Source organism: Ruegeria sp. BC1 (genome assembly GCF_056539305.1).
In genome coordinates this window covers 54,583-110,503 of record NZ_JBQFUT010000011.1, presented here as the reverse complement: position 1 = coordinate 110,503, position 55,921 = coordinate 54,583, and the positions used below count along the sequence as shown (strand labels likewise).

Below are 55,921 nucleotides of genomic sequence, written 5' to 3'. Positions count from 1 at the left end.
ATGGCCCGCGTCATGACTGACCCCCGCTTTCTCGAGTACAAAAACGCACTGAGCTGACGATGCCCGCCCCAATTGCCTCGGATCAGGTTTTGCGCGTGCCTTTGCTGCCGGTTCTGGCGGCGCAGGCTTTGTCCGTCCGCCGCAGTGTCCGGCTGCTACCGGAACCCAGTGGCCCGCGTGAAGGGCGCTCGGGGCGGGGACCTCGGCTTCGACTGCTGATCACGGGCGACAGTTCTGCCGCGGGTGTCGGGGCCGGAACGCAAGCGCAGGCACTGTCCGGGCAACTCGTGGCCCGGCTGGCAATACATTACACGGTCGAATGGCGGCTCGAGGCAACAACGGGGCACACCACTCAGGACGCGATTGATCGGCTACGCCAGCTGAACGGCCAATTTGATGTGGCTATCACCGCTCTTGGCGTGAATGACGTCACACGCGGCGTAACGCGGAAGCGTTTCTTGCAGCGACAGACCCAGTTGCTGGACCTTCTGACCGGGCAACTGGGAAGCCGCCGTGTCATTGTCACAGCCGTTCCGCAAATGAACCTGTTTCCGGCGTTGCCGCATCCTCTGGCATGGGCCCTGGGTCGTCAGGCCACCCGGCTGGACCAAGCGTTGCAACAAGCCGCCGGAGGTTTCCCCCAAGCAAGGCATCTGGCATTGGACCTGCCGGAAGATCCCGCTCTGGCTGCACCGGACGGGTATCATCCCAGCCCGAAAGCCTATGCGCTCTGGGCGGACGAAGCCGCCCGCTTGCTGCGTCAGGTCTGAGCCCTGATCTGCCGGATCATCGGAATCGAGTAGATCACCAAGGCGGCCCAGATCAACGGAAACGCGATCATGCGGCCTCGATCAATCTGTTCACCAAACACCGTGATGGCTGTGATGAATATCATGGTGGGCGCGATGTATTGCAGAATACCCATCGTCGAAAGGCGGACCAGCTTGGCACCGTTGGCGTAGACGAGCAGCGGCACGGCAGTCACCACCCCGGCTGCAGCCAACATCGCAGTGTCCGTTACTCCCACCCCGAAATGACCAGTTCCCTGCACACCCAGCCAAGTGACATAGACCAGCGCCGGAATCAGCAGGATCAATACCTCTAGCAGAAACCCCTGATTAGGCCCGATAGGCAGCGACCGCTTGAAAAAAGCATAAAATCCCCATGTCACCATCAACCCCAGCGCGGCCCAGGGCAGGCTTCCAGCCTCAATAATCAGAACCAGCACCCCAAGGCCCGCTATCGCCACGGCCACCAGTTGGGTTCTGGTCAACGGTTCACGCAACAAAATCGCCCCTAAAGCGATGCTGAACAACGGGTTGATGTAATAACCCAACGCCGCATCCAGCGCATTGCCGCTGGCAATCGCCCACACGTAAATAGCCCAATTCACAGAAATCAATGCAGCCGTCAGGGCCGCCATTCCCAGCATTTTGGGATTCGCCAACGCCGCCTTCAGATCGCGGGTGCGTCCCAATGCCACCAGCAGCAGCCCCGCTATGGGGACTGACCAGATGATGCGATGCGAAACAATCTCAACCGGCCCGACATGCGCCATGGCCTTCATATAGAGCGGCAGAAAGCCCCATAGAACATAAGCCGTCACGGCCAGCGCCAATCCTTTTGGCGTATCCGCGTTATTCGGTGGTACGGGGGTTTCTGCCACGGTGGGTCTCCGATTGATACCGTATTCCTCTACGGTAATTCAGACCGGGTTGGAAACCGCTAAAACTGTGAAGCAGGTCATCAAGATATCTGATAGGTCATGCTGGAATGCACATGATTATTTCATGAGGTTTTGCATCGCGATCCGGGATACTTTGGCCAGATGAAAAAATGATCTCCTGCTTCATCTGACCAAAAATAACCGGGTGGGGACAGAGCCCCCACGCCGTGTCATCTATCAGACTTTGACGCGCTCGGACTTCGGGTCATACATCGGCCTAAGCGATGCCTCTGCCTTGACCTTCACGCCGCAAACGTCGATTTCATAGGTCGATGCCAGTACATCAGCGGCTTTTTCGCCTTCGCAGGGCACGTAACCCAGACCAATGGCGCCACCCAGCGTATGGCCGTAGTTACCCGAGCTGAGATAGCCCACATATTCACCATCCCGAACGATCGGCTCATTGTGGAACAGCAAAGGTTCGGCATCGGTCAGCTTGAACTGTACCAGACGGTTCTTGGGCCCGCTTTCCTTGCGTGCAATCACCGCCTCGCGCCCGATGAAATCGCTGCCTTTGTCGATCTTGACTGCAAAGCCCAGACCCGCATCGACCACGTGATCCTCACAGGTAATATCGTGGCCGAAGTGACGGAAGCCTTTTTCGATCCGGGCGCTGTCCATCATATGCATGCCGCACAGCTTCAGCCCCATATCCTGCCCCGCTTCGTGCAGGGTTTCGAAGACGTGACCGGCCATATCCGAGGAGACATAGATCTCCCACCCAAGCTCGCCGACATAGGTGACCCGATGCGCACGGGCCAGACCCATTCCGATCTCGATCTCTTGCGCCGTGCCAAACGGGTTGGTCGCGTTGGTGAAATCGTTGTGCGAGACCTTTTCAAGAAGCGCACGAGCATTTGGTCCCATAACGGCCAGAACCCCCTCACCCGCTGTGACATCGGTGATGACGACGTTGAAGTTGCCCGCATGGCGCTGCATCCATGTCTGGTCCGCCAAACGGGTCGCCGCTGGTGTCACGACCAGATAGGCGGTCTCGGTCAGGCGGGTGACCGTCACGTCCGCCTCAATCCCACCCGCGCGGTTGAGGAACTGAGTATAAACGATCTTGCCATTCGGCACTGAATAATCGCCGCCACCGATGTAGTTCATAAACGCTTCGGCATCGGGGCCATCGACGCGAATTTTGCCGAAAGAAGACATATCGTACATGCCGACATTTTCGCGCACGGCGCGGTGTTCGGCGGCCGAATTTTCGAACCAGTTCTGGCGTTTCCAGCTGTACTGGTATTCCCGCTCCTGACCTTCGTTGGCGAACCAGTTGGCACGCTCCCAACCGGCCAGTTCACCCATCACGGCACCTTGTTCCAGCAAATGGTGATGGAACGGTGTCCGACGCACGCCACGTGCGGTGGCCTTTTGGCGATAGGGGAAATGGTCTGCATACAGCAGGCCCAAAGTTTCTTTCGAGCGTTCGAACAAGTACTGCTTGTTGCCTTGGAACGGTTGCATCCGGCTGACGTCCACGTCGCCCAGATCAAAGGGTTTTTCGCCTGTATCCATCCACTCAGCCAGCGCCATGCCCGCGCCTCCGGCGGACTGGATACCGATCGAGTTGAAGCCGGCGGCAACCCAGACATTGTCCATCTCTGGCGCCAGGCCAAGGTGATAGGCGTCATCGGGTGTGAAGGATTCCGGGCCATTGAAGAAAGTATGAATACCGGCCTCGGCCAGCAGCGGCACACGCTCGACGGCTTTTTCCAGGATCGGTTCAAAGTGGTCGAAATCTTCCTGAAGCTGGTCGAACTCGAACGATTCCGGGATGCCGTCCATCGCCCAGGGCTTTGACTCCGGTTCGAATGCGCCCAGCAGGATTTTACCCGCATCTTCCTTATAATAGGCGTACTCATCCGGCACCCGCAGCACCGGTAGTTGGGTCATGCCGTCGATATTCTCGGTGACGATATAGAAGTGCTCACAGGCGTGCAGTGGCACGTTGACACCAGCCATGCGGCCAACCTCGTGACCCCACATGCCGGCGCAGTTCACGACCATATCACATTCGATATGCCCCGAGGCGCTGCCATCGTCGGCAACCCAGTCGACGCCGGTGACCTTGCGGCCCTGCTTGCCGATATCGGTGACTTTCACGCGTTCCTTGACGATGCCGCCCCGCTGACGCGCGCCCTTGGCCAGGGCCAACGCGATGTTCGCCGGATCGCCTTGCCCGTCCAGCGGCAGGTGGACCGCGCCTTTGACACCTTCGAGATTTAGATGCGGGTATAGCTCCTGTACGCGTTCGTTTGAGATCTCTTCGACCTCGACACCAAAGGCGCGGGCCATGGCTGCCTGACGATAGATCTCTTCCTTGCGCTCTTCGGTCAGAGCAACCGTAATCGAGCCGTTGCGTTTGAAACCAGTGGCCACACCGGTCTCTTCCTCAAGCGAGCCATAAAGTTCCTGACTGTATTTCGCCAGTTTGGTCATATTCGCCGTTGCACGCAGTTGCGCAATCAGGCCAGCGGCATGCCATGTAGTCCCGCTGGTCAACTGCTTGCGTTCAAGCAGCACAACGTCATTCCAGCCTTTTTTTGTCAGGTGATACGCAACCGAGCATCCGATAACGCCGCCGCCGATGATGACCACTCGGGCCTTGTTGGGAAGATCAACCATCCTGAAATCTCCGCTGTGTCAGGTTTGCGCCAAGCTGCCATGAAAGACCGACAGAAAATGCACGAAAACCGTCACAGCATCCGTGATTTTCACCTATGTGACGCCGATCGTTTTTCCCGTCGAATGACGAATGGCGTGACGCCGAAGAAGCTTTTGTAAACCGAGGAAAACCCATTGGGGAATCCGCACGCTAGGCCGATTTCACGCACGCTCATCGTTGTGTTCAACAGCAAGTTATTGGCCTTCGCCAAACGCATCTCGCGGTAGAACCCGTTGGGCGTCGTGCCGAAAAAGGTTTTGAACTTACGCTCAAGCGACCGGTTCGAAAGGTGCAATGATTCGACGATCTGGTTGATCGGAAGGGGGTCTTCTATGTTGGCCTGCATCAGCTTGATGCACTGGTCCAGCTTAGCATCCCCGGTGGCCGTCAGTTGGGCCCCGGAAAAAGGCTGCATCGATGAAAAATCGCGGATGTTTTCATGCAGCATGATATCGGCCACCGTCATCTTCGCCGGACCCGAGATGTGGCGTCCGATGACCGCAAGGGCCACGTCGGTTGTCGCTTCCATCCCGGCGCAAGTCACCACCGCGCCCTGTTCCGTGGCAATGGACAGTTTCGCGTCGAATCGCGCTCCGCGTTCGCGCAGAAACGAGGCGTTTTCCCAATGGGTTGCCATATCCTCGGTGCCGTGTTCATCGATATAACGGCTGGCGGCTTCGGCCAGCAGAAATACCTTGGCCCCGCGAAAGGTATAATCGGTCACGACCCGCCCCAGTGAAAGGTCGGGATGATCCGGGTCTGAATTGCCAATAACAAACATGTAATCCGCCCTGGGCTGCGCCGGTACGAGTTCGGTCTGGATCATCGCTTCGCTGCTGCTGAGAACCGGACCACCCTTCAACGAGCGGTAGGAATAGGTGAACGGAGGATTTGGGCATACCCGGTTGGCCAGCCGCAGAACCTCGACCAGCGAGGCCAGTTCAAGCAGCACATATCCCGGCGCAACCAGAATGTCGAAATGCAATTGTGTCGTCGGGGATGAGTTGTCAGTTACTTTGCCCACCACCTTCTCCTCAGACGATCTGATGACCGGCGGCGCGCAGCCGGTCAGCCAATGTTTCGATGTGATCCGGGCCTACCTCGCAGCAGCCCCCAACGATGGTCGCCCCTTGCGCCACCCAGGCCAAGGCGTGATTGGCATAGGCGTCTGGCCCCAGGTCCTGACGCTGTTCCAGCGCGTCCACAGTGGGCGCGTCTTCCAGAAACTCTTGCGTAATCCCGGTGAACCCGTTGGCATAGGCCCCAAACGGGCACCCCAGTTGAGCGACAATTTCCAAGGCAGCAGGTACAGCTTCGGGGCGCGAGCAGTTGATCAGAACGGCCTCGGGCGCAAAGCGTGCCACCAACGGGCCGATATCCGACAGCGCCTCACCCGCGCGCAAGCGCGTGCCATCACCATCCATTACGGACAGCGCCAGCCAAACCGGTTTGCCGCCCTGCGCAGTGCCGCGCAAAGCTCCTTCGGCTTCCTGCACCGAGGACACGGTTTCAATCAGGAACAGATCGACACGATCTGCCATCATACCCACAAGCTCGGCGAACTTCTCAGCCGCTTCCTCGACATCTGGGTTCAGATCCGGCCGGTACGAGGCCAGCAAAGGACCAAGCGCTCCGGCAATACGACCACCGCCGGTCCCGCGCGCCAGTTGCGCCTGCGACAAGGCGGCGTCGAGCAGTTCGGGCAGTTGGCCTTCGATCCCTTCACGCACCAGCCGCGACCGGTGCACCGCGTAGGTATTTGTTGTCGCAATCGTCGCCCCCCGCCGGAAATAATCGGCGTGAACGTCCCCAACCAGTTCGGGATGATCCATCATTACACGGGTCGACCACAGGGGCGTGGGCTGGTCACCGCTGCGCTTGACCAGCTCTTGCCCGATAGAACCATCCAATAGTGTGATATTCGCCATGTTTCGACCTTTTCAGGGAATCAGAACAAGTTTGCCCGGAAACGCCTTGGATTGAAAATCTGCCTGCGCGGCCGCGATGTCAGCCAGTGGGTAAGCTTTTGAAATCAAGGGTCTTATCCGCCCGGCATTAATCAGTTCAATCAATCGGCCAAACACCTCAAACCCCTGATGGGTGCAGCCATGAATGGTGATGTCACGCAGATACACGTCACGCAGGTCAGCCTGGACGATGGGGCCAGCTATTGCTCCGGAAACAGCGTAGTGCCCACCAGGCTTCAGCGCCAAGATCAGGCCGGGCCACGCCGGGCCACCCACCACGTCGATCACAACGTCGAACGTATCCACCGGCAGTGATGCGTCGCGGTCATAAGTACCTGCGGCACCCTGACTTTTGACCACCTCTGACTTGCTGGGGCTTGTGACGCCCCAAACAGTTGCCCCCCGCAGGGCGGCCAGTTGAACCGCCGCCAGACCAACCCCGCCAGACGCCCCAGTGATCAGCACCTTTTGTCCCGAGGTCACGCCTGCGCGTGTCAGCAGGTTTTCAGCGGTTCCGAATGCGCAGGGGATCGCCGCAATTTCCACGTCTGACAGGGGCGAGGCACTTACGTCGTAAAGGTCAACCGCCTCAACCAGGCAATATTGCGCAAAAGCGCCGTCCAACTCCGATCCCAAAGCAATGAAACCTGTTGCTTTGCCTGGTCTCGGACGTGGCAGGTTTATTGGGCAGGTCACCCGTTGGCCCAACTGAAACCAGGTGTCCGGTCCGACCTGCTCTACGATACCGCACAGATCGCCGCCCTGAATGCGCGGGAACTGTAGCGCCCCGCCCCAGCCGCCGGCCTCGACATCCTGATCGACATCATCGGTGGCTTCCGTCACCTCAGAAGAGTACCACCCGACCCGCGTATTGATATCAGTGTTGTTCACCCCTGCGGCGGCAACCCGAACCAGAACCTGCCCTGATCCCGGCACAGGAACTGGTATGTCATCACGCCATTCCAGCGCCTCTGGCCCGCCATGACGGGTCAGATAGACGCCGGACATGAATTTGGGTGGTGCCATCCTCAGCTGCCTTCAGTTCTGATCGTCGGGATGCGGCGGAACGGGACCCATCGGAATGATATCGTTACGGGTGTTGAGTTCAGCCATCTTAGCTTCGTCGGCAAAATCGGCCTCATCCATCGTCGCCAGTTCCGCCAAAAAACCATCAAAGCCTGAGGGCTGAAAGATCATGAGCATTTTGGCGGGCGCCTGCCCTGCCACGCGGCAGGCGTGCGGCTCACCCGGAGGAACATGCATTGTGGTGCCAGACCCGCAGCGATGCCAATCGCCATCGACGTAGAAATCCACCTCTCCTTCCAGAAAGTAGAACGTCTCGGCATGGCTGTCATGGCGATGAAGGCCAAGCGCGAAGCTGGCCTTCAGATTATCTTCCATGAGCGTGTAAGCACCATCTGTGTCCTGACCGGACACCTTGACGAAGGTGTGGTCATTCTCCCAGTCATAGTTGGGGCCCTCCCCGGGTCCCAATTTGGCGTATCGTTTGCTCATGGCGGTCTCCGCAAGAGGTTAAGCGCGCAACCGCTCGTTCTCGGGATCCCAGAGCGGCTGATCCTTCTCTACCACAGCCCGGCATCTACGACCGTAGATTTCCACCTCAAGCTCGGTGCCTGGATTTGCTAGCTCGGTTTTGATCATGCCCAGCGCGACGGATTTTCCAATGCGGTAGCCCCATGCGCCCGAGGTTGTCTCGCCCACAATCTCGCCGTTCTGCCAGATGCAGGACATATACGGCGCGTCGCAATCGCCTGCTTCTACGGTCAGGGTGACAAAGGACTTTTTCACCCCTTGCTGTTTTTCGTTCAGGATCGCAGCCTTTCCGGGGAAGTCCTGCGGTTTGTCCAGCTTGACGAACCGCCCGAGCCCGCCTTCAAGCAGCGAATAATCGGTCGACAGATCACCCTTCCACGCGCGATAGCCTTTTTCGATGCGCAGCGAGTTCAGGGCGTACATCCCAAACGGCTTGGCACCGGCCTCGATGATGGCGTCATAGATCGCGGGCATGTGCTCGTTCTGGGCATGGACTTCCCAACCCAGCTCCCCGGCAAACGAAACGCGCACCAGATAGGCTGGTTGCCCCGCCACGGTCGCCGCCTGATGGGTCAGCCAGCCCGTGGACAGGTCCGCATCGGTCAAACCCGACAGAATGTCGCGCGATTTGGGTCCGGTGACGATCAGCGTGTCGCGGGTGGTGGTGACATCCTCAACGCTGACACCAGCGAGCATCGCGTTTACCAGAATGTCCCGGTCATGCCATTGCGCCGTTGCAGCGGTGATCATCATGAACTCGTCCTCACCCAGTCGAATGCAGGACATTTCGGTCAGAATGCGGCCACGGTCGTCAGAGACATAGATGAGGTTCATCCGACCGACCTTCGGCAACCCACCGGTTGCGAGGCCGCGCAACGCCTCCGCGGCGCCCTCTCCCTTGACCATGAAGCGCGAGAAGCCTGGCAAATCTAACACGCCACAATGATCTCGCACGGCCTCGCATTCTTCTTGAATTCGCTGCTCCCATGGGCCGGACCGGCCCCAGGTATGGGTAGCATCCAGCGATATGTCATCGCCCGGCTGCGCAAACCAGTTGGCGCGCTCCCAGCCGTTATAGGCCCCCATTACACCTCCCAGCGCCTTGACCTTGTCATGCACCGGCGACAGCTTCTTGTCGCGCGCGGCTGGCCATTCGTGGTGGGGGAAATGCATGGCGTATTCGTTGCCATAAACTTCCAGACCCTTTTGGTTGCAGTAATCCTGATCAGTGTAATCGGTGTAGCGGCGCGGATCGACGGCCCACATGTCCCATTCGGTGTGGCCATCGACGATCCACTCGGCCAACACCTTGCCCGCACCACCGCCTTGCGCAATGCCGAAGGTAAAGGTGTGCGCCTCAAACGCATTTTTCACACCCGGCATCGGGCCTATCAGTGGCAAACCGTCCGGCGCATATGGGATCGGGCCGTTGATCACGCGACCAACACCCGAGGTAGCCATCAGCGGCACCCGCTCCATCGCGTCGGTGACGATGTCCTCGATCCGATCCAGATCGTCATTCCACAGCTGGAAGCTGAAATCCTCAGGCATCGGGTCATCTTCGGTCATCCAGTGGCCCTTGCAGTTGGGCTCGTACGGGCCGAGGTTGAAGCCGTTCTTTTCCTGGCGCAGGTAGTAGGAAATATCCACGTCGCGCAGCAGTGGCAGCTTCTTACCACCATTTTCCTTGGACCATGCCTCGACCTCGGGCACTTCGTCGGTCAGCAGATATTGGTGGCTCATCACCATCGCCGGAACCGTACGGCCGCCAAAAGGCTTGAACCATTCGCCTACACGTTGGGCATAGTACCCCGCAGCGTTGACCACATAGTCACAGGCGATGTCTCCCTTTTCGGTGTGCACGGTCCAGGAACCATCATCATGCTGCGTCACGCCGGTCGCAGGCGAAAAACGAAGTATTTTCTGGCCCATGTCGCGCGCGCCCTTGGCCAGCGCCTGCGTGAGCTGTGCGGGGTCAATATCGCCATCACTCGGATCAAACAGCACGCCCTCAAGATCATGCGTTTCAAGGAACGGATAGTGCTCCTTGGCTTGTTCCGGCGTCCACATCTCCATCTCGATGCCCTGATAACGGCCCATGGCGCAGGCGCGTTCGAATTCCTGCATCCGCTCTTTGCTATGCGCCAGACGGATTGAACCCGAGACGTGGTAGTTCATCGGATAGTCGACTTCTTCGGCCAGACGCGAATACAGCTCGGTCGAATAGCGCTGCATGTTCATGATCGCCCACGAGGTCGAAAAAGTCGGCACGTTGCCAGCGGCATGCCAGGTCGACCCTGCGGTCAGTTCGTTCTTTTCCAGCAGAACGCAATCGGTCCAGCCTTTCTTGGCCAGATGGTACAGCGAGGATACCCCCACTACCCCACCACCGATGATAACCACGCGGGCTTTTGTCGGAAAATCACTCATAGGTCTTGATCCCTGTTACTGTGCCCGTTGGGGCAGATCGTCTGTGATGTCGTAGTAATCGCCCTTGTCGGTCACAAAGATATGCCGGGCGAGGTGCAATCCGGTTGGCGCGTCCAGCGCCCCCATGGAAATTGAAATCGTGTCCTCATCATTGTGCTGCCAGAAAAGGAACGATCCGCAGGCGCTGCAAAACCCACGCCTTGCGATGTCCGATGCGCGATACCAGTTGAGCGTGTCGCTTGCGGTGAAACTCAGATTGTCCTGGTGGGTCGATGTCGATGACCAGAAATGGCCCGATTGCTTGCGGCACTGGCCGCAATGACAGGCCGAGGGCGGCGACAGGTCACCCTCGATGTTAAACGCGACCGCGCCACAGAGGCAGGAACCGGTATGCATATGATTACCCCCTTGCTGCGGGCGTAGAGCTAGCCCCCAGCAACACGCCGTAGATGATGAAGCAGGTCGCCATGACACGGCGGACCCAGATGTTGAAAACCGCCCCCAGCGCGGCCTTGCCCATCACCGCTCCCAACAGGGTAAACCCGGTGTAGCTGAGCGTCGTGATGACCAAAGCCGTTGGCATGATGACCGTCATCTGCTGCCAGATCGGCACGTTGGGCTGCACGAATTGCGAAAAGGCGGCAAGGTATCCGGCCACACTTTTGGGGTTGATCGTCGCCACTGCCAGCGCGTGCAGATAAACGTGCCGCGCAGGCCGCTCCGAGGCCGGGGCCGGCCGCGAGGCGTTCATCCACCCGCGGACTCCGACCCAGACCAGGAACCCTGCGCCCGTCAGTTTGGCGACAAAGAACCCGGTCGGAGACGCGGCGATCAACGCCGTCACTCCCAGCGCCGACAGGATCAGAAACGCGCTGGCCTGTGTCAGGATCGCCAGCACACCCAGCATCGCTTTGGGAAACGGCAGGCTCATACCGTTTGAAATGCAATTCACCGCGTTCGGCCCCGGAGTGGTTACGAACACCACCCAGAACAGCGCGAATATGGTCCAGGCTTCGAAGCTCATCAGTACACCGGCGGGGCAATGACCCAGACGGCCACGGCGGGCTCGTCATACGGGTTGGCCCATTGATAGGGCTCGTGCTTGATGCGGAAACTGTCGCCCGGCCCCACCGTGAACTGGTGGCTGCCTATTGTCAGGTCCAGTCGGCCAGAAATCATGTAGCCAACCTCTTGCGTCGGCCGGTTGGCCGGTTTCTGCATTTCGGATCGAGGCTCAAAGGTGGAATGCACCATTTCGAAGTCGTCCGTCAGATCGGGTGAAAGTAGTTCCTCGATCAATCCTTCCTCACCTGAACCCATAGGGCGGCGCGTTCCAGCGCGTACGACATAGCCCTGCTCAACCGCAGGCACCGAAGAATGCGCGAACAGCATCGACATCGGCACACCCAAGCATTGTGCAATCTGGCGCAGGTCCGAGATCGAGGGGTCCGACATATCCCGTTCAACCTGACTGAGCCACCCGACCGAGCGGTTCAGCCGTGTGGCGATCTCGGTCAGCGTCAGACCGCGTGCCTTTCGCAGCGCGCGGATATCCGCACCAAGTGTCGCGCTGTTAGGGGCTTGGCTGTTCATGGCCGCTCCGAATCTGGTGAAATTTTCCTCTCGTTTTTCACGATGACGCAGAATCATGAAATTTCCAAGGGTTTTTTCATTTACTCTGGGCAACGTGCCCGGTTATTCCTGCGACATGTGGATTGCAGTGATCTATCTTTGGGTGATCAACACCCTGACTCTGTTGGTTTTTGCCTGGGATAAGTTCCGGGCGCGACGTCGCAAACGCAGAGTCCCAGAACGCCGCTTATTGTGGCTGGCTGCGCTTGGCGGCAGTCCTGGAGCTGTATTGGGGAGTTGGATGTTCCGGCACAAAACCCGCAAGCGCGGGTTTTCTTTGGCACTGCTTGGGATAGGATCAACCCAAGCAGCCGCATTTTTTTTCGTCGTGGCGAGTTTATGATTGCCTACGACTTAAGCGTGGTTGATGACCCAATCCACAATACTATAGCCGCAAGTTTTCTCGACAAAGAACAACCCGCAAAACAGTGCCAGAGCTAGTCCGATGATGAACGACGCGACTAGGATTCTGACCGCAGAACTGTTTTTCTCTGTGGCCCCTTCTACCCAAATAACGCCTCTTCCCGCGAGACCGGCGAAACCCATCGTCATCAAGACTATGCCGACATACGGCACTGAACTGCTGTTCGAGCACACAAAACTCGCCATCAAGATAAATGCCGAAACGATTGCCGCAAGCGAAGACAGAAAGGCTAAGGCTTTCAGCGTGGTTTCATTGGTTAGATCGTCTGCGTCAGAGATGTTATTTTCCATAGTGAGATTCTTCTTGTTTTAGAGAGCCGCCAAATACTGCGTGAACAACGCAAATACAATCAGAAAGATAGCGGAAACAGAAAACCTCCATTTAAAGTAAAACATTCTTCGCTGGCTGTTTGGATATATTTCTCCTCGTTGGAAACTTCTCTGCAAAGTCTACCACGTAGTTTGTTCAGCACCCGAACACACCTGAAAGAATGTCGCCCAGCCTTTCAGCGTCTTCGCCATTAAATGCGTCCGGCTGGTTGCTGTCGATATCAAACACGGCAATCACATCGCCCGATGCATCCTTAACCGGCAGCACCAATTCCGACCGCGTGGACGAGGCACACGCGATGTGGCCCGGAAACGCATCCACATCTGGGACCAGCTGCACCTCTCCGGTCCGCGCGGCGGCGCCGCACACGCCACGTTCAAACGGGATGACCAAACAGCCATGCCCGCCCTGATAGGGGCCGATTTTCAACAAACCCGGCTCGGTGACTCGATAGAACCCGGTCCAGTCAAAACGGTCGTCGGCATGGTGCACCTCACACGCGACCGTCGCCATCAGGGCAACCGCGTCGGTTTCGCCCTCGGTCAGGGCGGCGATAGTCTTGGCAAGCGTGTCGTAATCGGCTGTCATGGTCATGCTCTTTTGCGAAACTATGCGTCCGAGTATTTGGAAATAGATGAAGCGTCAAACACGTTCGATCGCAATCGCTGTCCCCTCACCACCGCCAATACAGATCGCAGCCACACCGCGTTTGAGGTTCCGTTTTTCCAACGCATTCAGCAACGTGACCATGATCCGCGCGCCCGACGCCCCAATCGGATGCCCCAACGCGCAAGCCCCGCCATTCACGTTCACCTGTTCTCGCGGCAGTCCCATCTCGTGCATGAAAGCCATCGGCACCACCGCGAAGGCTTCGTTGACCTCCCAAAGGTCGACGTCATCCTTGGACCAACCGATATTCGACAGCAGCTTTCGGGCTGCCGGAACCGGAGCAGTGGTAAACAAACCAGGGGCCTGCGCGTGGCTGGCATGACCAACGATACGGGCGCGAACCGTAAGCCCCTGTGCCTCGGCGGCCTCGGCTGACGCCAGAACCAACGCGGCTGCCCCATCGGAAATCGACGAGGAATTGGCCGCTGTCACCGTGCCATCCTTGCGAAAAGCGGGCTTCAGCGATGGTATCTTGTCCGGCCGTGCGGATTGCGGCTGTTCATCCTCTGCGTAAGAGACCTCACCCTTTCGGGTACGGGTGACAACCGGAGCGATCTCGGCGTCAAATGCGCCATTTTCCTGCGCCGACAGAGCATTGGATAACGATTTTAGCGCGTATTCATCCTGGGCCTCGCGCGTGAACTGAAAGGCTTCGGCGCAATCCTCGGCAAAAGTGCCCATCAAGCGGCCTTTGTCATAGGCGTCCTCGAGCCCGTCCAGAAACATGTGATCGACCACCTGACCATGCCCGATACGTGCGCCCCCACGCATCTTGGGCAAAAGATATGGCGCGTTCGTCATGCTCTCCATACCACCCGCAATCATCGTGCCCGCATAGCCCAGTGCGATCTGATCAAAGGCTATCATCGCGGCCTTCATACCGGATCCGCACATCTTGTTCAGCGTCGTGGCGGGCACTTCTTCGCCCAATCCTGCCGCAAATCCCGCCTGTCGCGCCGGGGCCTGCCCCTGCCCGGCGGGCAGAACGCAGCCCATCAATACTTCATCAACAGTTTCAGTGCCTGCACCCTTCAACGCAGCGCGGATGGCAGTTCCGCCCAGTTCAGCGGCGGCGATGCCATCGAACATTCCCTGAAATCCACCCATCGGTGTGCGGGCCGCCCCGGCGATTACTACCTGCTTCATCGCGATGCTCCTTTAGTTTTCCTTTGTGATGGATACCGAATGGTAAGAATTGCCGTCTAGCGTATTTCTACCAGTGATTTCAGATTAAAGGACCGTCGCGCATGGCCCTGACCAGCACAACAACCGACGCAACCCAGATCATCAAGGTTCATTCCGACCGGATTGACGCGGCAATGGCCATTCAGTTCAAGGAAGACATGCGCAACGAAGCCGAAGGAGGGGCCGCGCGCGTTGTGCTGGATTTAACCGGCGTCGAATTCATTGATTCCAGCGGATTGGGCGCGATCGTCGCGTCGATGAAGCAGCTTGGCAGCGACCGCAGGCTGGATCTGGCCGGTTTGCAACCTTTTGTCGAAAAAGTTTTTCGGCTGACCCGAATGGACACGGTGTTCAAACTGTATCCCACGTTGGATGACGCCCTGTCGGCGACCTTGGATTGACCTCAGGATTTTCTGAATAGGCGCGATGCCCATGAGCAACGGCAAGTGTGTAGATCTGAGCTTTGCTGCCACCGAGTCTGAGGCTAGTACAGGGATCGCTCAGCTTAGCCAGGGACTAGCGGCGCACGGCCTTCCGGCACACAAAGCGGGCGATGTAAAAATTGCACTGGCCGAAGCGATCAACAATGTGATCGAACACGCCTATTCCGACATCACACCGGCCAGAGTGAAGGTGCGTTGCCGTCTACACCATAATTGGCTGGACATCCTGATCTCGGACACCGGCAACCCGCTGCCGGGGCTGCGGGTGCCCGACGGCGTTCCCGCACCGCTCGGATCATCCCTAAATGAATTGCCAGAAGGGGGATTTGGCTGGTTTCTGATCCATGAACTGACCAGCGATATCCGCTATGAACGCAGCGACGGCTGCAACAGACTGTCGCTACGATTTGATTTCCCTGCGCCTGCCTAAGGGCAAGAAAAGGTCACAATAAGGCCCAGATCGAACCATTGTCGCGCCGCAAACAAGGGGCAAAACGTTAACTGTAGCTCAGATAGCTTCCCTCGGCGCCGTGCTTCACAGCCCCCACCCAGTGAGCGGCGTCGAGGAACTTCCCCTTGATTTGACTGGACAACCACAGACCGCGCGATACCTTCGGCGCGTTCTAGGGGGAAAAGCATCATGCGGGATTTTCACACTCCGGGTCGGTCCGAAGTTCTGGCGACCGAAGGCATGTGCGCCACATCTCATCCTCTGGCGGCAAAAGTAGCCGTCGACATCCTGATCCAAGGCGGCAACGCAATGGACGCCGCCATCGCAGGGGCTATTCTGTTGGGTATCTGCGAACCGCAGATGACCGGTCTGGGTGGAGATTGCTTTGTGCTGTTCAACCGAGCTGGCGAAAACACGGTTCGAGCGCTGAACGGTTCCGGCCGTGCGCCAGTCGCAGCCGACGCAGACAAATTGCGGGCACAGGGGCTGACATCGGTGCCGCTGAACACGGCGGATGCCGTGACCATCCCCGGCGCTGTTGATGCGTTTTGCCATCTGGCGGAAACCGAGGGCAGGCTGGGTCTCGACGCTATTTTACAGCCAGCTATTCACTATGCCGAAGTCGGCATACCTGTTGCCCCACGCGTGTCTTTAGACTGGAAAATAGGCGCGGATACCCTGCAAGGCGCAGGGCGGACGCACTACCTAATCAATGACAAAGCACCAGAAGCCGGACAGATGTTCCGGTCCCCTGGCCAAGCCGAAGTGTTGCGCCAGATCGCCCGGAACGGTCGGGATGCGTTTTATTCCGGCGACATTGCCATCGACATGATCGCAGCGCTGACCCAACGGGGCGGGGCTCATACAGCCGAGGATTTCTTGACCACCGCATGTGCGGAGACCACGCCCGTCAGTGGAAATTATAAAGGGCTGGAGCTGGTCGAACATCCACCCAACGGCCAGGGGGCCACGGCAATTTTGTTGCTGAATATTCTCAAAAACTTCGACCTTGCCGGGATGGACCCGTTTGGGGCTGAACGCACCCATATCGAAGCCGAGGCCTCGAAACTCGCGTATGATGCCCGCAACCGCTTCATTGCCGACCCTGATCACACGAAGCATGCTGACCGATTTCTGGATCAGGAAGTGGCCGACACTCTAGCAGAACTGATCGATCCGAAACGTGCAATGCCTGCGGCCGAACCGTTGACCGAAGCCATCCACAAAGACACCGTGTACATCACTGTGGTGGACCGGGATAGGATGGCGGTGTCGCTGATCTATTCTATCTTTCACAGCTTCGGATCGGGGATCGCGTCCGAAAAATATGGCATTCTGCTTCAAAACCGCGGCGCAGGGTTCACTTTGCAAGCGGGCCATCCGAACGAATTAGGTGGCGGAAAACGCCCTATGCACACCATCATTCCCGGCGTTTTGAAGCAAAACGGCAACGTCCTGATGCCGTTCGGTGTGATGGGTGGTGCATTTCAACCCACCGGTCACGCCCGGTTTGTGTCAAACCTGACCGATCACGGTTTGGGCCTGCAGGCCAGCGTCGACGCCCCCAGAGCCTTTGCGGACAAGGGGATTTTGAAGCTGGAACGCGGAATTCCGCGCACGGTTGCTCAACAATTAAGCGAAATGGGCCACACCGTTGAAATACCAGAGACACCGCTCGGCGGAGCACAGGCCATACGAATCTGTGAAGACGGCGCGCTTTGGGGCGCAAGTGACCCACGAAAAGACGGATGCGCACTTGGGTATTAAAACGCGCGCGCGCCTTCCAGAAACCTCAGTTCAAGTGGACATGCAATGGATATGCGCCGTTTTCAAACGGGCCGAACATATCGGGGATATCCGGGTGCTCAACCGGCTCACCGGACTGATCAGCTACCAGATTTTGTTCAGAAACATAAGCAACATAGAAGGATTGGTCGTTTTCCGCCAACAGATGGTAGAATGGCTGATCCTTCACCGGACGGCTGTCCTCGGGGATTGCCAGATACCATTCTTCCGTGTTTGAAAATTCCGGGTCCACATCAAAAATCACCCCTCGGAAGGGATGTTTTTTGTGGCGAACCACCTGACCCAGACGGTACTTGGCATTTGTTTTCAGCATTGCTTCTGCCCCCAATGAACTTAGTACCGCTTTCCGGCCGGAAATGCCAATCATTGATCCGAAATTAAGGGAAACAGTCTGTGAACCTCTTGCTGACAGTGTTCGAAATTGTGGCGCCGGTATTTCTTCTGGCCGGAATTGGGTTTGCCTGGGTTCGACTTGGATTCGAGTACCGTCTGCAGTTCGTCACCCGTTTTGCCATGACCCTTGCCGTACCCAGCCTGATCTTTGTCGCGTTGATGCAAACGGACATTCCCGGAGGAGATCTATCGCGTTTCACCGTCGCGACGATTGCCGCCAATCTGGTCATGGCCGGGGTATTCTGGCTGATCGTCCGGGGGCTTGGGTTGGATCAGCGTACCTACCTGTCACCGTTGATTTTCGGGAACACGGGTAATCTGGGCCTGCCTCTGTGCATGTTTGCCTTCGGTCAGGCAGGGTTGGGATACGCGGTTATCTTTTTATCCGTCACAGCGTTGTTTTCGTTCACCTACGGCATCTATCTGGTCGCCGGTAAGGGGGCCTTTGGCAAAGTTGTGCGGGAGCCGATGGTTTGGGCCACACTTCTGGGCGCACTGTTCCTGTGGCGTGGCTGGGAAACACCTTTGTTTCTGACCAACACACTAAGCCTGTTGGGTCAGATGGCGGTGCCGCTGATGCTGATTACTCTGGGGGTTGCGGTAGCCCGTTTAACAACGCATCGGTTGGGTCAGGCGGTCTGGCTTTCGGCCCTCAAACTGGTCGTGTGTTTTGCGCTGGGCTGGGCCGTTGCATTGGCCTTCGACCTCGAGGCCGTGGCCTTTGGCGTTCTGGTGCTGCAGATGTGCACCCCCGTGGCCGTAACCTCGTATCTGCTGGCCGAGCGGTTTGAGGCCGATTCCGACGCCGTCGCAGGCATGGTCATGGTCTCGACGGCACTGTCCGTTGGCGCATTGCCTCTCATTCTAGCTATTGTTTTGTAACGATTGTGATTTCCTAAACGCTCAATCTGCGCTAGAATAAAGAAAAAAGGCACGAGGCACATGAGCAGAATTCTTATCGTACTCTTCGGGGTGCTGCTTTTGGCATCCTGTGGTGGTGGCTCTAAACAGCCACCCAGCAAGCTGAATGACGCGTGCAGTATTGCGCGCGAACGGCCGCATTACATGAAGGCTTTCAAAAGTACAGAACGCAAATGGGGTGTTCCGATCCATGTTCAGATGGCGACGATCTATCAGGAAAGCCGCTATAAGCACGATGCGCGCACACCGCATAAATATGTTCTGGGCGTGATCCCGATGGGTCGCCAAAGCAGCGCCTATGGCTATGGTCAGGCGCTGGACGGCACCTGGGAACAATACCAGAAAGAAACCGGCAATCGGCGCGCCAAGCGGGACCGTATCCGCGACGCTTCCGATTTCATCGGCTGGTACATGAACAAAAGCTATGAGCGGAACGGGATTCATCCCAGCGACACACGCAACCAATACTTGGCCTATCATGAAGGCCATACCGGTTACGCCCGTGGCAGCCACTATGGTAAAACGTGGCTACTGAATGTCGCTAATGACGTGGATGCCCGCGCCAAACTATATCAGGCGCAGCTGTCCGGTTGTCGCCATTGATGGTTTAGTAGCGGGTCAGCGATTGCCTGACCCGCTTCTCTTCGACTTGGAAAACAGATCGTTGCTGAGGTTTCCGCCGGTATTCAATTGACCCAGCAAGACTGTTGTCTGACTGCCTGCATTGTCGTGAATAACCCATTTGCGCAGCTCAACCGGATTGTCGGTGAACATCAACTCGATCCGTCCGGAATCGGGGTTTTTCGGATCCTGCGCGGTGACGACCGTGGCCGTGCCATCAAAATCGTGACCCACCACCATATTCGCCTGTCCCAGATTCACGTTCCGCGCCAGCACCAGTGACAGGGGCGTACGCTTCAGCGGGTATTGCTCGGGCGGTTGGTTGGATTTCGGGTCGAATATCTGAACGGTGCCAGCACGCGCCAACACAACGGCACTGCTGGGCGGGTCGTATTCGAACCGCATCTTTCCGGGGCGCTCCATCCACAGCTTGCCGGTGCTCAGCGAGCCGTCGTCATTAACCTGGGTGAATGTTGTCTCAACGGTTTTCAGGCCGTTGAGATAGTTTGAAATCTGCGACAGCGGCAGCTTGTCGGCGGCCCAGGCCGCTGGTGCGGCCAATGTCAGGGCAAGGGCAAAAGCAATCTGTTTCATGAGGTATCAGATAGGCGCTTTGCCCTTGTTATTAAATATCCTACTGCTCGGGGACGAGGATTTCCCGCTTACCGACGTGATTTGCCGACGAAACAACGCCTTCGTCCTCCATCTGTTCGACCAGACGCGCGGCTTTGTTGTAGCCGATGGCAAGTTTCCGCTGGATATACGAGGTCGAGCATTTGCGGTCCTTGATCACAATCGCCACCGCCTGATCGTAAAGGGCGTCCTCTCCGTTGCTATTACCCCCGGTGTTTAGGCCGAGAACCGCATCAATGTTATCCGCCTTGTCCTCAGCCGGGCCATCCAGAACGCTGCCCACATAATCCGGCGGGCCGAACTGTTTCAGGTGGTTGACGATTTCCTCGACCTCTTCGTCCGAGACAAATGGGCCGTGGCAGCGAGTAATCTTGGCACCACCCGCCATATAAAGCATGTCACCCTGCCCCAATAGTTGCTCGGCCCCCATCTCGCCCAAAATGGTGCGGCTATCGACTTTCGAGGTCACCTGGAACGAAATCCGGGTGGGGAAGTTCGCCTTGATCGTGCCGGTGATCACGTCAACCGAGGGGCGCTGCGTGGCCATGATCAGGTGAATACCCGAGGCCCGCGCCATCTGCGCCAGGCGCTGGATGCAGGCTTCGATTTCCTTGCCTGCAACCATCATCAGGTCGGCCATCTCATCGACGATGACAACGATATAAGGCATCGCTTCGGGGGCGAATTCCTCGGTCTCGAACATCGGTTCGCCGGTTTCCTCATCGAAACCGGTCTGGACAGTACGGCTGAACATCTCGCCCCTGTCCAACGCGTCTTTCACGCGGCCGTTGTAGCCCGCAATGTTTCGCACGCCCATCTTAGACATCTTGCGATAGCGGTCCTCCATCTCGCCCACGACCCATTTCAGGGCCACGACCGCCTTTTTCGGGTCGGTCACAACTGGAGACAGCAGGTGCGGAATGCCGTCATAAACAGACAATTCCAGCATCTTGGGGTCGATCATGATCAGGCGGCACTCATCCGGCGTCAGCTTGTACAGCAGCGACAGGATCATCGTGTTGATTGCCACCGACTTACCGGAACCCGTGGTCCCCGCGATCAGCAGATGAGGCATCTTGGCCAGATTCGCCACAACGGACTCACCGCCGATATCCTTGCCCAACGCCAGAGGCAGCGCATGGTTACCATCGCCAAAATCGCGGCTGGCAAGGATTTCGCGCAGCACCACCATCTCGCGGTTTTCATTGGGCAGTTCGATGCCGATCACCGAACGTCCCGGCAGGGTCGAAACCCGCGCCGACAGTGCCGACATCGAGCGTGCGATATCGTCTGCCAGACCGATCACACGGCTGGCTTTCAGGCCTGGGGCCGGTTCCAATTCGTACATGGTGACAACGGGGCCGGGGCGCACACTGACGATCTCACCTTTGACGCCGTAATCGTCCAGCACGTTTTCCAGCATCCGTGCGTTTTCCTCGAGTGCCTCATCGCTGAGGTGATGGCGCTGGATGCTGGCTGGGTTGGACAGCAGGCTCAACGGCGGCAGCTCAAAATCCGAGTGCCTATCTTCAAAGGACAAAGCGGGCTGTGCCTCTGCCTGCGCGCGGCGCGAGGGCGGTGGGGTGCGGCGCACGGGCTGTGCCACCACGGGCTTACGCGGCTCGGCTACAGGGATCTTCATCGCAGGGCGCGGTTGCGGCGAGAGCTCGGGCGCGTCTTCGAACACGGCCTCATCCTCGAAATCCGGCTCAGGCGCAAAGTCCTGATGCAGCGGCTCTTGCTGCCATTCAGGGTCTGGCTCGGCCGTTAGCATGGGCTCCGGCGGCAGGCCATCCGACGTCATCGGCGGTTCGGGCGGCAGCTCCTCTGCTCCTCTGGGATTCAGGATCAACGGATCCGGTCCTCGGCCCCGCCCCTTGGTCAGAGGCAGGTTCGGATCATGTACAGGGGCCATTTCACCAGCGGCGACCTTACGATTGCGCACGGCGGCCGAGATCTTGGAGCGGATGCGATCCTCACCCGGCATCTCGTCAAAGTCGGCAACGGGTTCGCGATCAATCAGTTCGGGCTCCGGCATCGGCTCGGGGCGGCGGATCAGGCTGGGCATCCGGGCCAACAGGCCGGGTTTCGCTGGCTCAGGCTCATCGTATTCCGGCTCGTCGAAAACCGGGTCCGCATAGGTCAGGTCGTCGTCAAACACGGCCTCGGCGGCCTCGACCCGTGCAGCCTTGCGTTCATCCCATTGCGCGCGACGGTCGCGGGCCGCCTGTGCTGTGGCCGCAGCCCCGCGTCCCATCAGGTTCATCAGCATGTCATAGGCCATGACCAGACCCAACAGGAAGGCACGGAAGCCCTTGCGCACGTCAGCCTTGGTGAAGCCCAGAACAAAGATACCCAGCGTCAGCATCCCGGCGGCCATCGCCAGCGACATTGTTTTGACCATGAAATGCGAGGATATCGGCAGTAGTGTCAGCAGCGCGCCCATCACGGTGTCACCAAACAGCCCGCCCAGACCAAAACTGTGGGTCGTACGCCACGCCTCACCCGGCACTAGCGTCGCCGCATAAACCGAGACTATCGCGATCCAGATCGGTGCGAAAATCAGACGGGCAACAGCGCGTTCTTCTCCGAAATGCCCTGCAAAACGCACACCCCACCCGATCAGAACCAGCGCGATGCTCCAACTGCCCCAGCCGACGATCATGAACAAAGGCGCGGCAATCGAAGCCCCAATCCGGCCCATCCAGTTTTGCACCGGCGTGTCGGTCGACACCATCCAGTTCGGATCATCCGGTGTGTAGGACCAGATCATCGCAGCGGCCGCCAGCCCTAGCAGGATCAGGGCGATCCCAATCAGTTCCTTGCTGCGCCGTTCAATGGCCGCCTGCGTCGTGCTGTCCAGCAGTGGATCGCGGTTGCGCGCGTTATAAGATGCCATTTTGCCCTCGTACCTCACGAATAGATGCAGTCGCGGAGCGTGATCAGCCCCTGCTGCAACTCTGTTTTTGGGGCCACCATCGCGACCCGGATAAAATTCTCGCCCGGGTTTTGTCCCGGATCACCCTGAGAAAGATATGCGCCTGGCAGCACCCGAACGCCGGTCTGCTGCCACAGATTCAATGCGGTTTCTTCGCCGTTTTCCACCGGCAGCCACAGGAAAAACCCGGCCTCGGGGGGCATGTATCCCTGCAACCCGGAAAATACCTCGTCAGCTATCGCGTATTTTTCCTGATAGAGCGCGCGATTCTCGACTACATGTGCCTCGTCCGCCCAAACCCGTGCGGCGGCCGCCTGCAACGGTGCAGGCAGCGGTGCACCCGCATAGCTGCGCAACTGTTTGACCCGCCTGATCGTCTCTGGCCCGCCAGCAATCAACCCCGACCGCAGCCCGGCCAGATTCGACCGTTTCGACAGTGAGTTGAACAGCGTGATCCGTTCAGGGTCAGTTCCCAGCTCTTGCGCAACGGTCAATACACCGGTGGGTGCCTCATCCCGGTAAATCTCCGAGTAGCACTCATCGGCAAAAATGCGGAAATCGTATTTCTCGGCCAGCCGGATCAGCTCGGCCCAGTAGTCGCGCGAGGCAATTGCCCCCTGCGGATTAGCTGGTGAGCAGATATAGGCCACAGCAGTGCGGTTGAGCACATCCTCGGGCAGTCCGGCGTAATCCGGCAAATGGCCCGTTGCGGCAGTGGCGAGTACAAAAACCGGCTCAGCCGCAACCGAGATCGAGGCGACCATGTAGACCTGATAAAACGGATTCGGACACAGCACGACCGGCTTTTGGCCGTTCTTCTGTTCCGGGCACAGCGCCATGGCCGCGTTGTACAGACCTTCCCGTGTGCCATTCAGGGCCATCACGTTGGTGTCCGGGTCCATGGTCACGCCATAGCGGCGCGCGATCCAGTCGGTGATCGCACCGCGTAATTCGGTGGAGCCTTCGTTAGGTGGATAGCCCTGGAACCCGGCGGCGTTTTCCATAACCACATCCGTCACCCAGGCCGGAAAATCATGCATCGGCGCGCCGATGGTCATATGAATCACTTCTCCGCCCGGCTGATGGTGATCCAACAGGGTGCGCAGACGCGGGAATGCATATTCCGGTAGGTTCGAAAACCGCTCGGGAAAATTCATAACTACTGCCTCAATACCGGGATCATTTTCGCCCCGTTTTTTTGGCAGATTACAGCCGATACCCGGTTTCGTCCAGACAAAGAGGTGCCGAATCAGGGCATTGTGGCATTCAGGCCAATGCGGCTTCGGTCGCCGATCCAAGCCGCAAAAGCGCCTCTTCCGAGCCTGGATAGCCCATCATCATCAACCCGCAACCGGGTGTTCCGGTGGGCAGGGTCAGCGCCGCTAGCCCCATCAGGTTACCGATCCGCGTGTTTCGCAGAGCCAGCAGATTTTCGGTCACATAGTATTCGTGATCCTTCATCAGCCGATCCAGATTCGGCGGTAGGATCGGCGAAGTGGGGGCCAGAACTGCGTCAAACCCCGCAGTGGCCGCGTCCCAGGCCGCACGGCAGGCTTTCAGTTTAGACCAGGCTGCGATGTAATCAGGACCGGAGATGTCTTTGCCCGCGCGGAACCGTTCCAGTATTTCGGGGTACATGGCGCCCGGATTGGCTTCGATCACGTCTCGCCACAACCCATATGCTTCGGTGGTGTATAGAACGCCGGACAGGCCCAGCGCCTCGTTCAGTTCCGGCACCTCCAGCGGTACGATTTCAGCCCCGGCGTCGCGCAGCCGGTCCAAAGCATCATCATAGGCCTTTCGTGGCGCATCCCGCAGATCATCTTTGGCAACACTCAGAAGATCAGCGAACCGGCGGCCTTTCACGCTGGCCCCGCGAAGGTCCGCAGGGTTGTTGCCTTCCAGCAAGGCCAGCAAATGGGCCGCGTCCTCGACCGACCGGGCCAGAGGGCCAGCGGTATCAAACCGCAAGCACAGGGGAACCACCCCTTCCAGACTGATGCGCCCGGCAGTGGTTTTCAGCCCCACCAGATTGTTCCAGGCCGCCGGGATGCGTACAGAACCGCCCGTGTCCGAACCGATCCCGCCAGCCGCCAACCCCCAGGCCACAGACGCCCCTGCCCCCGAGGACGATCCACCGGGAACCGCCTCTTCATCGTCAATGCAAGGCGGTGTTCCGGTGATCGGATTCAGGCCCAACCCGGAAAAGGCCAGCTCGCTCATATGGGTTTTGCCCAGACAGACCGCCCCCATCGCTGTGGCGTTTCGCACCACAACCGCGTCGGCGTCCGGCACACGGCCTTTCAACAGGGCAGATCCGGCCTCGGTCGCCGTGCCTGCCGTGTCGAACAGGTCTTTCCAACTGATCGGCACACCATCCAGCAATGACCGGCGCAAACCCAGTTTGGCCCGCGCTTGGGATGCTTCGGCTTCGGCCCGGGCACGGGTCTCGGTGACGCAAGCATAAATCCGTTCGTTATGAGGGTGGGCATCAATGGCGGACAGGTAGGCTTCCGTCAGTTCAACAGGGTCGATCTGGCCCATTCCGATGCCCCGACCCAGATCACACGCCGTCATGGTCAGCCAATCCTGCATCCCCACCCCCTTGAATAAATTGCGCTGTGTCGGACGGTAGCGACAGGACCGCACATGGACAATCCCGAATGGGCGCGCATATTGCAGGGCATGGAAAACAAGTCCGATATCCTGATCGTTGGCGGCGGCCTAAATGGCCCGGCCTTGGCTCTGGCGCTGGCCCAGACTGGGCACTCAGTCACTGTTGTTGATGCGCTGGCCGAAAAGGCGCGCAAGAATGCAGCTTTTGACGGACGCGCCTATGCGCTGGCCTTGGCCTCGCAACGCCTGCTGAATGCGATTGAGGTCTGGGACCGCGTGGCTGAACACGCGCAGCCCATGCTGGAAATCAAGGTGACCGATGGGCATGCGGGTGCCGGGCCGTCACCGTTTTTCATGCATTTCGACCATGCCGAGATCGAGGAAGGCCCGATGGGCTATATGGTCGAAGACCGCCACCTGCGCCGCGCTTTTCTGGAGGCGATGACCGAGGAGGGCAGGGTAACCCAAGTCAGCGGCAAAACCGTTGTCGCGCAAGAGGCTGGCGCAACCGGCGTTGCCCTGACACTTGACGATGGGTCCACGCTGTCTGGCGGTCTTCTTGTCGGCTGTGACGGTCGCCGCAGTGGCACCGCGACGCGGGCGGGGATCAAACGCACCGGCTGGGATTACGGCCAGACTGCGCTGGTCTGCGCCATCGAGCACGAGCTACCGCACCACGGCGTTGCGCATCAATTCTTCATGCCGCCCGGCCCTCTGGCGATTCTGCCCCTGACTGATAATCGCAGCTCAATTGTCTGGAGCGAACGCACCGATACAGCGCAACAGATCAATGCCATGTGCGAGGCCGACTACCTTCAGGTTCTGCGCCCCCGGTTCGGCGATTTTCTGGGCGACATCCGGCTGCAGGGTGACCGGTTCACCTATCCGTTGAACCTGACCATCGCCAATTCCTTCATCGGCGACCGCATGGCCTTGGTCGGAGACGCCGCCCACGGCATGCACCCCATCGCCGGACAGGGTCTGAACGCGGGGCTTCGAGATGTCGGAGCGTTGGCCGAAGTGCTGACTCTGGCTGGGCGGCGCGGCGAAGATATCGGGTCAACGCTGGTGCTGGAACGTTATCAGGAGTGGCGGCGCTTCGACACGGCGTCGCTGGCAATGGCAACGGACGTGTTCAACAAGCTGTTTTCCAACGACAACCCGCTGCTGCGAATTGGGCGCGATATCGGCATGGGGATCGTCGGCTCTCTGCCCAGCCTGCGCCGCGGGTTTGTGCGTGAGGCAGCCGGATTAACCGGTGACCTGCCCAAACTGTTGCAAGGCCGCGCAATCTAAAGCGTTTCCGGGATCCTGAATTTTCTCACCACCAACGTCCCGAGAGCGAGCGGCGCGACAAGGTATTGGTGATGCAGACTTCCCGGAAACGGTCAGTCCAGCTCACGCGCCTCATCGACCAGCATGACCGGGATGCCGTTGCGGATCGGAAAGGCCAGACAGGCGGCTTTGGATACAAGCTCTTGCTTTTCGGCGTCATAATGCAGCGTGGTATGGGTCTGCGGACAAATCAAAGCCTCGAGCATGTGACGGTCAAAAGGGTGTTCAGGCTCGCTCATTGCAATTTTTCCTCACTTGATCCGCCGCGCATGGCGAATTCAATCAATGTCACCAATGTCTCGCGCCGTGTGCGCAGACAAGGCGCCTCTAACAGCGCCTGTTTTTCTTCAGGGTTGAAATCCAACAGCATCGACAGCGAGTTGACCAACAACTCATCATCGGCATCTTTCAGCGTATCCCAATCTGTTGAAAGCTGGCGGGACGCAAAGAACCGTTCCAGCAGCGCCAGAAAATCCGAACGATCAAACCCGTCATCATGTTCTGCCCTGCCCAGATCGCGGTCAAAACCGTCCCACGACACGCTGCACCGCCGGTACGGAGTGAAAGCGTCCAGTTCTGCCCGCACCCGAAAGCGGGACACCCCGGTCAGCGTGATCAAATAGCGACCATCTTCGGTTTCGGAAAACTGTGTCACCCGCCCTGCGCAACCAATCTGGTGTAATTGGTCCTCTTTGCTCTGACAGGGGTTGGGCTGGACCATGCCGATTAACCGCTCCTGCGTTTTCAGGGCGTCGTCCAGCATTTGCAGATAGCGCGGCTCGAAGATATGCAGCGGCAGGCGCGAGCGGGGCAGCAGCAGCGCCCCGGGCAATGGAAAAACGGATACCGTATCCGGCAGGTCGGCGGGATGCATCATGTATCCGAGTGTAGCTCTGATCGGGAATTAGGCAAATATCATCGAGCTGAGCTTGCGCCGCCCGTTCAGAACAATCGGATCGTTGGGTTTGAGCGCATCGAAGATGGTGAACAGCTGCGTCTTGGCGGCCCCGTCATTCCACTCGCGGTCGCGGCGGAATAGGTCCAGCAGTTGCGCAACGGCCTCTTCCACATCTCCATTGGCGTGCAGCGCCTGCGCCAGATCGAACCGGGCCTGATGGTTATCGGGGTCGGCTTGAACCGCCGCGGTCAGATCCGCCACAGGGCCCGCATCAGCCGCCTGTTTGGCCAGTTCCAATTGTGCATGCGCCGCTTCAAGCTCAGGCGAGGCGGAAATTTCAGCAGGGGCACCGTTCAGAATCGCCTCGGCCTGTTCCAAATCACCTGACGCGATATGGGACCGCACCAACCCACCATAAGCCGCCGCATGGTTCGGGTCCTCACCCAGAATGGCTGCAAAGGTTTGCGCCGCGTCCACAGCAGAGCCCTCGGTCAGCATTTCTTCGGCGGCCTCAACCGCATCGTCCAACTGTCCGCCGGGGCTTTCGCCGCCAGCGGCTTCGATCACGCGGTCTACAAATGCCTTGATCTCAGAGGCGGGCAAAGCGCCCTGAAACCCGTCCACAGGCTGTCCTTTGAAAAAGGCATAAACGGTTGGAACTGACTGCACACGCATCTGCGAGGCAATCATCTGTGCCTCATCCACGTTGATCTTGACCATCTTCACCGCGCCTTTCGCGGCGGTTACGGCCTCTTCCAACAAAGGTATAAGGGTCTTGCACGGGCCGCACCAAGGCGCCCAGAAATCAACGATCACCGGGATGGTCTGCGACGCCTCGACCACATCAGCCATAAAAGTGGCCTCGGTCCCTTCCTTGATCAGATCGGTGGCGTCAGCGCCGGCGGCGGCGTTCAGAAGGTCCATAGTAATCACTCTCTGGTTCGAATTTGCGCCCTATATGCAACTGCTGCGGGCAGAAACCAAGGGCCGAGTTGCTCTATTACAGGTCAAACGTCGCAAAAACCGGCGCGTGGTCGCTGGGTTTTTCCCAACCGCGGGCGTCGCGCAGGATGCGGCTGGAATTGCCCGCATTGGAAATATCCGGCGTGGCCCAGACATGATCCAGCCGTCGCCCTTTGTCCGCCGCGTCCCAGTCCCGTGCGCGGTAGGACCACCAGCTGTATAGCTGCCCTTCGGGGATATCTTGCCGGGTAATATCAACCCAACCGCCCGCATCTTGTGTTTCGGCCAGTGTTTCGACCTCAATCGGGGTGTGTGATACGACCTTGAGCAGTTGTTTATGCGACCAGACGTCATCCTCGCGCGGGGCAATATTCAGATCGCCCACCAGAATGGATTTTTCCGGCTTTTCCGCATGGAACCAATCGCGCATGTCGGTGAGGTAGTCGAGTTTCTGGCCGAATTTTTCATTTTTTTCACGGTCCGGAACATCCCCGCCCGCCGGGACATAGAAGTTGTGGATCGTGACGCCATTTTCCAGCCGCCCGGCGATGTGACGAGCGTGTCCCAGACCCGCGAAATCCTTGTCGCCCGCCTCTTCCATCGGCAGGCGCGACAGGATGGCAACGCCATTATAGCCCTTTTGCCCGCGCGCAACCATGTGGCTGTATCCCAGTTCGGCAAACCCTTCGGTCGGGATTTTTTCGACCGGCGACTTACATTCTTGCAGACACAGAATATCCGGCGCTTCTTCCTGCAACAATTTCAGCACGATAGGCTCGCGCAGGCGGACCGAGTTGATATTCCAGGTGGCAAGGGTGAAGGGCATAGTCGGTTTCCTTTGTCGCGATTGGCGCAGGTTAGCGTGGAGGCGAATGGGGTGCCATGGGAAAACGGGCTGCGAGCATTCAAATGCACGGCCTGCGCGACCAAGGCGATAAATTGTCATTCGTGCACTGCGGATCGCGGCGATCACAACCCCGCCTACATTTAACGCCGCTGCACGAAAATTGCGGGCCGGCTGATGACTTTCAAGGCCCTTTGACACCGCCCAAGTAAAGTCAACAATTTCGGAATAACGCGGCCACTGTTCCTTCAATTGACATAAAATACATGGGATTCCTGCGAATTATCTAGTGTTAACATTCGGTTAAAGTGAGGATTCATACAAATCTTATGTAGTTTTTCACGAGTTGAAGATGGTTAAACAAAATAAAAGGGAGCTGTTCCCACAACTAAATACCAACGAGCCCTGCATTCAGGACTCGCGCGAGAACGGCTCCCTACCTGATTTGATCCAATCCTTTAAATTTGCCGCCCCTATTGCGCTGTATTTTCTACTGTTGGTCTTTTGTTTGCTTGACGCGTCGGTCCACAATTATGTGTCGACCCTGAAGTGAAATTCGATCACCGAAGTTAACCAGTGACCTATTTCCACAAAAAAAGCCGGGCCATCAGGCCCGGCAGTCCAACAGGGAGGTGCATGTCATAACCCGGACATGCGCGGGTTGGGAGTAACCTAATTATGTGTTCAGGGTATCACTTTGATCCAAGTCAATCCACACCCAGTTAAGACACCAGCCTATATCCACCCGATTCTGTGACCAAAAGGCGCGCATTCGATGGGTCGGGCTCGATTTTCTGCCGTAGACGATAGATATGGGTCTCCAGCGTATGGGTGGTGACACCAGCGTTATAGCCCCAGACCTCGTGCAGCAGAACGTCGCGTGCAACAACGCCATCGGTTGAACGATAGAGGAACTTGAGGATGTTGGTTTCCTTCTCGGTCAGGCGAATTTTGCGATCCTCTTCGGTGATCAACATCTTCATCGCCGGCTTGAAGGTGTATGGCCCAAGCACAAAGACTGCGTCTTCGGATTGCTCATGCTGACGCAGTTGCGCGCGGATACGGGCCAGCAGCACAGGAAATTTGAACGGCTTAGAAACATAATCATTCGCCCCGGCATCCAGGCCCAGAATCGTGTCGGCATCGCTGTCATGGCCAGTCAGCATCAAGATCGGGCTTTTGACACCCTGCTTGCGCATCAGGCGGCACAACTCTCGCCCGTCGGTATCCGGCAGGCCAACGTCCAGAATGACCAGATCGTAGATCGCCTCGCGGGCGCGCTCCATCGCGGATTGACCGTCATGCGCTTCGAACACGTCGAAATCCTCGGTCATCACGAGTTGCTCGCTGAGCGCCTCGCGCAGGTCTTCATCGTCATCCACCAGCAGGATTTTCTTGAGCTGAGCCATGATCCGGTCCTCCTATGCCATTTCCACCACTTGCGCGTAGAAGATGCAATCAACAAGGTTTGCTGCAATCGTCTCACGCCCTCGTGTCTGGCACATAGGAAATGTTTCACATTTCTGTCTTATCAGGCTACAGGAAGGTCAGAACGTTACAGGGTAACATGAATGAGTCTTATCCCGGATATTTTGGAATTGCTGGCGCGCGCCCGCGCTGATCTGCGTATGGGAGTGCCGGTCGCACTGACCGATGACAGCGGATTCAGCGTGCTGGCTGTCGCAACAGAAACGCTCGGAGCGCAGCGGTTGGCAGATCTGCGCGGCCTCGGAGGTGATCCGGTGGTCGCGGTAACTGTAAGGCGTGCGGAAACGCTGAAGGCCCGGGCTTATGACGGCGATCTGGCGCGTGTGATCATTCCGGCGGACGCGGACATCGCCTGGGTTCAGGCCGTAGCCGATCCGTCAGACGATCTGAATGCGCCGATGAAGGGACCCTTGATGACTGAACGTCAGGGGAATGCAAACCTGCACCGTATCGCCATCGCTCTGACCAAATCTGCACGCCTTTTACCTGCTGTTGTTGTTGTTCCCATCGAAGACGGGCGTGATTTTGCTGCAACCCATGGCCTGACATGCATTGACCACACCCGCGCCGCGCCACATCTGGCGGATCGCAGTACCCTGCACGCGATCGTTGCAGCGCGCCTGCCTATGGAAGTGTCCGAGGCCGGGCGCTTGCACGTATTTCGCCCCAAAGATGGCGGCGAGGAACATTACGCCGTGGAAATCGGACGACCGGACCGAGACAAACCGGTTCTGGCTCGACTGCATTCGGCCTGTTTCACCGGCGACCTGATGGGCAGCCTGAAATGCGATTGCGGCCCGCAACTGCGAGGCGCTCTGGCACAAATGGGGGCCGAAGGGTCAGGTGTTCTGCTGTATCTCAATCAGGAGGGGCGCGGGATTGGTCTGGCAAACAAGATGCGCGCCTATTTCCTTCAGGATCAGGGGTTCGACACGGTCGAAGCCAATCACCGCCTGGGTTTTGAGGATGATGAGCGCGATTTCCGGTTGGGATCGGACATCCTGAAATCACTGGGCTTCAGCTCGGTTCGTTTGCTCACAAATAACCCGGCGAAAATCGCGATGATGGAAAAGACGGGGATCGCCGTTACCGAACGTGTGCCGTTGAAGGTTGGAGAAACCGCCCACAATCGCGGTTATCTGGCCACAAAGGCAGCCAAGTCCGGGCATCTGCTGTGACACCTGGTGATCTGGTACTGACCCCGCGCGGCGTACGATTTTCCGGACGGACTTTTCCATGCTCAGTCGGCAAGGGTGGGCTTAGCAGCACCAAACGCGAAGGCGATGGTGCCACACCGACGGGTGTGCACTCTATTGTCGGGATGCTGTACCGGGCGGACCGGCTTGCGAAGCCGTCCGCATGGGCGATCCCCATCGGTCCTTGCGATCTGTGGTCGGATGATGGCCGCGACAGCAGGTACAACAATCTGGTCAGCGCGCCCTATCCCTTCAGCCATGAAAAACTGCGCCGTGCAGACCCCCTGTATGATCTGATTTTGATAACCGATTGGAACTGGCCCAATGCAGTTCCGGGTCACGGGTCAGCAATCTTTATTCATCAGTGGAGACGTCCCGGATACCCGACGGAAGGGTGCGTCGCCCTCCGCCGGGGTCATCTTCACTGGATAGCTAGCCGGGTAACGCTAGGTACGCGCCTGATCATTCCTGCTGCTTGACCCGCTCGCCGAAGATCGCAGATCCTACGCGCACATGAGTTGCACCCAGCGCTATGGCTTGTTCGAAATCGCCGCTCATTCCCATCGAAAGCCCCTGCAACCCGTTGCGATCTGCTATCTTTGCCAGCAAGGCAAAATGCAACGACGGTTCTTCATCCACCGGCGGAATGCACATTAACCCCTGAACCGGCAAGTCCAGCGCGCGGCATTCCGCGATAAACGCGTCCGCATCGACGGGCAGGATGCCAGCCTTCTGATCCTCTTCCCCGGTATTGACCTGTACGAACAGTTCGGGGCATTTGCCCGTTTCCTGCGCCAATCGCGCTAGTGTCTTGGCCAGTTTGGGCCGGTCTACAGAGTGAATGGTGCTGAACAACTCCATCGCTTGCCGCGCTTTGTTGGTTTGCAACGGGCCGATCAGGTGTAGATCAACGTCTGAATACTGCTCGATGAAACCCGGCCATTTGCCCGCAGCTTCCTGCACGCGGTTTTCACCGAAACAGCGATGCCCCTGCTCAAGAACATCCTGAACGCGTTCGTTCGGCTGTACTTTAGAGACAGCGATCAGATTTACAGATCCCGCTGGTCGCCCGGCGACAGTTTCAGCTTTGGCAATACGGGCGGTGATATCGTGCAGCGACATTAGATTCCTCAATCTGCTTTAATCGCAGAGAAACACCATGTCAGCACAAAAGAAAAGGGCAGGTCCGAGGACCTGCCCTAAAACCTTGCGGTTTCAGATCAACTTAGAAGTTGAACTGAGCACCGAAGTCAGCTTGCAGTGTGGAGTCGGTGCAGATGTCGCAGTCGTTGACACCGATACCACCGCGCAGCGAAGCACCGCCGCCCAGGTCGTAGATAGCACCGATGGCGACCTGCTGAAGGTCGGCATCTGCGTTACCGTCACCGTAGGTGAACAGCAGGGTGGTTGCAGCGCCCAGGTTGTAGGCTGCCGACAGACCCCATGCAGTACCGTCAGTTGCTGCGATCTCGGTTGCGTCGTCTGCTACAAACAGAGTACCCGAGAAGTCGCCAAATTCACCGCCCAGAGTCAGAACGGTCAGGCTTGGGTCGCTAACACCGGAAACACCGGCGTCGGTTTGACCGTAAGCAACAGCTGCAGTGATGTTGTTGAAGCTGTAAGTTGCGCTGATATCCCAACGGTCAGCATCGATAGTCGCACCGCCACCCGGGAACAGGGTCGCTTGGTCATACGATGCGCCGAAGGCGAAATCACCAACCGCGTACTGGAAGAACACGGCGTTCGAACCCGAACCGGTCGACGAATAGGCCAGGAAGCCATAGTTCACGCCCGAGTACTGGCCAGCGAACAGTTCCAGACCAACTTCGTTACCGTAGTAGTTTGCCAGGTTGTCGAACGAACCTGCAACGTTGCCCGCGTCAACACGCAGACCACCATAGATGACCGAGAAGCGTGCGCCGTTCAGGCCAGCCGAGTTGGCTTCGCCAGTTCCGGAGTCTTCGTCAGCCTGCAGACGAACACGCGCCGAGAACTCAACGCCGCCATCGGTTTCCGCGTTGCCGTCGATGTTCAGACGGAAGCGCGACACCAGGATAGCATCGTCGGTTTCTGGGTTGTTTACGTTGATCGCACCGCTTGCAGTAGTGGTGGTGGTGAGGATCGAACGATCTTCAACGTAGCCAATACCAAAGCGGCCGTAACCGCTGAAGTTGATTTCGGCCGCTGCAACACTTGCGGTTGCAATCAGAGCGGTCGATGCGAAGAGAACTTTTTTCATCTTGTTTCCCTCGGGTTCAAAAGTTTTTTCTACTCGACACATGCCTCAGCACATGTCTCAGCACGGGAACCGTTTCGCTCTTTTTGCCCCCAACACGCAAGCTTGGCTTAAACGTGACGCATGCATTGACCACAAATTGGTGCAAGGATGCCACAGTCTGACTTCTGGCCTTATATGCCCGAAAACCCACCTTTAAGTGACATTAATAGGGTTGTTGCCGATCTGGACCTTGTCTAGGAGTAACATTTAGCAAACGAGACCAAGTGAAATAGGACCAGTCGACTATGCGCGTGCAGACGATTTTCGGGTTGATTATAATCACTGCCGCCGTGTCGGCCTGCGGACAGAATCGGGGCGCAGCGCCAAACCCAAATGTTCTCGCCACAGGCGGCAACAACGAAGAGCAAGAGTTCAACGACCCGAATCGCTCGACGATCTGGGATGTGTTTGACACCCGAAACGCTGAGCAGATCACAAATGTGAACCGCTATCTTTGGGCCGCGTCTCTGGATGTTCTGAATTTCCTGCCGGTGCAGGAGGTCGATCCTTTTACCGGTGTGATCGTAACGGGTTACGGCACACCCCCGGGCGGCGGTCGTCAATATCGCGCAACAGTTCACATCAGCGATCCGGCTCTGGCGGCGCGCTCTTTGTCAGTCTCACTACAGACCAGCGGTGGATCCCCGGTCAGCGCGGCAACCACCCGCGCAGTCGAGGACGCGATCTTGTCTCGCGCCCGTCAGTTGCGCATTGCGGACAACAAGTTCTAGCAACCCGTCGAAAATCACACTAATACCACGCCGGGTTCCTACCCGGCGTTTTCATTCACGAAGGACCGTACGATGTCTCGCTACTCGGCCAACGAAATCGAAGCAAAATGGCAAGAGGCCTGGGACAAGGCCGGAATCTTCACCGCCGACCACAAGGCGGACAAGCCGAAATACTACGTGCTTGAGATGTTCCCCTACCCCTCTGGCCGAATCCATATGGGGCATGTGCGCAACTATACGATGGGAGACGTGATTGCGCGGCACAAGCTGGCAACCGGCCATAATGTGCTGCACCCCATGGGGTGGGACGCCTTTGGGATGCCTGCTGAAAACGCAGCTATGGCGATTGGAGGACACCCCAAGGACTGGACCTATGGCAATATCGCCGACATGCGCGGCCAGATGAAACCGCTAGGCCTGTCGATCGACTGGTCACGTGAATTCGCCACCTGCGACCCGGAATATTACGGCCAGCAACAGGCACTGTTCCTGGATATGCTTCAGGCCGGGCTGGTTTACCGTAAGAACGCCGTGGTGAACTGGGACCCGGTCGATATGACCGTTCTGGCCAATGAGCAGGTGGAAAACGGGCGTGGTTGGCGCTCGGGTGCGCTGGTGGAGCGGCGCGAGCTGACGCAGTGGTTCTTCAAAATCTCTGATTATTCCGAGGAACTTCTGGACGCATTGGATACGCTGGACAACTGGCCCGCCAAGGTACGTCTGATGCAGGAAAACTGGATCGGCAAGTCGCGGGGCCTGCAGTTTGGCTTTGAACGCACCGATGGTGGCGAGCCGATCACCGTCTATACGACGCGCCCCGATACGCTGTTGGGCGCATCTTTTGTCGGCATCTCGCCGGACCACCCGATTGCCAAGCAACTTGAGGCCGAAAGCCCCGAAGTTGCTGAGTTCGTTTCCGAATGCCGCAAAGGCGGCACCACGGAAGAGGCCATCGAAACCGCTGAAAAGCTGGGCTATGACACCGGTATCCGCGTCAAGCACCCGCTGGACCCGAACTGGGAACTGCCGGTTTGGATCGCCAACTTCATCCTGATGGACTACGGCACCGGCGCCATTTTTGCCTGCCCGGCGCATGACCAGCGCGACCTGGATTTCTGCCGCAAATACGGCCTGCCCGTGGTCGATACCTTCTTTGCGTTGGACGATGACATCCCGGTCGACAAAATCGCCTTTGTCCCGCCGAAAACCGAGAAAGTCCGCTGGGTGAACCATTTCGCGGGCCTGACCGAGGCCACAGGCGACGAAGCCATCAACGCCACCGTCGATTTCGCCGAGAAGGCCGGTTGGGGCGAAGGTGTTACCAAATTCCGCCTGCGCGACTGGGGCCTCAGCCGTCAGCGCTATTGGGGTTGCCCGATTCCCGTTGTTCATTGCGAAAAATGCGGTGTGGTGCCGGAGAAGAAAGAAAACCTGCCGGTTCGCCTGCCCGACGATGTCACCTTTGACAAACCCGGCAACCCGCTGGATCGCCATCCAACATGGCGCGATTGCGCCTGCCCGTCCTGCGGTGCCCCGGCTAAGCGCGAAACCGACACGATGGACACCTTCGTGGATTCGTCCTGGTATTTCGCCCGTTTCACCGCCCCGCGCGCCGAAACGCCGACTGATCTGGCCGAGGCTGAATACTGGATGAATGTCGACCAGTATATCGGTGGCATCGAACACGCGATTCTGCACCTGCTCTATTCCCGCTTCTTCGCGCGGGCGATGAACATCACCGGGCATCTGCCGAAAAAAGCCATCGAACCGTTCGATGCACTGTTCACACAGGGCATGGTGACGCATGAGATTTACCAGACCCGCGACGCCAATGGCCGCCCAGTTTACCACCTGCCCGAGGACGTGACCGACGGCAAACTGGCGGACGGCACTGAGGTCGAAATCATCCCCTCGGCCAAGATGTCGAAATCCAAGAAAAACGTCGTGGACCCGGTCAGCATCATCTCAGCCTTTGGCGCGGATACCGCGCGCTGGTTCGTGCTGTCCGATTCTCCGCCAGAGCGCGACGTGGAATGGACCGCATCGGGTGCGGAAGCGGCCTATAAACACCTGAATCGAGTTTGGAACCTCTGCGACAAGATCGGTGCCATGGACCCCGATGCCAAAGGCGAAGGGGATGAGGAATTGCTGCGCGAGATGCACAAAGCCATCCGCGACGTGACGCTGGGCGTTGAAAGCTTTGGCTTTAACGCCGCGATTGCGAAGTTGTATGCCTTCACCAATACGTTGGCAAAATCCAAGGCAGGGGCTGCTGCTCAAAAGCAGGCGATCAAGACACTGGCGCAGCTTATGTCGCCAATGACCCCGCATCTGGCCGAGGATATCTGGGCGCATCAGGGTGGCGAAGGTCTGGTGGCCGTCGCGCCATGGCCGGTCGCGGATGAGGCGATGTTGGTCGACGATACCGTCACCCTGCCGATTCAGATCAACGGCAAACGCCGTGCGGAAATCAGCGTGGCCAAGGATATGGCCAAAGACGAGGTTGAAAAAATCGCGCTCAGCACCGAAGCTGTGCAAAAGGCGCTGGACGGGAATGCGCCGAAGAAGGTGATTGTTGTTCCGGGCCGGATCGTGAATGTCGTTGTTTGATCGCAGAACTCTTTTGAAAATGCCGCTGGCCGCCTGTTTCTTGGCGGCCGCCTGCGGCTTTGAGCCGGTCTACGCCCCCGGCGGCACTGGCTCGGCATTGAACGGAAATGTCGCCGTGTCGGCTCCGAACACAGTTGAAAGCTATCTTCTGGTCGAAAATCTGGAACAACGGCTGGGCCGCAGCGCAACTTCAGGCAAAAAATACAAACTGGATGTGACCGTCGCGACGGTTGTTCGGGGCGCCGCAATTACCACGACGAACGAAACCAATCGCTATTCCATCAACGGCCGGGCGAATTACACACTCAAGTCCAATGGAACCGGCAAAGTCATCGCGTCGGGCACGGTCAACGACTTTGTCGGTTATTCGGCGTCAGGCTCGACGGTGTCTACGCTGGCAGATGAGCGAGACGCCAGGGAACGGCTGATGGTGATTCTGTCTGACCAGATAGTGAACCGTCTCTACGCCGTCCAGGACCTCGGCGCATGAAGCTTAGCCCGCGCGAGGCTGAGGGGTATTTCGCCCGACCGGATGCCGACAAAGCAGGACTATTGATCTACGGTGCGGACGCGATGCGCGTGGCGCTCAAGCGCCAACAAGTGCTGGCCGCGCTGCTGGGGGCCTCTGCCGAAGAGGAAATGCGCCTGACCCGCATACCGGGCGCGGAATTGCGCGGCGACCCTGCCTTGCTGCTGGACGCGGTCAAGGCCGTCGGATTCTTCCCCGGCCCGCGTGCTGTTTTCGTCGAAGACACGACAGATGCCGCCGCCCCGGCGATCATCGCAGCATTCGAAGATTGGGCCCCCGGCGACGCACAAATCATCGTCACAGCGGGGCAACTCAAACCTAGCTCAAAGATCCGCAAAGCGTTTGAAGCGCACCCGTCAGCCTATGCGGTGGGCATTTATGACGATCCACCATCGCGGGGTGAGATTGAGCGCATTCTGTCCGAAGCCGGTGTACAGAACATCCCGCGCGACACAATGTCTGCAATTACCGAGCTGGCCACGGGAATCAGCCCCGGGGATTTCACGCAAACCATTGAGAAACTGTCACTCTATAAGCGCGGTGACAGTTCGGAACTGACTATCGAGGATATCGAAGCCTGTGCCCCGCGCTCGACCGAGGCTGCGCTGGACGACGTTCTGAACGTGGTCGCCGAAGGCCGCGCGGGGGAAATCGGGCCGCTGATCCGGCGCCTGCAATCACAGGGCACAAATGCGGTGAGCTTGTGCATTGGGGCAACCCGTCATTTCAGGACGCTCTACGCCTGTGCGTCCGATCCCGGCGGCGCAGCACAGGGGATCGGCAAATTGCGTCCGCCAGTCTATGGCAAGCGCCGCGACCGGATATTGCGGCAGGCGCAGGGATGGGGGGCGCCCAAGTTGCAGACAGCTTTGACCGTACTGACGGATACCGACCTGTCACTGCGGTCGGCGGGACAAACCGCCCCTGCCATGGCCTTGGTGGAACGCGCAATGATCCGATTGGCGATGCTGGCGCGCACCCGTTAACCGGCGCGGCGCAGCCTGTCCGCAGCCGCCCGCCCGGCCCAGCGTCCTGTCGCGAGGCAAGCGGTCAACAGATAGCCCCCGGTCGGGGCCTCCCAATCCAGCATCTCACCGGCGCAGAAGACACCCGGCATCGCTTTCAGCATCAGCCCATCGTCCAATGCCGTGTGTGTGACCCCTCCGGCGGTGGAAATGGCCTCATCCATCGGGCGCAATCCGGCGTGAGCTATGGGCAGTTTCTTGATTGCATCGGCGTGCTGAGACACGGGCAAAGTGCTACGTTTCACCATTTCATGAAACAGCGCAGTCTTTTGCGACGACAGGTGCAGCGATTTTTTCAGCCATTGCGAAAACGTGGTTTTCGGCTTCTTCGAGGACAGGCGCGCTAATACGGCTTCGGAATCCAGGTCCGGTGCCAGATCGACAAAAAGCGGCGCGCCATTACGCAGGGCCGGTGTCAGAGAATACAATCCTCCTCCCTCAATCCCAGACGCCGAAAGGATGGCTTCGCCCCGGCTTTCCAACGCGCCAGCCGTCCAACGGACCGACTTCAAGGCCGCTCCGAAATGGGGCTGCATATGGGGGCTCCACTCTACTGACAGGGCGGAGTTGGCAGGTTCAAAAGGCGCCAGGTCGACGGACTTTGCGCGCAATATCTGCGCCCAGTGACCATCAGACCCCAACCGCGCCCAGCTTGCGCCCCCCAGAGCCAGAACGGTGACGTCCGCCGTGATTCTCTGCTGACCGTCCACTGTATCGAACACCAAGGTGTCGCCATCCCAACCAGTCCATCGCCACCGCGTTCTGATCCGAGCACCCGAACTTTCAAGGCGCACGAGCCACGCGCGCAGCAGCGGAGAGGCCTTCATCACCTTCGGAAAAACCCGGGCCGTCGATCCGGTGAACAGCTCTTGACCCAACCCTTGTGCCCAGTTTTGCACGTCCGACGCTTCGAATTCTGTTATTATTGGGCGCAACCAGTCCGCTGCCTCGCCATAGGAACTTAGAAGGGTCTCAAGCGGTTCATCCTTTGTCAGATTCAATCCCGATTTGCCTGCCATCAGAAACTTGCGCGCGACAGACGGTTTAGCCTCGGCAACCAGAACATCGTGACCAGCGGCGGCCAGTTGTTCCGCGGCCATCAAACCCGCAGGACCAGCCCCGATTACCACTGCCTGCGCCATTGTTGCCCCCTTGCCTTCCGCGCCATCGGGCGCAACCCTGTCATCACCATGTCAGACAGCGATCCGATCTGCCCGCTTTGTGACCGCCCCATCCCCGACGGGGACGGCAGCCTGCACCATCTGATCCCAAAACTCAAAGGGGGCAAGGGCGGACCCACGGTTTTGTTGCATGTGATCTGCCACAAAGAAGTACACGCCACACTGACCGAAGGCGAACTGGCCCGCAACTATTCCACGGTCGAGGCCTTACGCGCCCATCCGCGGTTAAGGAAGTTCCTGAACTGGGTTCGAAAACGCCCGCCTGGTTTCCGTTCGAAAGTACCGGGCAAACGGCGCGGGCGATGATCAGCCGGGCCGGACCGGATCGCCAAAGGCATCCCGGACCGAGTCGCTCAGCCCCTGAAATTCCAACCCGCGATAGTCCGGCACCGGTGCGAATTGCGCTCCGGCAAGGTGTTGGAATTCCAACGTTGTATAGGGACGTTTCCACAACCACTCGCGGTTTTCCACGGCCCAGAGATCAGCATTCGGCGGAACCTCATCGGTAAAGGCATAGAAATGCAGATCAAATCCGTATTGGCCCACATCCTGCACTGACAGCAGCCGCATGCCCTGTGCCCGACAAAAGGCATCCTCGACGGCGATGTCCCCGGTGCGTAGGGTGATCTGGCCGATGCGGGCCTTGGCAAACGGTTCTGCGGGATCAGCAGCGCTGTCTGGTCGGTTCCCTTCGAAATCCTGTTGCAACAGCTCGATCACGAACCCTTCGGGGTCTTTCATGTGGCACATATATCCAATGTCGAGGAACTGCTTGGGCTCTGATACCTCGACCCCTTTCAGACGCAATTCTGCAACGGCAAGATCGGCATCCGGTACGGTGATCCCGATTTTCCAGTACCGTTGACCACCGTCGTGCATGTACCCGCCTCCGCCCGGCATCAGCAGCAGATCGGCATCCTGACCACCATAACCCACTCGGCGGTTAGGCCCCTGCTCTCGCACGGTCATACCCAGAAGGTCTGCATAAAACCCGGCCAGCTTGTCAGGGTCGGCCACACGCAAAAGCAGGGCGGATAGCCTCATTGGCACATCCTCGCGATGCCCGTTGCGATCTGTGGGTCTGCGGCCAGACTGTCGGCCACCAGTTCATGCGCCGTAGGCATTAACATGTCGGGTTCGACCACACGATCCACAAGCCCGAAACCATACGCCTCGTCCGCTGTGAGTTTTTGCCCCGCCATCAGGATCATCTTGGTGCGGGATGGCCCGATCAGGGCGGCCATGCGTACCGGGTCTGAAGGCTGTGGCAGAAACCCCAGCTTCATGACCGGGTAAAAGAATTTGGCCTGTGGCACCGCGATGCGAATATCACAGGCCAGCACCATTCCATTTGCGCCACCGGCCAGCGTACCGTTGAGCGCGGCAATCGTCAGACAGGGCAATGCCGCGATGGCGCTGGACAACCGCTCCCACAGATCCGAGGTAGCAAGACCGGCGCGCGCCTCTTCCAGATCGGCACCGGCACTGAAAACTTTGCCCGCGCCGGTAAGGATCAGCGCGCGGGCCTCGGTTGCGGCTTCGGCAATCTCAGCCAGTTCAGCCAGCATCGGCCCGGTCAACGCATTGGCCTTGCCGGGATTGTTGAGCGTAACGATCCACAACCCGTCTGCTTTCGTCAATTCGATCACGTTAGCCCAACCCTTTGCCGTATATCCGCGCGCCGCAGAGAGATTTCGGTGCCCAGAAACTCATCTGCATCTTCCGAGCACATCCACAGCAGCGCTCGGGCAGGCCAGTCGGCGGGAATGTGATCGCTCCAGTCCAATTGGCTGACCGCGTTAATGCCGCTGTCCTTGATAACTCGCTGCATGTCTGTGGCTACGGTTCCGGGCGACAGGCCCATGGCGCGAATGCCGTGGATGGCTTCTTCCAGATGCAGACATTCGGTCAGCATTTTGGCCCCTGCTTTCGAGGCGCAATAATGGCTCCAGGCCTCGATCGGATTGGTCGCAGCTCCGGACGATACCGTCAGAACGGTGCCCCCACCAGCCGCGCGCATGACCGGCAAAGCCGCCCGCATCCCGTAAAACACGCCCTTGAGGTTGATGTCTATCGCAGCGCTCCACGATGCGACGTCGGCATTGGACAAATGAAAGATCGGGTCAATAACACCCGCATTACCGATCAGAACATCCAGCCCACCGAACCGATCAACACAATCGGCAACGGCCTGTTCGACCTGCGCAAAATCGCTGACATCGCATTGCAGCGCGATGGCATTGTCGCCCAGCGCTTCGGCCAGAGCGTCAATCTGTTCGCGGTTGCGCGCCACCAGCGCGACATTGGCCCCGGCAGCGGCAAATACACGCCCTGCCTCGGCACCGATGCCGCGGCTGGCCCCTGTAATCAGTACGGTTTTCCCTTGCATGTGGATCCTGTACCTCCGTTGTTTTGAGATTGTGTAAATCTCTACCTTGCGAACGGGGAAAGGGTCCACCCCTTGCCCCTTGACGCCCGCCGCCACAGGCACGACGATGCGCGCAAATTGATCAAGAAGGGTTATCTAATGTCCGTTTTCCTTCGCCGCAGCTGCGGCGCAGTTCTGGCTTATGCCGTTATCACCCAGGGCGCGTTCGCCGATGTCACCGCTCAGGACGTCTGGGACGACTGGCAAACCTACCTGACCCAGATGGGATATACCGTCACCGGTGATCAGGCGGTCTCAGGCGAAGTAACCACCGTGTCGGATATGACACTGTCCATCGACATGCCGGACACGGACGGTTCGTTCAAGGCGGTCGTCCCGCAGATGACCCTGACCGAAAATGGCGACGGCACAGTCAGCATCGGCCTGCCCGAGAGCTTTCCCATGACCCTGTCAGGCGAAGAGGAAGGCGAGGCGTTTTCCGTCGATATCCTTTATACACATTCTGGGTTGAAAATGGTGGTCTCGGGCTCTCCCGACGATATGACCTATGACTATTCAGCCGATGCACTTGGCATCAAGCTGGAAGGGCTGACAGTCGATGGAGATCCCCTGCCAGAAGACATTCTGGCCGTGAACTTCGGTTTGACCAACTTGGCTGGTAATTCGCGGATGAAGATCGGTGAAAACCGCGATGTGGATCAGAAATTCACCGCCGACGGGCTGACCTATGATCTGATGTTCAAAGATCCCGAAGGCGCGGAAAATGGCCTAATCAAGGGCGCGCTGAACCAGCTGACCTTTGAGGGCACGAACGTGATCCCTTCAAGCTTTGATGGTTCTGACCCGCAGACCTTCTTCAAAAGCGGGTTTTCGTTCTCGGGCCTGTTTACATATGCGGCAGGCAATACGTCGATTGAAGGCACCAGCGAGGGCCAGGCCTTTTCGATGGGCAGCGAATCCGAAGGCGGGCGCTTTGCGGTCAGCCTTGACGATCAGCGCCTTGCCTACGATGTCGAGCAGAACAGCTCAAAGCTGGCTGTGACCACAGCCGATCTGCCTTTCCCGATTGAGATTGCGATGGCCAATGCCGGGTTGAAATTCGAATTCCCGGTGCAGGAATCCGAAGAAATTCAACCGTTTGGCTTCGCCATCAACCTGACAGACTTCACCATGTCCGATGTCTTGTGGAGCATCTTTGACCCCGCCGGCGCCCTACCGCGCGATCCCGCAACCATCGCGCTGGACACCTCCGGAACGGCCAAAGTCCTGACGAATTTCTTTGATCCCGCCGAGATTGAAGCACTTGAGACATCGGGTGAGGCACCGGGTGAGCTGCATTCGCTGAAAATCAACGAATTGCTAGTGTCGCTTGTTGGCGCAAAGCTGACGGGTGAGGGCGACTTCACCTTTGACAACACCAAAGCGGCGGAATTCGACGGCATGCCAGCCCCGTCAGGTGTTGCGAACTTGCAGCTGACCGGTGCCAACGCGTTGATCGACACGCTGATCGGAATGGGTCTAATTCAGGAAAGCGATGCGCTGGGTGCGCGTATGATGATGGGTCTGATGGCAGTGCCGGGTGATGCGCCGGACACGCTGAAATCGAAAATCGAATTCACCGAAGATGGCCAGATTTTGGCCAACGGTCAGCGCATCAAGTGATGACCTGAGGCGGGGCCGCTCTGCGGCCCTGCTTGACCCCATGGGTGCTGGTCATCGTACCCATCACCCAATTTTGCCCTGTTCAATATACCTGCGGGTCTTGCGGGATGCCCGGTCCAAGGCTAGGTCCAGAACATCAAGACCGGAGGCCATATGACCCAAACACCTGAAGAGATCAGCCACGCCCTGCTGGACGCGGCCCGCAAAGCCGGGGCCGACACGGCGGATGCCATCGTGATTGATGGCTCTTCGGTGTCGGTCGATGTGCGCGGCGGGGCATTGGAAAATGCCGAACGCTCGGAAGGAACCGATCTTGGGCTACGGGTGTTTCTGGGCAAGCGACAAGCGATTGTCTCCAGCTCGGACAGCCGCACTGAGACCCTGAATGCGATGGCCGAACGGGCCGTGGCGATGGCACGAGAGGCCCCCGAAGACCCATTCACCGGATTGGCCGATGCGGATCAACTGGCCACGAGTTGGGACCTGCAAGCGCTGGAATTATTCGACCCGACCCCAGAGCCGGCAGCAGAAGATCTTTTGCAGGATGCGCTATCTGCCGAAGCTGCGGCGTTGGCTGTTCAAGGCGTTACGCAAGTGTCCGATGCGGCAGCGGCATATGGCATGCATCGCGTACATATGGCCGCTAGCAACGGCTTTACCGGAGGCTATTCCCGCACCAGCCGATCAACGTCATGCGTGGCAATTTCGGGCGAAGGCACCGGGATGGAGCGCGACTATGACGGAGACAGCCGCACCTTTCAAAGCGATCTGCGCGACCCGGAAGAAATCGGCCGCAACGCAGGTGAACGCGCGGTGGCGCTGGTTGGGGCTCAAAAACCCAACACCGGGACCTTTCCCGTGCTGTTCGACGAACGCATCTCATCCTCTCTGATCGGTCACCTGCTGGGGGCAAGCAACGGGGCCGCAATTGCCCGTGGCGCATCCTGGCTGAAAGATTGTCTCGGGGAGCAGGTGCTGCCGGACCACCTGTCACTGATCGAAGACCCGCACCGTCCGCGCATCTCGGGCTCGCGCCCGTTCGACGCCGAAGGGCTGGCAACCAATCGGCGCGCCATTGTCGAAAACGGAATTCTGACCGGCTGGACGCTGGACCTGGCCAGCGCACGCAAACTGGACATGATCTCGACCGGGAATGCAGCGCGAGGTGTATCCGGGCCACCGTCGCCCAGTAACTGGAACCTGAGCCTGACGCAGGGCGACCAAAGCCGTGCGGACCTGCTGCGCGACATGGGCACCGGGCTGCTGGTGACGTCGATGATCGGCTCGACCATCAACCCCAATACGGGCGACTATTCGCGCGGCGCCTCGGGTTTCTGGGTCGAGAACGGAGAGATCACCCATCCGGTCAACGAATGCACCATCGCAGGAAATCTGCGCGACATGCTGAAACGCATCATTCCGGCAAACGACGCGCGTCCGTACCTGTCTCGGGTCGTTCCGTCGTTGCTGATCGAAGGGATGACACTTGCCGGCAGCTGATCTTTCCCTGCTGATCGACGCCGCCCGCGAGGCCGGAAAGATCGCCACCCGGTTTTCGGGCACAACAGCGCAGCGCTGGGACAAACCGGATGGCGCAGGCCCGGTGACCGAGGCCGATCTGGCAGTCAACGCCATGCTGGAACAATATCTTCCGACGGCCCGCCCGGGCTATGGCTGGCTGAGTGAAGAGACCGAGGATTCCGCAGACCGCTTGTCCAGGGACAACGTGTTCATCATCGACCCGATCGACGGCACCCGCAGCTTTGCGGAAGGGTCACGAACCTGGGCGCACTCATTGGCTATCACCGAGCGTGGCGAAGTTACAGCTGCTGTGATCTACCTGCCGCTTCGTGACCTTCTCTATGCGGCGGCCAAGGGGCATGGAGCAACGCTGAATGGTGCGCCAATTCAGGTGTCCGGGGTTTCCACTTTGGATGAAGCCGAGCTTTTGGTCGCCAAACCCAATCTGGAGACGCGCCATTGGCGGCAGGGCCAGGTGCCTGAGTTCAAGAGGTCATACCGCCCCTCGCTGGCATATCGTATGGCGCTTATCGGGCAAGGACGGTTTGACGGGATGCTGACGCTCAGGCCCAGTTGGGAGTGGGACATCGCCGCCGGTGATCTGATCGTCCGCGAAGCGGGTGGCACCTGTACAGACCGCCATGGCCATCCCTTGCGGTTCAACAACGCCCACCCGCGCCTGAACGGCGTTCTTGCGGCAGGATCTTCAATCCATGAAACTCTGTCGGCGCGGCTTGACCCGGACAGTACCGGAATCGCCCCATGAGCAAACAGCGTTCCCTGAGTTTGGCCGCTTATCGGGTGCTGTCTTGGGGCGTGTCCCACGCGCCCGATCAACCCGATCTTCCCCGCCCCAAAGGCGAGCTGATCTGGGTTCATATCAACGAGCAACAGCGCCAGCGTGCGGTACTGGATTTCTGCCGTAGGCTGCAACAGGTCCGACCCGAGCTGAATGTCATGCTGACAGCGCCGTCTGATGCTGACCTGAAACGCTGGGAACTGACGGGATATCCACTGGTCCCCCTGCCCTCGGAACAGAACGGGGCGGCAAAAGCCTTTCTCGATTATTGGCGCCCTGACATCGGCCTCTGGGTCGGAGGTGGGCTTATGCCCAACGTGATCACGCGCGCCGAGGAACATGGCGTGCCACTGATTCTGATCGAGGCTCCATCCGATATCCAGATCCCCCGTGGGGCCAGATGGCTTCCCGACATCGCCCGCTATACGTTCGATTGTTTTCAAATCATCCTTACCACCAAATCCGAAACAGCCCGAGCGATCCGACGCCTTGGCGTTGCGTCCGGCAAAGTCAAAGAATCACCGCCACTGCATATCAGCCCGAATCCGAAGCCCTGGCCCGAAGACGAGCTGATCGAAACGAACCATGCGTTGGCCGGGAGACCGGTCTGGCTGGCGACCCACGTCTTGGACAAGGAATTCATCTCGATCCTCAGTGCCCACCGTCAGGCCATGCGGATGCTGCCGCGACTGGCACTGATTTTGCATGTCGCGGATATGGCCGAGGCTGAACCGCTGCTCCGACGACTGGAGACCATGGATCTGCGCTGCGCAAACTGGGACACCGACGGGCATATCGAGGACACAACGCAGGTCATTCTGTCCGCAGCCCCCGAAGATCTGGGGCTTTGGCACCGGGTTTCTGCAGTGACGTTCATGGGCAGCTCGTTGGAACGAGGGGCTTGCGGGCATGATCCGCTTGTCGCCACGGCGCTTGGATCTGCGATCATTCATGGCCCGTTTGTGGATCAGCATAAGCAGATATACGATCAGCTGGACTGGGCCGGCGCCGCACGCTCGGTCAGAACCGCGACCGAACTGGGTGACGCCGTTGTCGAGCTGCTTTCGCCGGATCGGGCTGCGGACATGGCGCTGGCCGGGTGGCAGATCGTGTCCGAGGGCGCGCCACAGGCGGACCAACTAGTAGACATGGTACAGGAGTGTCTGGATCAAAGGAGTGCGGATTGATGCGGGCGCCCGGTTTCTGGAACACCACCCCCGATCAGCTGGATATTCGGGCCAGACTGCTGGCACCGCTGGGGCGTGTTTATGCTGCTGCAACCGCACGGCGCATCGCGTCAGAGCCCGGGTTCAATCCGGGTGTTCCGGTCATCTGCATCGGCAACTTGAACGCGGGTGGAACCGGCAAAACGCCAACTGTGATCTGGGTGGCCGAACAACTGCGTGACGCCTGGCACGAAACCCATGTTGTCACACGCGGCCATGGAGGCTCGCTGGAAGGCCCAGTTCGGGTCGACCCCAGAAAACACACCGCAGCTCAGGTCGGGGACGAGCCACTGTTGCTGGCCGCATTTACCGAGGTCTGGGTTTCCAAAGACCGCGCCGCCGGGGCCAAGGCCGCTACCGAGGCCGGGGCCACGGTAATCGTACTGGATGATGGGTTTCAGAACCCTTCGGTCGCCAAGGATTTCTCGGTCATCGTGGTGGATGCGGAACGTGGGTTCGGCAACGGCCTGTGCCTGCCTGCCGGACCCTTACGGGAACCCGTCGATACAGGGTTGCAGCGCGCCGATCTGGTATTGTCACTGGGTGACGCCTCTGCGCAGGAACGCTTCGCGGATAGCTGGGGCAGCAGTCTGACCGTTCCCCACGCCACCGGCACGGTCAAACCCCTGCAAACCGGAATGGATTGGACGGGTACACCGGTTCTTGCTTTTGCCGGTATCGGCCATCCTGAGAAATTCTTCGCCACCCTGCGCCAACAAGGGGCAACCCTGCTTCGGGCCGAGGCGCTGGACGATCACCAGCCGCTAACTCCCGCCCTGATGACGCGGCTGGAAAACGAAGCGCGTCTGCTGGGTGCACAGATGGTGACAACGGAAAAGGACGCCGTGCGCCTGCCTCCCGCTTTTCGCAGCAAGGTTGTCACTCTGCCCGTTCGATTGAAAGTGAATGAGGCCGATAAGGTCCGGCAGTCGCTGCTGCAGATCGCCCCATCGCCAAAATAGGGCGACCGGCCCATATCGGGCCGATCGCATGGAATGTTAGCTGCCGAGCTCTTCTTCGATCAACTTCTTGAAGTCGGCATAAGACTGGTTGTCGACCTTCTTGCCGTTCACGATGAAGGATGGGGTGGATTGAATGCCGTCCCGCTCGGCGTTTTCCTGATACCAGGCAACCAGGGTCTGCGCCTGTGTGCCATCCTGCAGGCAGGCGTCAAGCTGGGCATTGTCGATACCGGCCAGACGACCGATCTTGCGCAGTTCGTCCACGATTTCGGCTGGACCTCCGGCTTTGGTCCATTCGGACTGACCTTCATAGATCAGGTCGGAAATGCCAAAGAACTTTTCGGGTCCGCCGCAGCGTGCCACCATCGACGCCCACAATCCATATTTGTCAAAGTAGACCTCACGATAGGTAAACTTGACCTTACCGGTGTCGATGAAATCCTTCTTGAGCTGCTTGTACGGGCCCTGATGAAAATTGGCACAATGCGGGCAGGTGTAGGATGCATATTCGATGATTTCGACTGGCGCATCCTCGGCGCCTTGCACCATGTCCACAATGGTCGAAGTGTCCAGATCGGCCTCTTGCGCCTCGGCGCTGCTGACCAGCGGATAGGTCGGTGACGAATTCGACAGTGACAGCCAATACCCGCCTGCCGCGACGGCAATCGCCGCACAAATTCCGGTTGCTATACGGCTCATTACTCAGCCCTTTCTCAGCGTTTTTTGTTTGGATAAAACGTTTCGCCCCAGACGTTCAAGCGCAGCCCGCAGATCACTGTCGTGAACATCACGCGCGGCGCGGTCCGCCTCGGCTTCGATTTCTGGTTCGATCTTGGGTTTCGCCTGCTTCGGTTTGTGGTCGAAACTGGCCTGCCCCTCGGCAAATCCCGTCGGAGCTGTCTGCGTGATGCGCACCCGACTGATGGCGTTATAGCCATAAACCGCATTCACCTTGCCGCGCAGTTGCTCTTTTTGCATTTCAAGCATCGGGGCCTGCGGACCGGTGGTCAGCACGGTCAGCGTCGCGCCCATTCCGCCCTTTCCATAGCCCACATTCACGGGCCGCGCGATAGCCGCCAGATCCTGCCCGACAATGTCAGCCCAATGGGTCAACAGGCGCGATACGGCAAAGCCCCGGCTTTCGCCGGCGCGCCTGATCTGGCCGTTCAGCAATGTCGCGGTGCGTTTGAACCCGCGGGTCGAAGAACGTCTGCGCTGCATCTGGTTTCCAACTCCTGCGCCGCTATTGTAAAGGGCATGACAACGGGCGCCAGCGAAACCCGACAGGGAGGTGATTAAAATTTGCGTGAAACTGGTGATTTTGACGTAAGCACCGCTTTGCTGGACTGGTACGACCGCCATGCCCGCAAGATGCCATGGCGCGTCGGCCCGGCAGAACGGGCCGCAGGCGTTGTACCCGACCCGTACCGAATTTGGTTGTCCGAAGTGATGCTGCAACAGACCACCGTTGCCGCTGTGCGCGACTATTTCATGCGCTTCACATCCCGCTGGCCAACGGTTCAGGCCCTGGCCGCTGCACCAGACGATCAGGTCATGGGCGAATGGGCCGGGCTGGGATACTACGCCCGCGCGCGCAATCTGCTGAAATGCGCCCGCGTGGTAAGCAACGAATATGGCGGAGCCTTCCCAAACAGCTATGACGCTTTGCTAGAACTGCCCGGCATCGGCCCCTATACCGCCGCCGCGATTTCAGCCATCGCCTTTGATCGCCCCGAAACCGTTCTGGACGGCAATGTCGAACGGGTCATGGCCCGCCTGTATGATATTCACGAACCTTTGCCAGGCGCCAAACCGCTGCTGAAGGACAAAGCCACAGAGTTGACGCCTACAACCCGTCCCGGAGACTATGCTCAGGCCGTGATGGATTTGGGTGCAACGATCTGCACCCCAAAATCTCCGGCCTGTGGCATCTGCCCGGTGCGCGATCCTTGCCAGGCACGCGCCGCCGGAACGCAGTCCGACCTGCCCCGCAAGACACCGAAAAAGCCCAAACCGACCCGATATGGGCATGTCTACATCGCTCAGCGCGACGACGGAGCCCTGCTGCTGGAACGTCGCCCCGACAAGGGGCTGCTGGGGGGCATGCTGGGCTGGCCCGGTTCTGACTGGTCTGAAGCACCGCCCGAAACGCCCCCTTTTGCGGCGAACTGGCAGATCGTTTCGGGTGAGGTGCGCCACACCTTTACCCACTTCCACCTGATACTGCGCATCTGGACAGCCACATTCTCCACTGCCCCCGAAAACCTGATTGTGATGGAAAAACACGCTTTTCGGCGCGGCGACCTGCCAACCGTCATGCGTAAAGCCCATGACCTTTGGCGCGGCCGCTAACCCATTGTGCTGCACGCGTATCTGAGACTAATCTCGGCGCAGTTTTTCGGAGTCACCTTATGACCGCACCCGGAACCCTGTACCGTTGGCAGACAGCCCTGCCCTACTGGGTATCATTCTTACTTATTCCCCTAATCTGGGTCACCGCAGTTGCAGGGGGCTGGTGGGTCTTGCTGATTCCGCTTTCGACCTGGTGGGCATTTGCAGTGCTGGATCGCCTGACAGGGCTGAATTTGAACAACGCCGATCCAAACACAGATGACTCTGTCCTGCGGTGGTACATTTTGCTGACGAAAACCTGGGTGCCGGTGCAGTTCCTGACACTTTACGGGCTGATCTGGTACGCCACGCATACTGATCACCTGTCGTCGCTGGCCAAAGTCGGATTGTTCTTTGGCATGGGCGTGATCTCGGGCACAATCGGCATCAATTACAGCCATGAATTGATGCATCAAAAAGGGCGGGTCGAACGATGGCTGGGCGATATCCTGCTGGCGATGGTTCTGTATTCACACTTCCGGTCCGAACATCTGCTGGTGCATCACCGCTATGTCGGCACCCCGCGTGATCCGGTGACGGCGCGTTACAACGAGGGCTTCCACCGCTTTTACCCGCGCGTCCTGAAACAATGTCTTCTGTCCGCCTTCCGGGCCGAGCGCGATAAACTGTCCCGTAAAGACCGCCGATGGACAGATCGCAGCAACCCATTCTGGCGGTATTGGGGGCTGCAGGCCGGGATGCTGGCCATGGCCTTCGTGATCGGAGGTTGGTCCGGGCTTGCCCTGTTCCTGCTTCAGGCTGGTGTTGCCATCTGGCAGCTCGAACTAGTTAATTACGTGGAACATTACGGCCTGACCCGAAAATATCTGGGCGAGGGAAAATACGAACACGTGCATCCACGCCATTCCTGGAATGCCTCGCAAAAGGCCTCAAACTGGCTGCTGATCAACCTGCAACGCCATTCGGACCACCACTATAAACCAAACCGTCGCTTTCCGCTGTTGCAGCACCATTCTGAAGATACCGCACCACAACTGCCCTACGGCTACCCGGTGATGACCGTTGCTGCGATGATCCCACCGCTCTGGCGCCGTGTCATGAACCCGCGCGTCCGAGCCTGGCGGCGCCAATACTACCCCGAGGTCACTGACTGGGCGCCCTACAACACATCTCAGAATCCCTGGCCACGATCCTGACTGCAGCGCGCATCAGCGTGCCGCCCAAATGTCCATCGGGTACTCCACGCCTCGCACCGTTTGGTTTTCGTGCTTGTCGAATCCCGCCATCAACTCTAACGCACGATTGCCTTCCTGTTCCAATTGCCTGCGGACCGAATCGCTCAGTACAATCCTTGCCCGAAGCTCTCGCGTGGATGCCTCCAACTTGGCGGCCACGTTCACAGCATCGCCGATCACGGCAAACTCCAGACGATTGGCCCCGATATCCCCCAGAACGACCGACCCGAAATGCACCCCAATCCCGACGTGAATCTCTGGCTCTCCCGCCCGGCGGCGCTCAACATTCCAACGGTCGATAACATTCACCATGCCGCATGCGCAGGCCACTGCATTGCTGGCATCCATTGGCGTTGGCACCGGCGTGCCGAATGTCGCCATCAGCCCGTCGCCCAGGTATTTGTCGAGCGTGCCGTGATGACGAAACACCTCGGCCTCCATCCGGGCATGAAAGCCGCGCAGAACTTCGATCACCTCGTAGGAATCCCGCCCCGAGGCATATTTGGTGAACCCAACAATATCGATGAAAAGGACGGCTATGTCCTCTTTACGAACCTGTTTCAGCGGCTCGTCGTTCTGGCTCAACTCCTCAACCACATTCGGCGAGAAATAGCGTGACAGGTTCGCCCTTTCCCGCTCCAGCCCTGCGTTGGTCATCAACAGGCGGTTCAGTCGCCGCATCGAAACACCAAGCGTTACGGCCACCATCACAAACACGATGATTTGCTGTATCCGCTGAGGCACCATGAAACTGTTCGGGTCCAACAGTTCGGCAACATCAGGGTAGCCTTGCAGCGCGTTCGCGACCTTTTCACTAAGCCCCGGGATCGGCGTCGCAACCCACCAGGCGATAATCCACCCGGCCGTCCACACCCCCGCTGTCCAGGACCCGATGGCAATCACCGTCCGCCACGAATAGGCCAGTGTCCCGGCCGCCAGAATGATGAAGAAATACTGGAAATTGTCGAACCGGTATTGCATCGCCAACGGCCGTACATCATCGCTGAACGGGTTTGGCACGATCATGCCAAGGGTCATGATCAGCAGGTCCACAAAGATCAGCAGCAGTTCCGTCCTTGACTGCCCCACACGGCCCGCCCGCCGGATCAGCCAGCCATTGGCACAGATCAACAGCAGGATGAAATGATACCAAAGCACCTCCCATTGCGGGTTGAGGAAAACCAACAGCATCCCGGTCAAGGCCATGGCAACCCAACGGGCGCGGACGGCAAGCTCCAACCCTTCGCGCTTGTGCCGTTCCAGCGCGGCTTCGGTATATTTGTTTTCCAGATCGAACGTGTCCGGGCGGGTTACAAAGAACCGTTCAAAGCGGGACTCGTTGGCAGTGGTATCCGACATTGCAGAAACTCCTTCACTACGCAGCAGGATACAGAAGGTGCCATTCGAAACCAGACGCCCCGAAAACAAAAGACCCCGCCGGAAACGGCGGGGCAAGGCGTAGTGCCTTGTGTCAGGCCACAGGCACCGGCGGTGTTCGTAAATCAGTTCATCTCGGCCCGGATCTGCTGGCGCAGCACGTCGATCGGTACCGTCTTACCGTCTTTCTTAAAGCACCAGTACGTCCAACCATTGCAGGACGGTGCATTTTCCAGATGCGCCCCCACCTGATGGATCGAGCCTTTGACATTGTCGCCCACAAGCGTGCCGTCCGCGCGCACCTTGGCCTTGTGGCGCTGGTTCATGGAATACAGTTCCTCACCCGGGCGCAGCATGCCGCGTTCGACCAGCTGACCAAAGGGGACGCGCGGTTCGGCGCGTTTGCTCGCGCTGACCTCCAGCGCCTCGCGGTCGAATTTGCGCACTTTCGAGATGCGCTTTTCGGCAACCTTGCGATAGCTCGCTTCGCGTTCGATACCGATGAATTCGCGGCCCAGCATCTTGGCAACCGCCCCGGTCGTACCGGTGCCAAAGAATGGATCCAGAACCACATCACCCGGATTAGTCGATCCGATCAGAACCCGGTGCAATAGCGATTCCGGCTTTTGCGTTGGATGCGCTTTGTCGCCGTTTTCATCTTTCAATCGCTCATGCCCGGTGCAAATCGGCAGCACCCAGTCGCTGCGCATCTGTACGCCTTCGTTCAGGGCTTTCAGCGCCTCGTAATTGAAGGTGTATTTCGCACCCTCGCGTTTGCTGGCCCAGATCATCGTCTCATGCGCGTTGGTAAAGCGTTTGCCGCGGAAATTCGGCATCGGGTTTGACTTGCGCCACACAACATCGTTCAGAATCCAGTATCCTGCGTCCTGTAGGGCCGAGCCCACGCGGAAGATGTTGTGGTAAGACCCAATCACCCAAATCGCCCCATTGGGTTTGAGCAGGCGGTGCGCCGCCTTCAGCCACTCACGGGTAAACTGATCATATGCGCCAAAGCTGGAAAACTGGTCCCAATGGTCGTCAACCGCGTCCACCTGGCTGTTGTCAGGGCGGTGCAACTGGCCTTTGAGCTGCAGATTATAGGGCGGATCCGCGAAGATCAGGTCCACCGACGCCTCGGGCAGACTGTTCATCACGTCGATGCAGTCGCCAGATAGAATCGTGTTTAAAGGGAGCGCTTTTGCGCCCTTTTTAGTGGTTGTTGTCATTTTACTGCCTCAAGTATCCACGGCGCTTTTGCGCTCATTTGGTTGAGACAAGGATGAGTCAAAGACGATTCGCCGTCAATTTCTTTTTTGAATCAGCAGCTTACGATTTACTCTTGATACAAGATATTGTGCACCGGCTTAAAGGAACGTCTATGGTGTGGGGTCACACCAAGATTTTGCAGTGCTTCTTTGTGTTGTTTCGACGGATAGCCTGCATTTGTCTCCCATCCATAACCGGGATGCTGTTGCGCCAAATCCACCATCAGCTGATCGCGCCAGTTTTTGGCGATGATCGACGCCGCCGCAATCGACACGGATCTGGCATCACCTTTGACCACGGCCTGCGACGGGATTTTCAGCCCTCGGGGGATCATATTACCGTCGATCAGCAGAAAATCAGGCGCCGGGTTCAACGCTGCCACTGCGCGCACCATCGCCAGATGCGAAGCGCGGAGAATGTTGAACTCATCAATCTCGGCCACCGTGGCTTCGGCCACCGCAAACTCGGCGCGTTCGCGCAGCGCGGTATTCAGTGCCATTCGGCGATTGGCCGTCAGCTTTTTGGAATCATTCAGCCCATCAGGGATATCATCAGGATTCAGGATGACCGCAGCGGCGACCACCGGCCCGGCCAGTGGCCCACGCCCGACCTCATCCACGCCCGCGATCCGCACGCTGCCTCGC

The 55,921-nt window shown here is 58.6% G+C and carries 57 protein-coding genes (2 of these 57 running past the window's edge); 23 read left to right on the top strand and 34 right to left on the bottom strand.

Features of this window, described 5'->3' with window-relative positions:
- Both ACR0IY_RS19975 and ACR0IY_RS19970 read left to right on the top strand, forming a co-directional pair.
- A protein-coding gene (locus ACR0IY_RS19975; protein ID WP_480676470.1) for a nuclear transport factor 2 family protein crosses the window boundary here: on the top strand, nucleotides 1-57 show its 3' end. Its footprint begins 354 nt before the window's first position; only the last 57 of its 411 coding nucleotides appear in the window; the start codon falls outside the window, past its left edge; it ends in the stop codon at nucleotides 55-57.
- A gap of 2 nt (nucleotides 58-59) precedes the next feature.
- Complete coding sequence (locus ACR0IY_RS19970) at nucleotides 60-770, top strand: SGNH/GDSL hydrolase family protein (RefSeq protein WP_480676468.1); 711 nt, start codon at nucleotides 60-62, stop codon at nucleotides 768-770.
- On the opposite strand, the gene rarD is transcribed toward ACR0IY_RS19970, so the two are convergent.
- From rarD to ACR0IY_RS19920, 10 genes are all read right to left on the bottom strand, one after another.
- Nucleotides 761-1,666, bottom strand: coding sequence for an EamA family transporter RarD (gene rarD, locus ACR0IY_RS19965; protein WP_480676467.1), 906 nt, complete (start codon nucleotides 1,664-1,666; stop codon nucleotides 761-763). The two genes, ACR0IY_RS19970 and rarD, sit on opposite strands and share 10 nt — an antisense overlap.
- 237 nt (nucleotides 1,667-1,903) lie before the next feature.
- The gene (locus tag ACR0IY_RS19960; RefSeq protein ID WP_480676466.1) at nucleotides 1,904-4,357 is read right to left on the bottom strand and encodes a GcvT family protein; all 2,454 of its coding nucleotides are present in this window, start codon (nucleotides 4,355-4,357) and stop codon (nucleotides 1,904-1,906) included.
- A gap of 89 nt (nucleotides 4,358-4,446) precedes the next feature.
- A complete protein-coding gene (locus ACR0IY_RS19955) occupies nucleotides 4,447-5,421 on the bottom strand; it encodes a GlxA family transcriptional regulator (protein ID WP_480676465.1) in 975 nt (324 codons plus the stop codon).
- 10 nt (nucleotides 5,422-5,431) lie between these two features.
- A complete protein-coding gene (locus ACR0IY_RS19950) occupies nucleotides 5,432-6,325 on the bottom strand; it encodes a homocysteine S-methyltransferase family protein (protein WP_480676463.1) in 894 nt (297 codons plus the stop codon).
- A gap of 12 nt (nucleotides 6,326-6,337) precedes the next feature.
- The gene (locus tag ACR0IY_RS19945; RefSeq protein WP_480676461.1) at nucleotides 6,338-7,390 is read right to left on the bottom strand and encodes an alcohol dehydrogenase family protein; all 1,053 of its coding nucleotides are present in this window, start codon (nucleotides 7,388-7,390) and stop codon (nucleotides 6,338-6,340) included.
- Nucleotides 7,391-7,402: 12 nt separating this feature from the next.
- Nucleotides 7,403-7,879, bottom strand: a complete 477-nt coding sequence (locus ACR0IY_RS19940; protein WP_480676459.1) for a cupin domain-containing protein — start codon at nucleotides 7,877-7,879, stop codon at nucleotides 7,403-7,405.
- An 18-nt stretch (nucleotides 7,880-7,897) separates the two neighbouring features.
- On the bottom strand, nucleotides 7,898-10,348 hold the full coding sequence (locus tag ACR0IY_RS19935; RefSeq protein ID WP_480676457.1) for a GcvT family protein: 2,451 nt from the start codon (nucleotides 10,346-10,348) through the stop codon (nucleotides 7,898-7,900).
- Between the two features lie 15 nt (nucleotides 10,349-10,363).
- A complete protein-coding gene (locus tag ACR0IY_RS19930; protein ID WP_480676455.1) occupies nucleotides 10,364-10,744 on the bottom strand; it encodes a GFA family protein in 381 nt (126 codons plus the stop codon).
- A 4-nt stretch (nucleotides 10,745-10,748) separates the two neighbouring features.
- On the bottom strand, nucleotides 10,749-11,372 hold the full coding sequence (locus ACR0IY_RS19925) for a LysE family translocator (protein WP_480676453.1): 624 nt from the start codon (nucleotides 11,370-11,372) through the stop codon (nucleotides 10,749-10,751).
- Nucleotides 11,372-11,941 carry a helix-turn-helix domain-containing protein gene (locus ACR0IY_RS19920; protein WP_480676451.1) on the bottom strand — a complete coding sequence of 190 codons (570 nt, stop codon included), beginning with the start codon at nucleotides 11,939-11,941 and terminating at the stop codon, nucleotides 11,372-11,374. Before ACR0IY_RS19920 ends, ACR0IY_RS19925 begins: the two co-directional genes overlap by 1 nt.
- A gap of 55 nt (nucleotides 11,942-11,996) precedes the next feature.
- Between ACR0IY_RS19920 and ACR0IY_RS19915 the strand changes: the two genes are divergently transcribed.
- On the top strand, nucleotides 11,997-12,323 hold the full coding sequence (locus ACR0IY_RS19915) for a DUF1294 domain-containing protein (protein ID WP_480676450.1): 327 nt from the start codon (nucleotides 11,997-11,999) through the stop codon (nucleotides 12,321-12,323).
- A gap of 11 nt (nucleotides 12,324-12,334) precedes the next feature.
- Here the strand turns inward: ACR0IY_RS19915 and ACR0IY_RS19910 are convergent, their stop codons facing one another.
- The 3 genes from ACR0IY_RS19910 to ACR0IY_RS19900 form a co-directional block, all read right to left on the bottom strand.
- Nucleotides 12,335-12,694 carry a hypothetical protein gene (locus tag ACR0IY_RS19910; RefSeq protein WP_480676448.1) on the bottom strand — a complete coding sequence of 120 codons (360 nt, stop codon included), beginning with the start codon at nucleotides 12,692-12,694 and terminating at the stop codon, nucleotides 12,335-12,337.
- 175 nt (nucleotides 12,695-12,869) lie between these two features.
- Nucleotides 12,870-13,322, bottom strand: coding sequence for a GAF domain-containing protein (locus ACR0IY_RS19905; RefSeq protein WP_480676446.1), 453 nt, complete (start codon nucleotides 13,320-13,322; stop codon nucleotides 12,870-12,872).
- Nucleotides 13,323-13,376: 54 nt separating this feature from the next.
- Complete coding sequence (locus ACR0IY_RS19900) at nucleotides 13,377-14,549, bottom strand: thiolase family protein (RefSeq protein WP_480676444.1); 1,173 nt, start codon at nucleotides 14,547-14,549, stop codon at nucleotides 13,377-13,379.
- A gap of 101 nt (nucleotides 14,550-14,650) precedes the next feature.
- Here ACR0IY_RS19900 and ACR0IY_RS19895 point away from each other — a divergent pair, with 101 nt between their 5' ends.
- The 3 genes from ACR0IY_RS19895 to ACR0IY_RS19885 all read left to right on the top strand — a co-directional run bounded on the left by ACR0IY_RS19895 (nucleotide 14,651) and on the right by ACR0IY_RS19885 (nucleotide 17,249).
- Nucleotides 14,651-14,989 carry an STAS domain-containing protein gene (locus ACR0IY_RS19895; RefSeq protein WP_480676442.1) on the top strand — a complete coding sequence of 113 codons (339 nt, stop codon included), beginning with the start codon at nucleotides 14,651-14,653 and terminating at the stop codon, nucleotides 14,987-14,989.
- A gap of 31 nt (nucleotides 14,990-15,020) precedes the next feature.
- Nucleotides 15,021-15,461 (top strand): ATP-binding protein, encoded by a 441-nt coding sequence (locus tag ACR0IY_RS19890; RefSeq protein WP_480676440.1) that lies wholly within the window; start codon nucleotides 15,021-15,023, stop codon nucleotides 15,459-15,461.
- A 210-nt stretch (nucleotides 15,462-15,671) separates the two neighbouring features.
- On the top strand, nucleotides 15,672-17,249 hold the full coding sequence (locus tag ACR0IY_RS19885) for a gamma-glutamyltransferase family protein (protein ID WP_480676438.1): 1,578 nt from the start codon (nucleotides 15,672-15,674) through the stop codon (nucleotides 17,247-17,249).
- A 25-nt stretch (nucleotides 17,250-17,274) separates the two neighbouring features.
- Here ACR0IY_RS19885 and hspQ read toward each other — a convergent pair whose 3' ends face one another.
- Nucleotides 17,275-17,601: a heat shock protein HspQ gene (hspQ, locus tag ACR0IY_RS19880; protein ID WP_480676436.1), complete on the bottom strand. Its 327-nt coding sequence runs from the start codon at nucleotides 17,599-17,601 to the stop codon at nucleotides 17,275-17,277.
- 80 nt (nucleotides 17,602-17,681) lie between these two features.
- Between hspQ and ACR0IY_RS19875 the strand changes: the two genes are divergently transcribed.
- Nucleotides 17,682-18,563: an AEC family transporter gene (locus ACR0IY_RS19875; protein ID WP_480676434.1), complete on the top strand. Its 882-nt coding sequence runs from the start codon at nucleotides 17,682-17,684 to the stop codon at nucleotides 18,561-18,563.
- 60 nt (nucleotides 18,564-18,623) lie between these two features.
- Nucleotides 18,624-19,205 carry a transglycosylase SLT domain-containing protein gene (locus ACR0IY_RS19870; RefSeq protein ID WP_480676432.1) on the top strand — a complete coding sequence of 194 codons (582 nt, stop codon included), beginning with the start codon at nucleotides 18,624-18,626 and terminating at the stop codon, nucleotides 19,203-19,205.
- A 15-nt stretch (nucleotides 19,206-19,220) separates the two neighbouring features.
- Here the strand turns inward: ACR0IY_RS19870 and ACR0IY_RS19865 are convergent, their stop codons facing one another.
- The 4 genes from ACR0IY_RS19865 to ACR0IY_RS19850 form a co-directional block, all read right to left on the bottom strand.
- On the bottom strand, nucleotides 19,221-19,817 hold the full coding sequence (locus ACR0IY_RS19865) for a LolA family protein (RefSeq protein ID WP_480676430.1): 597 nt from the start codon (nucleotides 19,815-19,817) through the stop codon (nucleotides 19,221-19,223).
- Between the two features lie 40 nt (nucleotides 19,818-19,857).
- Complete coding sequence (locus tag ACR0IY_RS19860) at nucleotides 19,858-22,755, bottom strand: DNA translocase FtsK (protein WP_480676428.1); 2,898 nt, start codon at nucleotides 22,753-22,755, stop codon at nucleotides 19,858-19,860.
- A gap of 14 nt (nucleotides 22,756-22,769) precedes the next feature.
- A complete protein-coding gene (locus tag ACR0IY_RS19855) occupies nucleotides 22,770-23,951 on the bottom strand; it encodes an aminotransferase class I/II-fold pyridoxal phosphate-dependent enzyme (protein WP_480676426.1) in 1,182 nt (393 codons plus the stop codon).
- Between the two features lie 109 nt (nucleotides 23,952-24,060).
- Nucleotides 24,061-25,389 carry an amidase gene (locus ACR0IY_RS19850; RefSeq protein ID WP_480676424.1) on the bottom strand — a complete coding sequence of 443 codons (1,329 nt, stop codon included), beginning with the start codon at nucleotides 25,387-25,389 and terminating at the stop codon, nucleotides 24,061-24,063.
- A gap of 54 nt (nucleotides 25,390-25,443) precedes the next feature.
- Here ACR0IY_RS19850 and ACR0IY_RS19845 point away from each other — a divergent pair, with 54 nt between their 5' ends.
- Nucleotides 25,444-26,706 carry an FAD-dependent monooxygenase gene (locus ACR0IY_RS19845; protein ID WP_480676422.1) on the top strand — a complete coding sequence of 421 codons (1,263 nt, stop codon included), beginning with the start codon at nucleotides 25,444-25,446 and terminating at the stop codon, nucleotides 26,704-26,706.
- 92 nt (nucleotides 26,707-26,798) lie between these two features.
- On the opposite strand, the gene ACR0IY_RS19840 is transcribed toward ACR0IY_RS19845, so the two are convergent.
- The 5 genes from ACR0IY_RS19840 to ACR0IY_RS19820 form a co-directional block, all read right to left on the bottom strand.
- Nucleotides 26,799-26,984, bottom strand: a complete 186-nt coding sequence (locus ACR0IY_RS19840; protein WP_480676420.1) for a Trm112 family protein — start codon at nucleotides 26,982-26,984, stop codon at nucleotides 26,799-26,801.
- Entirely contained in the window at nucleotides 26,981-27,622 is a 642-nt protein-coding gene (locus tag ACR0IY_RS19835) for an LON peptidase substrate-binding domain-containing protein (protein ID WP_480676418.1), read from the bottom strand. Before ACR0IY_RS19835 ends, ACR0IY_RS19840 begins: the two co-directional genes overlap by 4 nt.
- A 27-nt stretch (nucleotides 27,623-27,649) precedes the next feature.
- The gene (locus ACR0IY_RS19830; RefSeq protein WP_480676416.1) at nucleotides 27,650-28,567 is read right to left on the bottom strand and encodes a tetratricopeptide repeat protein; all 918 of its coding nucleotides are present in this window, start codon (nucleotides 28,565-28,567) and stop codon (nucleotides 27,650-27,652) included.
- Between the two features lie 76 nt (nucleotides 28,568-28,643).
- Entirely contained in the window at nucleotides 28,644-29,432 is a 789-nt protein-coding gene (locus ACR0IY_RS19825; RefSeq protein ID WP_480676414.1) for an exodeoxyribonuclease III, read from the bottom strand.
- Nucleotides 29,433-30,172: 740 nt separating this feature from the next.
- Nucleotides 30,173-30,859 (bottom strand): response regulator transcription factor, encoded by a 687-nt coding sequence (locus ACR0IY_RS19820; RefSeq protein ID WP_058283107.1) that lies wholly within the window; start codon nucleotides 30,857-30,859, stop codon nucleotides 30,173-30,175.
- Nucleotides 30,860-31,021: 162 nt separating this feature from the next.
- On the opposite strand from ACR0IY_RS19820, the gene ribA reads away from it, so the two are divergent.
- A complete protein-coding gene (gene ribA / locus ACR0IY_RS19815) occupies nucleotides 31,022-32,116 on the top strand; it encodes a GTP cyclohydrolase II (protein ID WP_480676412.1) in 1,095 nt (364 codons plus the stop codon).
- Nucleotides 32,113-32,613: a L,D-transpeptidase family protein gene (locus ACR0IY_RS19810; RefSeq protein WP_480676410.1), complete on the top strand. Its 501-nt coding sequence runs from the start codon at nucleotides 32,113-32,115 to the stop codon at nucleotides 32,611-32,613. Before ribA ends, ACR0IY_RS19810 begins: the two co-directional genes overlap by 4 nt.
- On the opposite strand, the gene ACR0IY_RS19805 is transcribed toward ACR0IY_RS19810, so the two are convergent.
- Complete coding sequence (locus ACR0IY_RS19805; protein WP_480676408.1) at nucleotides 32,597-33,256, bottom strand: YggS family pyridoxal phosphate-dependent enzyme; 660 nt, start codon at nucleotides 33,254-33,256, stop codon at nucleotides 32,597-32,599. The two genes, ACR0IY_RS19810 and ACR0IY_RS19805, sit on opposite strands and share 17 nt — an antisense overlap.
- Nucleotides 33,257-33,359: 103 nt before the next feature.
- The gene (locus tag ACR0IY_RS19800; protein WP_480676406.1) at nucleotides 33,360-34,373 is read right to left on the bottom strand and encodes a porin; all 1,014 of its coding nucleotides are present in this window, start codon (nucleotides 34,371-34,373) and stop codon (nucleotides 33,360-33,362) included.
- A gap of 284 nt (nucleotides 34,374-34,657) precedes the next feature.
- On the opposite strand from ACR0IY_RS19800, the gene ACR0IY_RS19795 reads away from it, so the two are divergent.
- From ACR0IY_RS19795 to holA, 4 genes are all read left to right on the top strand, one after another.
- Nucleotides 34,658-35,143 carry a DUF3576 domain-containing protein gene (locus ACR0IY_RS19795; RefSeq protein ID WP_480676404.1) on the top strand — a complete coding sequence of 162 codons (486 nt, stop codon included), beginning with the start codon at nucleotides 34,658-34,660 and terminating at the stop codon, nucleotides 35,141-35,143.
- A gap of 72 nt (nucleotides 35,144-35,215) precedes the next feature.
- Nucleotides 35,216-37,753 (top strand): leucine--tRNA ligase, encoded by a 2,538-nt coding sequence (gene leuS / locus ACR0IY_RS19790; protein ID WP_480676402.1) that lies wholly within the window; start codon nucleotides 35,216-35,218, stop codon nucleotides 37,751-37,753.
- On the top strand, nucleotides 37,740-38,243 hold the full coding sequence (gene lptE / locus ACR0IY_RS19785; RefSeq protein ID WP_480676400.1) for an LPS assembly lipoprotein LptE: 504 nt from the start codon (nucleotides 37,740-37,742) through the stop codon (nucleotides 38,241-38,243). Before leuS ends, lptE begins: the two co-directional genes overlap by 14 nt.
- The gene (gene holA / locus ACR0IY_RS19780) at nucleotides 38,240-39,268 is read left to right on the top strand and encodes a DNA polymerase III subunit delta (protein WP_480676398.1); all 1,029 of its coding nucleotides are present in this window, start codon (nucleotides 38,240-38,242) and stop codon (nucleotides 39,266-39,268) included. Before lptE ends, holA begins: the two co-directional genes overlap by 4 nt.
- Here the strand turns inward: holA and ACR0IY_RS19775 are convergent.
- On the bottom strand, nucleotides 39,265-40,449 hold the full coding sequence (locus tag ACR0IY_RS19775) for a TIGR03862 family flavoprotein (protein ID WP_480676395.1): 1,185 nt from the start codon (nucleotides 40,447-40,449) through the stop codon (nucleotides 39,265-39,267). The genes holA and ACR0IY_RS19775 overlap by 4 nt on opposite strands.
- 48 nt (nucleotides 40,450-40,497) lie before the next feature.
- Between ACR0IY_RS19775 and ACR0IY_RS19770 the strand changes: the two genes are divergently transcribed.
- Nucleotides 40,498-40,794 (top strand): HNH endonuclease, encoded by a 297-nt coding sequence (locus ACR0IY_RS19770; protein WP_480676393.1) that lies wholly within the window; start codon nucleotides 40,498-40,500, stop codon nucleotides 40,792-40,794.
- On the opposite strand, the gene ACR0IY_RS19765 is transcribed toward ACR0IY_RS19770, so the two are convergent.
- From ACR0IY_RS19765 to ACR0IY_RS19755, 3 genes are read right to left on the bottom strand one after another with little or no spacing between them, the layout of a single operon-like run.
- Entirely contained in the window at nucleotides 40,795-41,532 is a 738-nt protein-coding gene (locus ACR0IY_RS19765; protein WP_480676391.1) for a VOC family protein, read from the bottom strand.
- Nucleotides 41,529-42,137: an enoyl-CoA hydratase/isomerase family protein gene (locus ACR0IY_RS19760; RefSeq protein ID WP_480676389.1), complete on the bottom strand. Its 609-nt coding sequence runs from the start codon at nucleotides 42,135-42,137 to the stop codon at nucleotides 41,529-41,531. Before ACR0IY_RS19760 ends, ACR0IY_RS19765 begins: the two co-directional genes overlap by 4 nt.
- Nucleotides 42,134-42,883 (bottom strand): SDR family oxidoreductase, encoded by a 750-nt coding sequence (locus ACR0IY_RS19755; RefSeq protein WP_480676504.1) that lies wholly within the window; start codon nucleotides 42,881-42,883, stop codon nucleotides 42,134-42,136. Before ACR0IY_RS19755 ends, ACR0IY_RS19760 begins: the two co-directional genes overlap by 4 nt.
- 132 nt (nucleotides 42,884-43,015) lie before the next feature.
- Here ACR0IY_RS19755 and ACR0IY_RS19750 point away from each other — a divergent pair, with 132 nt between their 5' ends.
- The 5 genes from ACR0IY_RS19750 (at nucleotide 43,016) to lpxK (ending at nucleotide 49,047) form a co-directional block, all read left to right on the top strand.
- Complete coding sequence (locus tag ACR0IY_RS19750; RefSeq protein ID WP_480676387.1) at nucleotides 43,016-44,539, top strand: DUF2125 domain-containing protein; 1,524 nt, start codon at nucleotides 43,016-43,018, stop codon at nucleotides 44,537-44,539.
- 153 nt (nucleotides 44,540-44,692) lie between these two features.
- Nucleotides 44,693-46,039, top strand: coding sequence for a TldD/PmbA family protein (locus tag ACR0IY_RS19745; protein WP_480676385.1), 1,347 nt, complete (start codon nucleotides 44,693-44,695; stop codon nucleotides 46,037-46,039).
- Nucleotides 46,026-46,826 carry an inositol monophosphatase family protein gene (locus tag ACR0IY_RS19740; protein ID WP_480676383.1) on the top strand — a complete coding sequence of 267 codons (801 nt, stop codon included), beginning with the start codon at nucleotides 46,026-46,028 and terminating at the stop codon, nucleotides 46,824-46,826. Before ACR0IY_RS19745 ends, ACR0IY_RS19740 begins: the two co-directional genes overlap by 14 nt.
- Nucleotides 46,823-48,046, top strand: coding sequence for a 3-deoxy-D-manno-octulosonic acid transferase (locus tag ACR0IY_RS19735; RefSeq protein ID WP_480676381.1), 1,224 nt, complete (start codon nucleotides 46,823-46,825; stop codon nucleotides 48,044-48,046). The genes ACR0IY_RS19740 and ACR0IY_RS19735 overlap by 4 nt, the downstream gene beginning before the upstream one ends.
- On the top strand, nucleotides 48,046-49,047 hold the full coding sequence (gene lpxK / locus ACR0IY_RS19730; RefSeq protein WP_480676379.1) for a tetraacyldisaccharide 4'-kinase: 1,002 nt from the start codon (nucleotides 48,046-48,048) through the stop codon (nucleotides 49,045-49,047). The genes ACR0IY_RS19735 and lpxK overlap by 1 nt, the downstream gene beginning before the upstream one ends.
- A gap of 36 nt (nucleotides 49,048-49,083) precedes the next feature.
- Here the strand turns inward: lpxK and ACR0IY_RS19725 are convergent, their stop codons facing one another.
- Together ACR0IY_RS19725 and ACR0IY_RS19720 are read right to left on the bottom strand one after the other, a co-directional pair.
- Nucleotides 49,084-49,746 carry a DsbA family protein gene (locus ACR0IY_RS19725; protein WP_480676377.1) on the bottom strand — a complete coding sequence of 221 codons (663 nt, stop codon included), beginning with the start codon at nucleotides 49,744-49,746 and terminating at the stop codon, nucleotides 49,084-49,086.
- A gap of 3 nt (nucleotides 49,747-49,749) precedes the next feature.
- Nucleotides 49,750-50,268 carry a DUF721 domain-containing protein gene (locus tag ACR0IY_RS19720; protein WP_480676375.1) on the bottom strand — a complete coding sequence of 173 codons (519 nt, stop codon included), beginning with the start codon at nucleotides 50,266-50,268 and terminating at the stop codon, nucleotides 49,750-49,752.
- Nucleotides 50,269-50,349: 81 nt separating this feature from the next.
- On the opposite strand from ACR0IY_RS19720, the gene mutY reads away from it, so the two are divergent.
- A complete protein-coding gene (mutY, locus tag ACR0IY_RS19715; protein WP_480676373.1) occupies nucleotides 50,350-51,399 on the top strand; it encodes an A/G-specific adenine glycosylase in 1,050 nt (349 codons plus the stop codon).
- 59 nt (nucleotides 51,400-51,458) lie between these two features.
- On the top strand, nucleotides 51,459-52,595 hold the full coding sequence (locus tag ACR0IY_RS19710) for an alkane 1-monooxygenase (RefSeq protein ID WP_480676371.1): 1,137 nt from the start codon (nucleotides 51,459-51,461) through the stop codon (nucleotides 52,593-52,595).
- A 12-nt stretch (nucleotides 52,596-52,607) separates the two neighbouring features.
- Here ACR0IY_RS19710 and ACR0IY_RS19705 read toward each other — a convergent pair whose 3' ends face one another.
- The 3 genes from ACR0IY_RS19705 to ACR0IY_RS19695 all read right to left on the bottom strand — a co-directional run.
- Nucleotides 52,608-53,993, bottom strand: coding sequence for an adenylate/guanylate cyclase domain-containing protein (locus tag ACR0IY_RS19705; RefSeq protein ID WP_480676369.1), 1,386 nt, complete (start codon nucleotides 53,991-53,993; stop codon nucleotides 52,608-52,610).
- Between the two features lie 143 nt (nucleotides 53,994-54,136).
- Nucleotides 54,137-55,237, bottom strand: a complete 1,101-nt coding sequence (locus ACR0IY_RS19700; RefSeq protein ID WP_480676367.1) for a DNA methyltransferase — start codon at nucleotides 55,235-55,237, stop codon at nucleotides 54,137-54,139.
- A 107-nt stretch (nucleotides 55,238-55,344) separates the two neighbouring features.
- Nucleotides 55,345-55,921: the 3' portion of a ribonuclease HII gene (locus ACR0IY_RS19695; protein ID WP_480676365.1), read on the bottom strand. It continues 41 nt past the right edge of the window; the window shows 577 of its 618 coding nt (coding positions 42-618); its start codon lies beyond the right edge, outside the window; it ends in the stop codon at nucleotides 55,345-55,347.

Coding starts and splice junctions, on each gene's coding strand:
- ACR0IY_RS19950 (WP_480676463.1), bottom strand. CDS start 6,325: ATGGCGAATATCACACTATTGGATGGTTCTATCGGGCAAGAGCTGGTC.
- ACR0IY_RS19900 (WP_480676444.1), bottom strand. CDS start 14,549: ATGAAGCAGGTAGTAATCGCCGGGGCGGCCCGCACACCGATGGGTGGA.
- ACR0IY_RS19720 (WP_480676375.1), bottom strand. CDS start 50,268: ATGCAGCGCAGACGTTCTTCGACCCGCGGGTTCAAACGCACCGCGACA.
- ACR0IY_RS19940 (WP_480676459.1), bottom strand. CDS start 7,879: ATGAGCAAACGATACGCCAAATTGGGACCCGGGGAGGGCCCCAACTAT.
- ACR0IY_RS19705 (WP_480676369.1), bottom strand. CDS start 53,993: ATGTCGGATACCACTGCCAACGAGTCCCGCTTTGAACGGTTCTTTGTA.
- ACR0IY_RS19855 (WP_480676426.1), bottom strand. CDS start 23,951: ATGAATTTTCCCGAGCGGTTTTCGAACCTACCGGAATATGCATTCCCG.
- ACR0IY_RS19870 (WP_480676432.1), top strand. CDS start 18,624: ATGAGCAGAATTCTTATCGTACTCTTCGGGGTGCTGCTTTTGGCATCC.
- ACR0IY_RS19970 (WP_480676468.1), top strand. CDS start 60: ATGCCCGCCCCAATTGCCTCGGATCAGGTTTTGCGCGTGCCTTTGCTG.
- ACR0IY_RS19885 (WP_480676438.1), top strand. CDS start 15,672: ATGCGGGATTTTCACACTCCGGGTCGGTCCGAAGTTCTGGCGACCGAA.
- ACR0IY_RS19850 (WP_480676424.1), bottom strand. CDS start 25,389: ATGCAGGATTGGCTGACCATGACGGCGTGTGATCTGGGTCGGGGCATC.
- ACR0IY_RS19765 (WP_480676391.1), bottom strand. CDS start 41,532: ATGAGGCTATCCGCCCTGCTTTTGCGTGTGGCCGACCCTGACAAGCTG.
- ACR0IY_RS19945 (WP_480676461.1), bottom strand. CDS start 7,390: ATGGCACCACCCAAATTCATGTCCGGCGTCTATCTGACCCGTCATGGC.
- ACR0IY_RS19805 (WP_480676408.1), bottom strand. CDS start 33,256: ATGTCGCTGCACGATATCACCGCCCGTATTGCCAAAGCTGAAACTGTC.
- ACR0IY_RS19910 (WP_480676448.1), bottom strand. CDS start 12,694: ATGGAAAATAACATCTCTGACGCAGACGATCTAACCAATGAAACCACG.
- ACR0IY_RS19935 (WP_480676457.1), bottom strand. CDS start 10,348: ATGAGTGATTTTCCGACAAAAGCCCGCGTGGTTATCATCGGTGGTGGG.
- ACR0IY_RS19845 (WP_480676422.1), top strand. CDS start 25,444: ATGGACAATCCCGAATGGGCGCGCATATTGCAGGGCATGGAAAACAAG.
- ACR0IY_RS19825 (WP_480676414.1), bottom strand. CDS start 29,432: ATGCCCTTCACCCTTGCCACCTGGAATATCAACTCGGTCCGCCTGCGC.
- ACR0IY_RS19710 (WP_480676371.1), top strand. CDS start 51,459: ATGACCGCACCCGGAACCCTGTACCGTTGGCAGACAGCCCTGCCCTAC.
- ACR0IY_RS19905 (WP_480676446.1), bottom strand. CDS start 13,322: ATGACAGCCGATTACGACACGCTTGCCAAGACTATCGCCGCCCTGACC.
- ACR0IY_RS19930 (WP_480676455.1), bottom strand. CDS start 10,744: ATGCATACCGGTTCCTGCCTCTGTGGCGCGGTCGCGTTTAACATCGAG.
- ACR0IY_RS19735 (WP_480676381.1), top strand. CDS start 46,823: ATGAGCAAACAGCGTTCCCTGAGTTTGGCCGCTTATCGGGTGCTGTCT.
- ACR0IY_RS19860 (WP_480676428.1), bottom strand. CDS start 22,755: ATGGCATCTTATAACGCGCGCAACCGCGATCCACTGCTGGACAGCACG.
- ACR0IY_RS19895 (WP_480676442.1), top strand. CDS start 14,651: ATGGCCCTGACCAGCACAACAACCGACGCAACCCAGATCATCAAGGTT.
- ACR0IY_RS19725 (WP_480676377.1), bottom strand. CDS start 49,746: ATGAGCCGTATAGCAACCGGAATTTGTGCGGCGATTGCCGTCGCGGCA.
- ACR0IY_RS19775 (WP_480676395.1), bottom strand. CDS start 40,449: ATGGCGCAGGCAGTGGTAATCGGGGCTGGTCCTGCGGGTTTGATGGCC.
- leuS (WP_480676402.1), top strand. CDS start 35,216: ATGTCTCGCTACTCGGCCAACGAAATCGAAGCAAAATGGCAAGAGGCC.
- ACR0IY_RS19700 (WP_480676367.1), bottom strand. CDS start 55,237: ATGACAACAACCACTAAAAAGGGCGCAAAAGCGCTCCCTTTAAACACG.
- ACR0IY_RS19925 (WP_480676453.1), bottom strand. CDS start 11,372: ATGAGCTTCGAAGCCTGGACCATATTCGCGCTGTTCTGGGTGGTGTTC.
- ACR0IY_RS19920 (WP_480676451.1), bottom strand. CDS start 11,941: ATGAACAGCCAAGCCCCTAACAGCGCGACACTTGGTGCGGATATCCGC.
- ACR0IY_RS19820 (WP_058283107.1), bottom strand. CDS start 30,859: ATGGCTCAGCTCAAGAAAATCCTGCTGGTGGATGACGATGAAGACCTG.
- ribA (WP_480676412.1), top strand. CDS start 31,022: ATGAGTCTTATCCCGGATATTTTGGAATTGCTGGCGCGCGCCCGCGCT.
- ACR0IY_RS19795 (WP_480676404.1), top strand. CDS start 34,658: ATGCGCGTGCAGACGATTTTCGGGTTGATTATAATCACTGCCGCCGTG.
- ACR0IY_RS19960 (WP_480676466.1), bottom strand. CDS start 4,357: ATGGTTGATCTTCCCAACAAGGCCCGAGTGGTCATCATCGGCGGCGGC.
- holA (WP_480676398.1), top strand. CDS start 38,240: ATGAAGCTTAGCCCGCGCGAGGCTGAGGGGTATTTCGCCCGACCGGAT.
- ACR0IY_RS19745 (WP_480676385.1), top strand. CDS start 44,693: ATGACCCAAACACCTGAAGAGATCAGCCACGCCCTGCTGGACGCGGCC.
- ACR0IY_RS19915 (WP_480676450.1), top strand. CDS start 11,997: ATGAAATTTCCAAGGGTTTTTTCATTTACTCTGGGCAACGTGCCCGGT.
- hspQ (WP_480676436.1), bottom strand. CDS start 17,601: ATGCTGAAAACAAATGCCAAGTACCGTCTGGGTCAGGTGGTTCGCCAC.
- lpxK (WP_480676379.1), top strand. CDS start 48,046: ATGCGGGCGCCCGGTTTCTGGAACACCACCCCCGATCAGCTGGATATT.
- ACR0IY_RS19770 (WP_480676393.1), top strand. CDS start 40,498: ATGTCAGACAGCGATCCGATCTGCCCGCTTTGTGACCGCCCCATCCCC.
- ACR0IY_RS19750 (WP_480676387.1), top strand. CDS start 43,016: ATGTCCGTTTTCCTTCGCCGCAGCTGCGGCGCAGTTCTGGCTTATGCC.
- ACR0IY_RS19890 (WP_480676440.1), top strand. CDS start 15,021: ATGAGCAACGGCAAGTGTGTAGATCTGAGCTTTGCTGCCACCGAGTCT.
- ACR0IY_RS19830 (WP_480676416.1), bottom strand. CDS start 28,567: ATGGACCTTCTGAACGCCGCCGCCGGCGCTGACGCCACCGATCTGATC.
- ACR0IY_RS19800 (WP_480676406.1), bottom strand. CDS start 34,373: ATGAAAAAAGTTCTCTTCGCATCGACCGCTCTGATTGCAACCGCAAGT.
- ACR0IY_RS19835 (WP_480676418.1), bottom strand. CDS start 27,622: ATGATGCATCCCGCCGACCTGCCGGATACGGTATCCGTTTTTCCATTG.
- ACR0IY_RS19840 (WP_480676420.1), bottom strand. CDS start 26,984: ATGAGCGAGCCTGAACACCCTTTTGACCGTCACATGCTCGAGGCTTTG.
- ACR0IY_RS19865 (WP_480676430.1), bottom strand. CDS start 19,817: ATGAAACAGATTGCTTTTGCCCTTGCCCTGACATTGGCCGCACCAGCG.
- lptE (WP_480676400.1), top strand. CDS start 37,740: ATGTCGTTGTTTGATCGCAGAACTCTTTTGAAAATGCCGCTGGCCGCC.